52 protein-coding genes and 2 pseudogenes (3 of these 54 cut by a window edge) are annotated in these 54,911 nt (G+C 65.4%); 24 read left to right on the top strand and 30 right to left on the bottom strand.

The features are described from left to right. Positions 1-581: the end of a HAMP domain-containing sensor histidine kinase gene (locus ACQ4WR_RS13275; RefSeq protein WP_436487755.1), read on the top strand. 2,494 nt of this gene lie to the left of the window's left edge; only the last 581 of its 3,075 coding nucleotides appear in the window; the start codon falls outside the window, past its left edge; its stop codon occupies positions 579-581. Positions 582-680: 99 nt separating this feature from the next. On the opposite strand, the gene ACQ4WR_RS13270 is transcribed toward ACQ4WR_RS13275, so the two are convergent. The 4 genes from ACQ4WR_RS13270 to modA are packed head-to-tail and all read right to left on the bottom strand — an operon-like array spanning position 681 to position 3,668. Continuing rightward, on the bottom strand, positions 681-1,505 hold the full coding sequence (locus ACQ4WR_RS13270; RefSeq protein ID WP_436487753.1) for a TOBE domain-containing protein: 825 nt from the start codon (positions 1,503-1,505) through the stop codon (positions 681-683). After that, positions 1,489-2,205 (bottom strand): sulfate/molybdate ABC transporter ATP-binding protein, encoded by a 717-nt coding sequence (locus tag ACQ4WR_RS13265; RefSeq protein WP_436487751.1) that lies wholly within the window; start codon positions 2,203-2,205, stop codon positions 1,489-1,491. The genes ACQ4WR_RS13270 and ACQ4WR_RS13265 overlap by 17 nt, the downstream gene beginning before the upstream one ends. A gap of 17 nt (positions 2,206-2,222) precedes the next feature. Next, on the bottom strand, positions 2,223-2,894 hold the full coding sequence (gene modB, locus ACQ4WR_RS13260; protein WP_436487749.1) for a molybdate ABC transporter permease subunit: 672 nt from the start codon (positions 2,892-2,894) through the stop codon (positions 2,223-2,225). Between the two features lie 15 nt (positions 2,895-2,909). Beyond that, the gene (modA, locus tag ACQ4WR_RS13255) at positions 2,910-3,668 is read right to left on the bottom strand and encodes a molybdate ABC transporter substrate-binding protein (RefSeq protein ID WP_102293079.1); all 759 of its coding nucleotides are present in this window, start codon (positions 3,666-3,668) and stop codon (positions 2,910-2,912) included. A 136-nt stretch (positions 3,669-3,804) separates the two neighbouring features. Here modA and ACQ4WR_RS13250 point away from each other — a divergent pair, with 136 nt between their 5' ends. Both ACQ4WR_RS13250 and ACQ4WR_RS13245 read left to right on the top strand, forming a co-directional pair. Then, on the top strand, positions 3,805-5,037 hold the full coding sequence (locus ACQ4WR_RS13250) for a putative DNA modification/repair radical SAM protein (RefSeq protein WP_436487747.1): 1,233 nt from the start codon (positions 3,805-3,807) through the stop codon (positions 5,035-5,037). After that, on the top strand, positions 5,034-6,479 hold the full coding sequence (locus ACQ4WR_RS13245; protein ID WP_436487745.1) for a UdgX family uracil-DNA binding protein: 1,446 nt from the start codon (positions 5,034-5,036) through the stop codon (positions 6,477-6,479). Before ACQ4WR_RS13250 ends, ACQ4WR_RS13245 begins: the two co-directional genes overlap by 4 nt. 130 nt (positions 6,480-6,609) lie before the next feature. On the opposite strand, the gene ACQ4WR_RS13240 is transcribed toward ACQ4WR_RS13245, so the two are convergent. The 6 genes from ACQ4WR_RS13240 to ACQ4WR_RS13215 form a co-directional block, all read right to left on the bottom strand. Then, on the bottom strand, positions 6,610-6,957 hold the full coding sequence (locus ACQ4WR_RS13240; protein WP_436487743.1) for a hypothetical protein: 348 nt from the start codon (positions 6,955-6,957) through the stop codon (positions 6,610-6,612). A 186-nt stretch (positions 6,958-7,143) separates the two neighbouring features. After that, positions 7,144-8,157: a bile acid:sodium symporter family protein gene (locus ACQ4WR_RS13235; RefSeq protein ID WP_102293075.1), complete on the bottom strand. Its 1,014-nt coding sequence runs from the start codon at positions 8,155-8,157 to the stop codon at positions 7,144-7,146. A 206-nt stretch (positions 8,158-8,363) separates the two neighbouring features. Beyond that, positions 8,364-8,726, bottom strand: coding sequence for a BON domain-containing protein (locus tag ACQ4WR_RS13230; protein ID WP_034752546.1), 363 nt, complete (start codon positions 8,724-8,726; stop codon positions 8,364-8,366). Positions 8,727-8,993: 267 nt separating this feature from the next. Then, entirely contained in the window at positions 8,994-10,361 is a 1,368-nt protein-coding gene (locus ACQ4WR_RS13225) for a sigma 54-interacting transcriptional regulator (RefSeq protein WP_436487741.1), read from the bottom strand. After that, positions 10,358-10,900, bottom strand: coding sequence for a hypothetical protein (locus tag ACQ4WR_RS13220; protein ID WP_436487739.1), 543 nt, complete (start codon positions 10,898-10,900; stop codon positions 10,358-10,360). The genes ACQ4WR_RS13225 and ACQ4WR_RS13220 overlap by 4 nt, the downstream gene beginning before the upstream one ends. Then, complete coding sequence (locus tag ACQ4WR_RS13215; protein ID WP_102293073.1) at positions 10,897-12,309, bottom strand: HAMP domain-containing sensor histidine kinase; 1,413 nt, start codon at positions 12,307-12,309, stop codon at positions 10,897-10,899. The genes ACQ4WR_RS13220 and ACQ4WR_RS13215 overlap by 4 nt, the downstream gene beginning before the upstream one ends. Positions 12,310-12,613: 304 nt before the next feature. Here ACQ4WR_RS13215 and ACQ4WR_RS13210 point away from each other — a divergent pair, with 304 nt between their 5' ends. Next, positions 12,614-15,484 carry an insulinase family protein gene (locus ACQ4WR_RS13210; protein WP_436487737.1) on the top strand — a complete coding sequence of 957 codons (2,871 nt, stop codon included), beginning with the start codon at positions 12,614-12,616 and terminating at the stop codon, positions 15,482-15,484. A 148-nt stretch (positions 15,485-15,632) separates the two neighbouring features. Here the strand turns inward: ACQ4WR_RS13210 and ACQ4WR_RS13205 are convergent, their stop codons facing one another. Both ACQ4WR_RS13205 and ACQ4WR_RS13200 read right to left on the bottom strand, forming a co-directional pair. Continuing rightward, positions 15,633-16,043, bottom strand: coding sequence for a VOC family protein (locus ACQ4WR_RS13205; RefSeq protein WP_102293097.1), 411 nt, complete (start codon positions 16,041-16,043; stop codon positions 15,633-15,635). A gap of 57 nt (positions 16,044-16,100) precedes the next feature. Further along, the gene (locus tag ACQ4WR_RS13200; protein ID WP_436487736.1) at positions 16,101-16,988 is read right to left on the bottom strand and encodes a helix-turn-helix domain-containing protein; all 888 of its coding nucleotides are present in this window, start codon (positions 16,986-16,988) and stop codon (positions 16,101-16,103) included. A 155-nt stretch (positions 16,989-17,143) separates the two neighbouring features. On the opposite strand from ACQ4WR_RS13200, the gene ACQ4WR_RS13195 reads away from it, so the two are divergent. Continuing rightward, on the top strand, positions 17,144-18,193 hold the full coding sequence (locus tag ACQ4WR_RS13195; protein ID WP_436487735.1) for a methyltransferase domain-containing protein: 1,050 nt from the start codon (positions 17,144-17,146) through the stop codon (positions 18,191-18,193). A gap of 181 nt (positions 18,194-18,374) precedes the next feature. Continuing rightward, a complete protein-coding gene (locus ACQ4WR_RS13190) occupies positions 18,375-19,118 on the top strand; it encodes an SDR family oxidoreductase (RefSeq protein ID WP_436487733.1) in 744 nt (247 codons plus the stop codon). Here ACQ4WR_RS13190 and ACQ4WR_RS13185 read toward each other — a convergent pair. After that, a complete protein-coding gene (locus ACQ4WR_RS13185; protein ID WP_436487731.1) occupies positions 19,115-20,014 on the bottom strand; it encodes a LysR substrate-binding domain-containing protein in 900 nt (299 codons plus the stop codon). The two genes, ACQ4WR_RS13190 and ACQ4WR_RS13185, sit on opposite strands and share 4 nt — an antisense overlap. A gap of 111 nt (positions 20,015-20,125) precedes the next feature. Here ACQ4WR_RS13185 and ACQ4WR_RS13180 point away from each other — a divergent pair, with 111 nt between their 5' ends. Further along, the gene (locus tag ACQ4WR_RS13180; protein ID WP_436487729.1) at positions 20,126-21,382 is read left to right on the top strand and encodes an MFS transporter; all 1,257 of its coding nucleotides are present in this window, start codon (positions 20,126-20,128) and stop codon (positions 21,380-21,382) included. Here the strand turns inward: ACQ4WR_RS13180 and ACQ4WR_RS13175 are convergent. Then, positions 21,379-22,038 (bottom strand): helix-turn-helix transcriptional regulator, encoded by a 660-nt coding sequence (locus ACQ4WR_RS13175; RefSeq protein ID WP_436487727.1) that lies wholly within the window; start codon positions 22,036-22,038, stop codon positions 21,379-21,381. The genes ACQ4WR_RS13180 and ACQ4WR_RS13175 overlap by 4 nt on opposite strands. A gap of 124 nt (positions 22,039-22,162) precedes the next feature. Between ACQ4WR_RS13175 and ACQ4WR_RS13170 the strand changes: the two genes are divergently transcribed. From ACQ4WR_RS13170 to ACQ4WR_RS13150, 5 genes are read left to right on the top strand one after another with little or no spacing between them, the layout of a single operon-like run. Next, entirely contained in the window at positions 22,163-22,645 is a 483-nt protein-coding gene (locus tag ACQ4WR_RS13170) for a DUF2165 family protein (RefSeq protein ID WP_436487725.1), read from the top strand. Positions 22,646-22,692: 47 nt separating this feature from the next. Continuing rightward, entirely contained in the window at positions 22,693-23,793 is a 1,101-nt protein-coding gene (locus ACQ4WR_RS13165; protein WP_436487723.1) for an efflux RND transporter periplasmic adaptor subunit, read from the top strand. Between the two features lie 13 nt (positions 23,794-23,806). After that, on the top strand, positions 23,807-26,899 hold the full coding sequence (locus ACQ4WR_RS13160) for a MexW/MexI family multidrug efflux RND transporter permease subunit (RefSeq protein ID WP_436487721.1): 3,093 nt from the start codon (positions 23,807-23,809) through the stop codon (positions 26,897-26,899). Further along, positions 26,896-28,296, top strand: coding sequence for an efflux transporter outer membrane subunit (locus tag ACQ4WR_RS13155; protein WP_436487719.1), 1,401 nt, complete (start codon positions 26,896-26,898; stop codon positions 28,294-28,296). The genes ACQ4WR_RS13160 and ACQ4WR_RS13155 overlap by 4 nt, the downstream gene beginning before the upstream one ends. A 24-nt stretch (positions 28,297-28,320) precedes the next feature. After that, positions 28,321-28,896 (top strand): DUF1349 domain-containing protein, encoded by a 576-nt coding sequence (locus tag ACQ4WR_RS13150; RefSeq protein WP_102293061.1) that lies wholly within the window; start codon positions 28,321-28,323, stop codon positions 28,894-28,896. Between the two features lie 6 nt (positions 28,897-28,902). On the opposite strand, the gene ACQ4WR_RS13145 is transcribed toward ACQ4WR_RS13150, so the two are convergent. The 4 genes from ACQ4WR_RS13145 to ACQ4WR_RS13130 form a co-directional block, all read right to left on the bottom strand. Continuing rightward, positions 28,903-29,805, bottom strand: a complete 903-nt coding sequence (locus tag ACQ4WR_RS13145; protein ID WP_436487717.1) for a ZIP family metal transporter — start codon at positions 29,803-29,805, stop codon at positions 28,903-28,905. 24 nt (positions 29,806-29,829) lie between these two features. Further along, positions 29,830-30,738 carry a manganese catalase family protein gene (locus ACQ4WR_RS13140; protein WP_102293059.1) on the bottom strand — a complete coding sequence of 303 codons (909 nt, stop codon included), beginning with the start codon at positions 30,736-30,738 and terminating at the stop codon, positions 29,830-29,832. Between the two features lie 29 nt (positions 30,739-30,767). Next, on the bottom strand, positions 30,768-31,124 hold the full coding sequence (locus ACQ4WR_RS13135) for a hypothetical protein (protein WP_102293058.1): 357 nt from the start codon (positions 31,122-31,124) through the stop codon (positions 30,768-30,770). Between the two features lie 119 nt (positions 31,125-31,243). Next, positions 31,244-31,720: a hypothetical protein gene (locus ACQ4WR_RS13130; RefSeq protein ID WP_436487714.1), complete on the bottom strand. Its 477-nt coding sequence runs from the start codon at positions 31,718-31,720 to the stop codon at positions 31,244-31,246. A 75-nt stretch (positions 31,721-31,795) separates the two neighbouring features. On the opposite strand from ACQ4WR_RS13130, the gene ACQ4WR_RS13125 reads away from it, so the two are divergent. Both ACQ4WR_RS13125 and ACQ4WR_RS13120 read left to right on the top strand, forming a co-directional pair. Further along, positions 31,796-33,094 (top strand): SDR family oxidoreductase, encoded by a 1,299-nt coding sequence (locus ACQ4WR_RS13125; protein ID WP_436487712.1) that lies wholly within the window; start codon positions 31,796-31,798, stop codon positions 33,092-33,094. Beyond that, positions 33,094-33,558 (top strand): DUF2269 family protein, encoded by a 465-nt coding sequence (locus ACQ4WR_RS13120; RefSeq protein ID WP_436487710.1) that lies wholly within the window; start codon positions 33,094-33,096, stop codon positions 33,556-33,558. Before ACQ4WR_RS13125 ends, ACQ4WR_RS13120 begins: the two co-directional genes overlap by 1 nt. A gap of 23 nt (positions 33,559-33,581) precedes the next feature. On the opposite strand, the gene ACQ4WR_RS13115 is transcribed toward ACQ4WR_RS13120, so the two are convergent. From ACQ4WR_RS13115 to ACQ4WR_RS13105, 3 genes are all read right to left on the bottom strand, one after another. Continuing rightward, positions 33,582-33,755 (bottom strand): hypothetical protein, encoded by a 174-nt coding sequence (locus ACQ4WR_RS13115; RefSeq protein ID WP_180979298.1) that lies wholly within the window; start codon positions 33,753-33,755, stop codon positions 33,582-33,584. 88 nt (positions 33,756-33,843) lie between these two features. Continuing rightward, the gene (locus tag ACQ4WR_RS13110; protein WP_436487708.1) at positions 33,844-34,251 is read right to left on the bottom strand and encodes a DUF4440 domain-containing protein; all 408 of its coding nucleotides are present in this window, start codon (positions 34,249-34,251) and stop codon (positions 33,844-33,846) included. Continuing rightward, the gene (locus ACQ4WR_RS13105) at positions 34,248-35,669 is read right to left on the bottom strand and encodes an MFS transporter (RefSeq protein WP_436487707.1); all 1,422 of its coding nucleotides are present in this window, start codon (positions 35,667-35,669) and stop codon (positions 34,248-34,250) included. The genes ACQ4WR_RS13110 and ACQ4WR_RS13105 overlap by 4 nt, the downstream gene beginning before the upstream one ends. A 127-nt stretch (positions 35,670-35,796) precedes the next feature. Between ACQ4WR_RS13105 and ACQ4WR_RS13100 the strand changes: the two genes are divergently transcribed. Both ACQ4WR_RS13100 and ACQ4WR_RS13095 read left to right on the top strand, forming a co-directional pair. Beyond that, entirely contained in the window at positions 35,797-36,699 is a 903-nt protein-coding gene (locus tag ACQ4WR_RS13100) for a LysR family transcriptional regulator (protein WP_102293053.1), read from the top strand. 146 nt (positions 36,700-36,845) lie between these two features. Next, the gene (locus ACQ4WR_RS13095; protein WP_436487704.1) at positions 36,846-37,700 is read left to right on the top strand and encodes a hypothetical protein; all 855 of its coding nucleotides are present in this window, start codon (positions 36,846-36,848) and stop codon (positions 37,698-37,700) included. A 35-nt stretch (positions 37,701-37,735) separates the two neighbouring features. Here ACQ4WR_RS13095 and ACQ4WR_RS13090 read toward each other — a convergent pair whose 3' ends face one another. The 5 genes and pseudogenes from ACQ4WR_RS13090 to ACQ4WR_RS13070 form a co-directional block, all read right to left on the bottom strand. After that, positions 37,736-38,791: a bifunctional nicotinamide-nucleotide adenylyltransferase/Nudix hydroxylase gene (locus tag ACQ4WR_RS13090; protein ID WP_102293051.1), complete on the bottom strand. Its 1,056-nt coding sequence runs from the start codon at positions 38,789-38,791 to the stop codon at positions 37,736-37,738. After that, positions 38,788-39,501: pseudogene (gene nadE, locus ACQ4WR_RS13085) on the bottom strand (NAD(+) synthase); the annotation flags it as partial. The gene ACQ4WR_RS13090 and the pseudogene nadE, both read right to left, overlap by 4 nt. Positions 39,502-39,584: 83 nt before the next feature. Next, positions 39,585-39,722 (bottom strand): annotated as a pseudogene (locus ACQ4WR_RS13080) (nitrilase-related carbon-nitrogen hydrolase); the annotation flags it as partial. A gap of 104 nt (positions 39,723-39,826) precedes the next feature. Then, positions 39,827-40,339: a ClbS/DfsB family four-helix bundle protein gene (locus ACQ4WR_RS13075; RefSeq protein WP_436487702.1), complete on the bottom strand. Its 513-nt coding sequence runs from the start codon at positions 40,337-40,339 to the stop codon at positions 39,827-39,829. Further along, complete coding sequence (locus ACQ4WR_RS13070) at positions 40,339-40,983, bottom strand: ArsR/SmtB family transcription factor (protein ID WP_436487700.1); 645 nt, start codon at positions 40,981-40,983, stop codon at positions 40,339-40,341. The genes ACQ4WR_RS13075 and ACQ4WR_RS13070 overlap by 1 nt, the downstream gene beginning before the upstream one ends. A gap of 62 nt (positions 40,984-41,045) precedes the next feature. Here ACQ4WR_RS13070 and ACQ4WR_RS13065 point away from each other — a divergent pair, with 62 nt between their 5' ends. Continuing rightward, positions 41,046-41,534: a DUF2938 domain-containing protein gene (locus tag ACQ4WR_RS13065; RefSeq protein ID WP_436487698.1), complete on the top strand. Its 489-nt coding sequence runs from the start codon at positions 41,046-41,048 to the stop codon at positions 41,532-41,534. A gap of 11 nt (positions 41,535-41,545) precedes the next feature. Here the strand turns inward: ACQ4WR_RS13065 and ACQ4WR_RS13060 are convergent, their stop codons facing one another. After that, entirely contained in the window at positions 41,546-44,017 is a 2,472-nt protein-coding gene (locus tag ACQ4WR_RS13060; protein WP_436487697.1) for a DUF3772 domain-containing protein, read from the bottom strand. 380 nt (positions 44,018-44,397) lie between these two features. On the opposite strand from ACQ4WR_RS13060, the gene ACQ4WR_RS13055 reads away from it, so the two are divergent. Genes ACQ4WR_RS13055 through ACQ4WR_RS13040 form a run of 4 tightly spaced genes read left to right on the top strand, consistent with a single transcriptional unit; the run spans position 44,398 to position 50,435 of the window. Next, positions 44,398-45,519 carry an AAA family ATPase gene (locus tag ACQ4WR_RS13055; RefSeq protein ID WP_436487695.1) on the top strand — a complete coding sequence of 374 codons (1,122 nt, stop codon included), beginning with the start codon at positions 44,398-44,400 and terminating at the stop codon, positions 45,517-45,519. Then, positions 45,519-45,929 (top strand): bpX5 domain-containing protein, encoded by a 411-nt coding sequence (locus tag ACQ4WR_RS13050; protein ID WP_436487693.1) that lies wholly within the window; start codon positions 45,519-45,521, stop codon positions 45,927-45,929. Before ACQ4WR_RS13055 ends, ACQ4WR_RS13050 begins: the two co-directional genes overlap by 1 nt. Continuing rightward, positions 45,926-47,737: a hypothetical protein gene (locus ACQ4WR_RS13045; RefSeq protein WP_436487691.1), complete on the top strand. Its 1,812-nt coding sequence runs from the start codon at positions 45,926-45,928 to the stop codon at positions 47,735-47,737. Before ACQ4WR_RS13050 ends, ACQ4WR_RS13045 begins: the two co-directional genes overlap by 4 nt. Further along, positions 47,727-50,435 carry a bpX6 domain-containing protein gene (locus ACQ4WR_RS13040; protein ID WP_436487689.1) on the top strand — a complete coding sequence of 903 codons (2,709 nt, stop codon included), beginning with the start codon at positions 47,727-47,729 and terminating at the stop codon, positions 50,433-50,435. The genes ACQ4WR_RS13045 and ACQ4WR_RS13040 overlap by 11 nt, the downstream gene beginning before the upstream one ends. Positions 50,436-50,521: 86 nt before the next feature. On the opposite strand, the gene ACQ4WR_RS13035 is transcribed toward ACQ4WR_RS13040, so the two are convergent. The 3 genes from ACQ4WR_RS13035 to msuE all read right to left on the bottom strand — a co-directional run bounded on the left by ACQ4WR_RS13035 (position 50,522) and on the right by msuE (position 53,201). Next, positions 50,522-51,547 carry a methionine synthase gene (locus tag ACQ4WR_RS13035; protein WP_436487687.1) on the bottom strand — a complete coding sequence of 342 codons (1,026 nt, stop codon included), beginning with the start codon at positions 51,545-51,547 and terminating at the stop codon, positions 50,522-50,524. 28 nt (positions 51,548-51,575) lie between these two features. Then, the gene (locus ACQ4WR_RS13030; protein ID WP_436487685.1) at positions 51,576-52,553 is read right to left on the bottom strand and encodes a DUF1852 domain-containing protein; all 978 of its coding nucleotides are present in this window, start codon (positions 52,551-52,553) and stop codon (positions 51,576-51,578) included. A gap of 66 nt (positions 52,554-52,619) precedes the next feature. Next, the gene (msuE, locus tag ACQ4WR_RS13025) at positions 52,620-53,201 is read right to left on the bottom strand and encodes an FMN reductase (protein WP_436487684.1); all 582 of its coding nucleotides are present in this window, start codon (positions 53,199-53,201) and stop codon (positions 52,620-52,622) included. A gap of 127 nt (positions 53,202-53,328) precedes the next feature. Between msuE and ACQ4WR_RS13020 the strand changes: the two genes are divergently transcribed. Continuing rightward, positions 53,329-54,228 carry a LysR family transcriptional regulator gene (locus ACQ4WR_RS13020; RefSeq protein WP_436487682.1) on the top strand — a complete coding sequence of 300 codons (900 nt, stop codon included), beginning with the start codon at positions 53,329-53,331 and terminating at the stop codon, positions 54,226-54,228. A 100-nt stretch (positions 54,229-54,328) separates the two neighbouring features. Beyond that, positions 54,329-54,911 carry the 5' portion of a methylenetetrahydrofolate reductase gene (locus ACQ4WR_RS13015; protein WP_436487680.1) on the top strand. The gene runs 26 nt beyond the window's last position, so the window shows 583 of its 609 coding nt (coding positions 1-583); the start codon lies at positions 54,329-54,331; its stop codon lies beyond the right edge, outside the window. Continuing rightward, positions 54,844-54,911, top strand: the 5' end (the start) of a protein-coding gene (locus tag ACQ4WR_RS13010; RefSeq protein ID WP_436487678.1) for a BrxR family transcriptional regulator. The gene runs 820 nt beyond the window's last position; the window shows 68 of its 888 coding nt (coding positions 1-68); its start codon is at positions 54,844-54,846; the stop codon falls past the right edge of the window. Before ACQ4WR_RS13015 ends, ACQ4WR_RS13010 begins: the two co-directional genes overlap by 94 nt.

Genomic DNA, 54,911 nt, shown 5'->3' with positions numbered 1-54,911 from the left:
GCTTCAGCGCCACCCAGCTGATCCGCACGGAACTGCGGCTGAACCTGCCCGTGATCGCCATGACGGCCGGCGTGCTGGCCTCCGAGCGCGAACGCTGCATGACGGCCGGCATCACCGATTTCATCGCCAAGCCCGTGGTGGTGGAAGAAATGATGGAAGTCATCAACCGCCACTTGCCGAAACGCCCGCCCGTGCAGGCGCCTGGCGCGGCGGCGCCCGACGATGACGAGGTGTTTTCCATGGCCCCGCTGATGCGCGTGATGGGCCGCGATGCGAAGGGACGCGGCGTGCTGCGGCGCATGGTGGAAGACGCGCTGAACAAGGGAATGACGCCCGTGCGCGACGCCGAAGCGGCATTGCAGGCAGGCCGCCACAGCGACGTGGCGCGCATCCTGCACGGCTTGCGCGGCTCCGTCGGCACCCTGGGCACGAAACGCCTGATCCGCGCCGCCTTCGCCACCGAGGAAGCCATCGATACTGGCCGCTACGACGCCGTGCCGGCGCTGCTGGCGGTGGTGGGGGAAGAACTGGAACGGGCGCTGGCGGCGGCGACGCAGTGGTTGTCGCGGCTGGAGGATTAAAACAGCAGGTCGGATTGGCGCTTGCGCGTAATCCGACTTGATGCGCCAACCATCTTGTCGGATGACGCGGCGTGCCGCCGCGAATCCGACCTGCGCAATTTATGCGGGCACACCCAGAATCACGCTCGACGCCTTGAACATCGCCGTCACGCTGCTGCCGATGACAATCCCCATCTCGCTGCAGCTTTGATTGGTGATGATGGCGGCGATGGTGCCGCCACGCGGCAGGTCGAGCACCACTTCCGTGTTGACGGCGCCCGTCTGCACCCGCGTGACGGTACCGGCCAGCTGGTTACGGGCGGAAAAGCGCGCGCCTTCGCTGTCTTGTACGAGGATGATGGACGAGGCCTTGATCAGCGCGAACGCTTCCGCGCCCGGCACCAGGCCCAGGCTGGTCGTGCTGCCCTGCGTGACGACGGCCACGATGTGCTGGCCGCCCGGCAATTCCAGGATCACTTCATCATTGACGGCGCCCGTCTTGAGTTCGGCCACCTTGCCGAGAAATTGATTGCGTGCCGTGGTTTTCATGGCCATCCTGCGTATGAGTAAAAGATCGTCGGCGATGCCTTCGGCCTGGCTGCCCAGCTGGCGCAAATAGCGTGCATGCTCGCGCTCGATGATGCGGAAATTGTCGACCAGCTGGCGTCCGCGTGGCGTCAGCCGCGTGCCGCCGCCGCCCTTGCCGCCCGTCAGGCGTTCCACCAGCGGTTCGCCGGCCAGGTTGTTCATGGCGTCGATGGCGTCCCAGGCGCCTTTGTAGCTCATCTTGACGAGCTTGGCCGCCTGCGTGATGGAGCCGCACTCGCCGATGGCGCCCAGCAATTCCACCCGGCCGGCACCGCCCAGGTTCTCGCCCCCCACCGTCATCCATACGGAGCCTTGCAGGCCGATTTCCGCTGCCGCTGATTTATCCGATTCGCTCATCCAATGCCTTGTTGTCCAATTCCCTGTTGTCGTCCATGCGGTCGATCTGTCCGTCGCGCAAGTAGAGCACATGTTCGCCCAGGATGCGCGCATCTTCCGGATCATGCGTGATCAGGATCATGGGCACTTCCAGGCGCTGCTGCCACTGGCTCAATTCCAGGCGCATTTTGACACGCAAGGCCGGATCGAGGGCGGCAAACGGTTCATCGAGCAGCAAGGCCGCCGGCTCGGCCACCAACGCCCTCGCCAGCGCCACGCGTTGGCGCTGGCCTCCGGACAACTCGTCGGGGAACTGGTGCGCCAGTTCCTGCAAGTGAAACGCGTCGAGCCAATGCTCGACCTTGGCCAATTTTTCGCGCGCGCGCGGATTGAACCAGCCCCTTGCCAGGCCAAAACCCACGTTCTGGCGCACGGTCAGGTGCGGGAACAGCGCGTAGTCCTGGAACAGATACGCCACGTTGCGCTGCTGCGGCGGCAGGTTGATGCCGGCGGCCGAATCGAACAGGGTGCGTCCGTTCAGGCGGATATGGCCCGCGTCCGGCGTGAAGAGGCCGGCAATGGCTTTCAAGGTCATGCTCTTGCCGGCGCCGGACGGGCCATACATGGCGATGCGCTGGCTGGTGGAGTTGCATTGCACCTGCAAGTCAAAGCGGCGCTTGCCGGAGCGCAAGGTGGCGCGGAGGTCGAGGTCGAGTTGCATGGGCGTCATCCTGGCCGTCATTTGTGCGCGATGCGCCCGGGCGCCAGGCGGCCCGCCGACAGCAGCACGACGATGCAGACGACGGAGGTGATCAGCACCAGGGTGTTGGCGACGTCGTCCTGGCCCGCCTGCACGGCTTCATACACGGCGACGGACAAAGTCTGCGTCTTGCCGGGAATGCTGCCGGCCACCATCAGGGTGGCGCCAAACTCGCCCAGCGCGCGCACAAAGCCCAGCAGCACGCCGGCCAGGATGCCGCGCCAGGCCAGCGGCAAGGTGACGCGGAAAAAGATCGCCATTTCCGAGATGCCCAGCACGCGGGCGGCCTGTTCCAGCTGGCCATCGACGGCTTCGAAGGCGGCGCGCGCCGGCTTGAAGACGAGGGGAAACGCCACCACCGTGGAAGCGATCACGGCGCCTTGCCACGTAAAAATCAGGTTGATGCCGAAGTTGTCCTGCAGCCAGATACCCAGGGTGCCGCGCCGGCCCAGCAGGACCAGCAGGTAGTAGCCAAGCACGGTAGGCGGCATCACCATGGGCAGGGTCAAGAGGGCGTCGAGCAGTTCGCGCCCGGGAAAGCGCGTGCGCGCCAGCAGATAGCCCGTGCCGATGCCGAGCAGCAAATTGAGCGCCGTGGCCCACGCCGCCACTTTCAGCGACAGGGCCAGCGCGGTCCAGGCGATATCCATGTGCAGTCGTTTGCTTTATGGCTTTTTAAAACCGTACTTGGCGAGGATGGCTTGCGCCGGCGCCGTCTGCAAATAGCTGACGAAACGCTTGGCTTCGGCCGCATTGCCGCTATCCTTGATGGTGGCGATCGGGTACAGCACGGGCGCGTCCAGCGGCACTTCCAGCACCACGTTGACTTTATCCTTCATGATGGCCGCATCGGTGGCATAGACAAAGCCCGCATCGACTTCGCCGCGCGCCACGTAATCGAGCGACTGGCGCACGTTCTGCGTGCCGATAGCCTTCGGCTGCACGGCATCCCACAGCTTGGCCTTTTTCAATGCGCCTTCGGAGTAGCGGCCGACGGGCACGCTGGCCGGGTTGGCGATGGCCACGCGCGTCACGCCCTTCTGCGTCAGGTCCGTCAGGCTCTTGATGCCCAGCTTGCTGTCGTGCGGCACGATCAGCACCAGGCTGTTGCTGACGAAGTCCTGGCGGTCGGCCGGCAGCACCAGGCCCTGCTTTTGCGCCGCATCCATGGTTTCCTGGTCGGCCGAGGCAAACACGTCGACAGGCGCGCCCTTGACGATCTGCTGCAGCAGCACGCCCGAGGCGGCGAAGTTCAAGGACACCTTGCTGCCCGGATACTGCGCCTCATACCCGTGCGCCGCATCCTTGAACGCATTCGTCAGGCTGGCCGCGGCCGACACCACCACTTCGCCGGCAAGGGCGGACGAGGCGGCGGTGGCAAAGAGGGCGGCGCCGAGCAGTTTGGCGAGGGAGGTGAGGCGCATGATCGTATCCTTAATGAGAAGAGAACCAGGCCCGTAATATACACCGATATATAACGTTCTGCCATGCAGCAAGTCAAGGCTGTGCCATGCCAATTTCCTGATATACTGTATATAAACACAGTATATCGAGGCAGCCATGGAATTGACGGACAAGCTGGAAATCCTGGCCGATGCGGCCAAGTACGACGCTTCCTGCGCCAGCAGCGGCGCGCCCAGGCGCGATTCCATCGGCAAGGAGGGCTTTGGCGCCACCTCGGGCATGGGCATTTGCCACAGCTATACGCCGGACGGACGCTGCGTCTCGCTGCTCAAGATCCTGCTGACGAATTACTGCCTGTACGATTGCCAGTACTGCGTCAACCGCCGCACGTCGAACGTGCCGCGCGCGCGCTTTACGGTGGCCGAAGTGGTGAAACTGACGGCCGACTTTTACCTGCGCAATTACATCGACGGCCTGTTCCTCAGTTCCGGCATCATCCAGTCGGCCGACTACACGATGGAACAACTGGTGCAGGTGGCGCGCGAATTGCGCGAGGTGCATCAGTTCCGCGGCTACATCCATTTGAAAACCATCCCTGACGCCGATCCCGCGCTGATCGCCCAGGCGGGCCGCTATGCCGACCGGCTCAGCGTCAACATCGAATTGCCGACACAAGACAGCGTGCAAAAGCTGGCGCCGGAAAAAAGCGTGCATACGATCAAGCTGGCGATGGGTTCCATCCGCCGCAAGCTCGATGAAAAGGCCGAGGAGCCAAAGTCGCCGCGCTTCGCGCCGGCCGGGCAAAGCACGCAGATGATCGTCGGCGCCGACGCCAGCGACGACCAGCAGATTCTCTCCACGGCCGAAACCCTGTACGGCAGCTACAAGCTCAAGCGCGTGTACTACTCGGCCTTCAGCCCGATTCCCGACAGCCCGAAAAGCGTGCCGCTGGCGCCGCCACCCATGCTGCGCGAACACCGTTTATATCAAGCCGACTTTTTGCTGCGCAGCTATGGTTTCCAGGCCAGCGAATTGCTGCCCGCCACGGGCGGCAACCTGGCGCTCGATATCGACCCGAAATTGGCGTGGGCGCTGGCGCACCGCGAACACTTTCCGCTGGACTTGAACCGCGCCGCGCAGCACATGATCGCCCGCGTGCCCGGCATCGGCCTGCGCAATGCCCAGCGCATCATCGACCTGCGCCGCCTGCGGCAGGTGCGCTACGCCGATTTGTCGCGCCTGCGCTGCAGCATGAAGAAAATCGCCCCCTTCATCATCACGGCCGATTACTTTCCGGCGCGCGACACCACCACTTCGGAACAGCTGCGCCGCGCCATGGCCGAAGCGCCACAACAGATGAACCTGTGGCCGGAGCTGCAGGCCGCATGAGCGCGATGGTGCGGCTGGCGCAGTGCTTCGACGAGTGGCGCGCGGCCGCGCGCGAGCTGATCGCGCTCCGGGTGCCGCCGGCGCACGTGCAATGGCAGTCGCGCCCCGGCGAAGGCGACCTGTTTTCCGCCGCGCCAGAGGCAACGGATGCGAACGCTCCCCAGTTGCGCCTGCCGCGCCAGCTGGTGGAGCTGCTGCAGACGGCCGCCTGTTTCAACGTGGCTGACCGCTGGGCCTTTTTGTACCAGGTGCTCTGGCGCTGGCAGCAGGGCCAGCACGACGTGATCTCGCCTGCAGACGCGGATGGCGCGCGCCTGCACGCCATGGTCAAGGCCGTGCACCGCGAGGAGCACGACATGCATGCGTATGTGCGCTTTCGCGAGCGGGCGGAAAGCGCGGGCGCGCCCCGCTTTGTCGCCTGGTTCGAACCCGTGCACGAGGTACTGCCGCAAGTGGCGCGCCACTTCGCGCGCCGCATGGGATCGACCAGCTGGATGATCGCCACGCCCGCCGCCAGCATGCTGTGGGACGGCAGCGCCTTGCATGCGGGACCGGCCCTGATGAGCGGCGCGGCCGATATCGACGACGCGGGCGAAGCCCTTTGGCTGACCTACTACCGCAGCATTTTCAACCCCGCACGCGTGAATGCCGACTTGCTGCACAGCCATATCCCCTCGCGCTTCTGGAAAAATTTGCCGGAAGGCGCCATCGTGCCCGCCATGCTGAGCAGCGCCGCCAACGGCGAGCGCCGCACGGGCCAGACGGCCAGCGTGGGCCAGCGCAGCGGCGCGGCCATGATCCCGATAGCCGCCGAACGTGCCCAGCCCGTGCGCGACCTGCCCACCACCCTGGACCAGTGCCGCCGCTGCGCACTGTGGCAGCACGCCACGCAAGCCGTGCCCGGCATTGGTCCGGTGCAGGCACGCATCATGCTGGTAGGCGAGCAGCCGGGCGACCAGGAAGACCTGGCGGGCTTGCCGTTTGTCGGCCCGGCCGGCGCGCTGCTCGAGCAGGCGATGCAGGAAGCGGGCATGGCGCGCGACAGCGTGTATGTGACCAACGCCGTCAAGCATTTCAAGTGGGAACCACGTGGCAAGCGTCGCCTGCACAAGACGCCCGCACAGCGCGAAATCCTCGCCTGCCACGGCTGGCTGGAAGAGGAGATACAGCGTGTCCAGCCCCAGGTGATCGTCGCGCTCGGCAGCACGGCGCTCAAGTCCCTGCTGCAGGATGGCGCGGCCAGCATGACGCCGCTGATCGGCACGCCGATCGAGAGTGACGGGCGCTGGATAGTGAGCGTATATCACCCGTCATACGTGCTGCGCGCCCCCGATGAGGCGAGCCGGCGGCAGGCGTATCGGGTGATTGTCGATGGCTTGAAGCGGGCGACAATGTTGCTGGAAGGCGTCGTAGAGAACGGGAACGCAGCCGTCAGTCACTGAGGAATTTGCAGAGAAAGTTGGCGGACAAGCGATAGCGCGCAGTCGTCAATGCTGATACAGGTGATCTGTCCACCTCTCGCATGTGGCTTGCGAATAGCTATTCAACTCGCAAAAAACGCGTTCTTTTCTCTTACAGCAATAACAGCTTCCACCATATGACGCCCATTCCGATGCCTGCGATAGCGAAAAAAGCGCCATGCTTGCGCCATCCGAGCCACACCAGCGCGCCAAGAATGGCGTAGAAAATCACATTGGCTGCCATCGAAAACAAGAAGTATGTTGTTTCAGCTACCGATTCCTGGGTCGAAACAAACGCCATCAATGATGTCGGCCATAACAGCAGCATCAGCTTGAACACGATGAACTGCAAATCTGAGTGGACACTGCGATCAAGAAAATGCCATATGACACGAAAAAGAAAAGGAATAAGCAATCCACCCAAGGAAAAAATGGCGACTATTCCTGCAAATGATTTCATGACCCCGTCCCGGATTAGCACTGCACTATGTAAAGCGGCTCTGCTCTCTCATCAAACCCGGACCTGGCACCATCATCATTCGTGCGCAGCCTCCCGGACATCGCCAGCCGTGGTATTGCCTGTCAGCCCTATGCACAGGCCAAGAAACATCGCGCCTGCGCGCGGTATGGAAAGCGGTGCCGTCACTCAGGACGTCGGCGCCGGTACTTCCCGCCCCTCGTCGCGCCGCGCATAGCGCTGCGCGATCACGGCGCAGATCATCAACTGGATCTGGTGGAACAGCATCAGCGGCAGGATCACCATGCCCAGCGAGTGGGTGGCAAACAGCACCTTGGCCATCGGCACGCCGCTGGCCAGGCTTTTCTTCGAGCCGCAGAAAACGATGGCGATCTCGTCTTCCTTGGAAAAGCCCAGGCGGCGGCTGATGAAGGTCATCAGGCCCAGCACCAGCGCCAGCAGCACGATGCTGAACACGCCCAGGGCGACCAGCGTTTCCACGGAAATCGTATGCCACAGGCCTTCACTGACGGCTTCGCTGAAGGCCGTGTAGACCACCAGCAGGATCGAGCCCTGGTCGACGAATTTCAGCATGGCCTTGTGGCGGTCCACCCAGCGGCCGATCCAGCGGCGCAGGAACTGGCCGGCGAGGAAGGGCAGCAGCAACTGCATGACGATGGAGAGCACCGCATCGACGGACGACTTGCTTTCCGCGCCTTTCGCCACCAGCAAGCCCACCAGGATGGGGGCGAGGAAGATGCCGATGAAATTCGAGGCCGAGGCGCTGCAGATGGCAGCCGGCACATTGCCGCGCGCCATGGCCGTCAGGGCGATCGACGATTGCACGGTCGATGGCAGGGCGCACAGGAACAGAATGCCCACGTACAGCTCGGGCGTGAGGAAGGTCAGCGCCAGCGGGCGCAGGGCCAGGCCCAGCAGGGGGAACAGGATGAAGGTGCTGGCCAGCACCAGCAGGTGCAGGCGCCAGTGCATGATGCCGGCCACCACGGCTTCACGCGACAGCTTGGCGCCGTGCAGGAAGAACAGGGCGCCGATGGCGACGGTGGTGATATTGCCGAAGACCACGGCCGTCTGGCCCGTGCAGGGCAGGAAACTGGCCAGCGCCACGGTGACGAGCAGGGCGATGGTAAAGTTATCGGGTTTCAGATTGCGCAGCAGGGCGGTAGGAGAGAAAGAAGACATGCAGTAGCCTGGTAGCGGCGCAGCCGTGCAACACTGTGCCGTGGATGACAAAAAGCGCCGGGAACGGCGCCAGTGCCAGCTATTCTACCCTCATTGCCCAGCTCCTTGCCTGACGGCATGGCCTGGCTTTCGGCGCAAAGCGCGCGGGCAAAAAAAATGCCCTGTCCGCAGACAGGGCAACCCGGAGTAAAGTACAGCGCGAGGGATTAACCTGCGGCTTTGACTTTCAGCTCGTTCTTGATTTCTTTCACGCCGCTCACGGAAGCGACGATCTGCACGACGCGGTCACCCGCTTCGGCGCTCGGCACGTCGCCCGACAGGACCACGACGCCTTGCTGGGTTGCTACCTTGACTGGCAGGGCAGCGGCTTGCGCATCGGCGCTCAGGGCGGCCTTGGCCGAGGAAGTGATGGTTTCATCAGGGACGGCTGCGGCAGCGTTGGCGGCCACGACGGTGTCAGCAGGAGCTTGTGCTTTTGGTGCGGAGTCAGCTGCATGCGAAGCGGTGATCGAGGCGCCCGACAGAACGATAGCGGCAACCAGGGTATTGAACAGTTTCGATGTTTGCATGGTAGTTCCTCTCAATGAAGTTAAAAGCTTCTTACTTGGTTAAAGCAACACTTTGGAGCGTCACATCTACCCATACAGCAAGCACCGTGCCAGCTTTTAATTTTCATTAAAAATCAACGACTTACATTCACCGCCAGTTTTTTCAGCGCGTTTCAGACGGATCTGGCCGGAAAAAAGCGGCTTTTTGTCGCCCGGCAGCGACAGGATATGGCAACAATATCAATGTTTTTTTATAGGTCGTTGATTATTAAGCCTTTATTTTTGTCGCTATTCAGCGACAGGGTCGCCATCGGCGCGGAACAGGGCCGGCGTCAGCTCGTATTTCTGCAGCAAGCGGTAGAACTCCGTGCGGTTGCGGTCGGCCAGGCGGGCCGCGTCGGCCACGTTGCCATCCGTCAGGCGCAGCAATTGAATCAGGTAGTCGCGCTCGAAGCGCTGCTTGGCTTCGTTGTAGCTGAGCGCTTCCAGCGACGGCACGCGCAGCGCCCGCTGCACCAGGCTCAAGGGCACCAGCGGCGCCGTGGCCAGCGCGCACACTTGCTCGACGACATTGACCAGCTGGCGCACATTGCCGGGCCATGGCGCGGCCACCAGGGCCGTGAGGGCATCGGGCGCAAAGCCGTTCAGCGGCTTCTGGTACTTGGCGGCCAGTTTCTGCAAGAAATGGTTGGCCAGCAGGGCGATGTCTTCGCGCCGCTCGGCCAGCGGCGGCAGGGTCAAGGTGACGACGTTGAGGCGGTAATACAGGTCTTCGCGAAATTGCCCTTCCGCCATGGCCACATCCAGGTCGCGGTGCGTGGCCGACAGCAGGCGCACGTCCACCGGACGCGTCTGGTCGGCGCCGACGGGGCGCACGGCCCGCTCCTGCAGCACGCGCAGCAGTTTTACTTGCAGCGGCAGCGGCATGTCGCCGATCTCATCCAAAAACAGGGTGCCGCCATCGGCCGCCTGGAACAGGCCTTCGCGGTTGCCGACGGCGCCCGTAAACGATCCCTTCACGTGGCCGAACAATTCCGATTCCAGCAACTGCTCGGGGATGGCGCCGCAGTTGACGGCGATAAACGGCGCCTTGGCGCGGCGGCTGGCGTTGTGCAGCGCGCGCGCCAGCAATTCCTTGCCCGTGCCGCTGGGGCCGCGGATCAGGATGCTCGCATCGGACCCCGCCACCAGCTTGGCTTCGGCCAGCAATTCGGCCATCTGCGAACTGCGGCTGATCAGCTCGGCACGCCAGCTCTCGTCACCGGGCGCCGGCGCCGGCATCACGGTGGACAGGTTGACGGCATACGCCACCTTTTCCATGAGCGACTTGCCATCGAACGGTTTTGTCAGGTAGGCAAAGGCGCCGCGCGCCGTGGCCTCGACGGCGTCGGGAATGGTGCCGTGGGCCGTGAGCAATATCACCGGCAGGGCCGCATGCTGGCGGCGGATTTCATCGAACAGGGCCAGGCCGTCGCGGCCGGGCAATTGCACATCAGTAATGACGAGGGCCGGCAATTCCACGGCCAGGCGCGCCAGCGCCGCTTCCGCGCTGCCGACGGCCGTGACGCGGTAATTGCCCGCTTGCAAACGGATGGTCAGCAGGCGCAGCAGGTCGGGATCGTCGTCAACCAATAGGATGTGGGCGTGTTCGCTCATTTCGGCGCTCCCGCGGCAGGGCGCACGGACAGGCTGCGCTCGATATTCTTTAGCGCTTCGAGTTTTTCATTGAGCAAGTCGATGCGCCGCTGGGCGTCGCGCAGTTGCGCGTTGAGCTTGTCGATGCTGTCTTCCTGGCGGCGCAGTTCCGCATACTGGCTGCTGAGCAATTGCGCCAGCGGCGCCAGCAGTTGCGCGTCCTTGCCTGTTGCCGTCAGCAACGGTTCCAGCAGCGCCTGCGCGCGGGCCAGGTCGCCCGTGCCGCGCACGGCCGCATGCAGCATGGCGCGGCGGATGGTGTTCTGCGGCGCATGCTCGGCCTTGGCCAGGTCCGCTTGCGCCTTCGCCAGTTCCGATGGCGTCATCAGGCGCAAGGCGCTCTGGTACGCCAGCAGATCGGTGAGCTGGGGATCGGCCACCACCACCACGCGGGGCGGCGTTTGCACCAGCACGGGCGTCTGTCTGGCGGGCTGGGTGGCGCATGCGCTCAATAGCAGCGCACTGGCGGCCATGGCGGCCACGGAAATTCTCGTCATCATAAAGGCAGTTCTATCCGAAAATGTGCGCCGGCCTGGCGCGGTAAAAGAGTGACGCTGCCGTCGTGGGCGGCGATGTATTCGCGCACGATGGACAGGCCGATGCCATTGCCGTTGCGCGCCCCGGTAGCCTGGCGCACGCCCTGGTAAAACGGCTCGAAGATACGCTCGGCATCCTCGGGTGCCACGCCGGCGCCCTCGTCGCTGCAGTCGATGCGCGCGCGGCCCGCCACGGCGGACAAGCTAAAGCGCACGGTGCCGCCTTCCGGGCTGAAGCGCACGGCGTTCGACAGGATGTTCGCCAGGGCGGTCGCCAGCTTGTCGCGGTCGGCCTGCACGATCAGGGACTCGCCCGCCACATCGACCGTCAGGCGGCGCGCCTGCCATTGCAGGCGCTGGCCCGCCACCACATCTTGCAGCAGGACCAGCAAGTCCACCTTGCTGTGCGCCAGGTGCTGGGCGTCAAAAGCGGCGGTATTGTAGCGCAGCAAGTCTTCAATCTGGGTTTGCAGCGACGCCGTGTTTTGCTGCAGGATGCCGGCGATCTCGCGCTGGCCATCGCTGAGCTTGCCGGCCACCTCGTCTTCCAGCAGGGCCACGCCTTCGCGCAGGGCCGCCAGCGGGGTTTTCAATTCATGCGAAATATGGCGCAAAAAACGTTCCTTGTCCGCGTCCAGGTCGGCCAGGCGCTGGCGCAGCCAGTCCAGCTGCTGGCCCAGGCGGCGCGTATCGGCCGGGCCGCCCACGACGATGGGCTGGTCGTAGCGCTTGTCGCCCAGGCGTTCGATGGCCGTCTTGATGCGGCGCAGCGGGCGCGACAATAAAAAGCCGAAGCAGGTGGCCAGCACGGCCGCCAGCACGACGGCGCCGATGACCAGCGCCCCCAGCATGCCGCGCTGGCGCTCCAGCTCGACCAGCAGGGCGTCGTTGCGGCTGCCGATTTCCGTCTTGCTCTCGCGCGCCAAGGTGTCATTGATCTGCGTCATGCGGGCAAATGCGCGATACACAACAGCGTGGCCATCGCGCTTGCGGCGCTTGCCGGCTTGTAAAACTTCCCACGCCGCCTGCGCCTGCGCCGTCCACTCGTCGGCCAGCTGCGTGGCGAACTCGGGTGTCGCGCCGTTCAGCACTTGCAGGGCCGCCTGCGCTTCCGTGCGGGCGGCCGCGTAGCGTTCGCGGAAGACGGGGTCGTCCAGCACGAGGAATTGGCGCGCGCTGCGCTCCATGGCCAGGGTGCGCTCGGACAGGCGCTGCGACTGTTCCGTCAGGGTAATGGCTTGCGCCGCCGTCTCGCGTCCCAGCCGCGCCAGGTGTTCCAGGGTCAGCAGGGCTTGCACGGAGGTGGCCGTCAAGATGCCTGCCGTCAGGATGAAGGCGGCGAATAACAATTGGCGAAAAGAAAGTCTGGACAAGATACGGCCTTCGGTTCAGTCAGCAAGGGGGAAAAGGCGCATGGTACGCTAAGCTTGCGGACGGGGTCGCCACCTGTCTGGAAGTGGCCTATATGACAATATTCCATCCCGCTGTTGCTTTTCCGGCCGCCAGGCAGCCGTCTATCAGCGCCTGGCGGCGGCGTGACGACACTCCTAGTACAATAGGGAAAAACTTTACACAGGCATCAAAGTGGCGCCCGCTCTGGCATTTCGCCGCTTTGCCCCCAGATGTAATGCACGTCTACCGCAATCCGAATCACCTACCGAAGAGATCCCATACCGCATGAGCACATTTGAAAAAGTCAGCAGCAACTTCATTCCAGTCTTGCAGGCGACCATCGAGCAGTATGTCGACCCGGCAACGGGCATGCGCCATATCCACATGCATACCGAGCAGGCTGAAATGGTGTTCCTGGTGGCCTTTCCCACTGTGCCTGAAGTGAGCGATGGCCGCGCGCACATCCTGGAACATCTGGCCTTGTGCGGCTCGGCCCGCTACCCGGTGCGCGACCCCTTCTTCTCGATGCTGCGCCGCTCGACGGCCACCTTCATGAATGCGATGACCTATCCGGACCGCACCGTGTACCCGTTCGCCAGCACCGACCGCAAGGATTTCTTCAACCTGCTCGACGTGTACCTGGATGCGGCCTTCTTCCCCAACCTCGATTACCTGAACTTCCGCCAGGAAGGCTGGCGCCATGCGTTCGAGGGCGACAAGCTGGTGTACCAGGGCATCGTCTTCAATGAAATGAAGGGCGCTTTCAACAGCCCCATGCGCGCGCTCGACAGCGGCATCGCCAGCACCTTGCTCAAAGGCACGACATACGAAGTGGAGTCGGGCGGCGACCCATTGGTCATCCCGGAACTGACGCATGAGATGCTGAAGGAATTCCACGCCAGCCACTACCACCCTTCGCAAGCCGTCATCATGACGTCCGGCAATATCGAAGCGTCGGCGGTGCAGGAACAAGTGGCCGAACGCGTGCTGTCCAAGCTCAGCGGCTTTAGCCCGCGCCGCCTGCCGCAACTGGCGCCCGCCTGGACGGCGCCGCAGGAAAACACCGTCAACATTCCGTCGCAGGAAGCGCGCGACGATGAATTCGGCCTGCAGTTCGCCTGGCTGATGGGCGAGTCGAGCGACCCGATCGCCTACTACCATGCGCATTTGCTGTCGCACGGCTTGCTCGGCGAATCGTCGGCGCCCGTCATGCGCGCCATGGAATCGGCCGGCTATGGCCGTCCATCGGACATGAATGGCCGCGACGCGGGCATCCGCCAGATGGTGTTCCACATCGGCATGGAAGGTTTAACCAAAGAACAGATCGCCGACGCGCACCAGCGCATCTGGACGGCGCTCGAAGAAACGGCGCAAGAGGGCATTCCCGCCGCCGTGCTGCACGCCGCCTTGCGCGACATCAAATACAGCCAGCGCGAAATCAGCAGCGGCCGCATGCCTTACGGCCTGGGCCGCTTGCTGCACGCCTTGCCGCTGGCCATGTATGGCGGCGACGTCATGGATGCCTTCGACAATGCGGCCATCCTGGAAACCCTGGAGCAGCAGATCGACGATCCTGAATTCTTCAAGCAGCTGGTGCGCGAGCTGATCGCCAATCCCACCCGTTTGACGACGCACGTGGTGCCCGATGCCGCTTATTTCACGGACCGTGCCGCGCAGGAAGACGCCAAGCTGGCGGCCCTGCAGGCGGGCCTGACGGACGCCGAACGCGAACACATCATCGCCGAGTCCGCCGCGCTGGAAGCGCACCAGCAGCTGCCATCGAATTCCGAGGTCTTGCCGCGCATCCGCCCTGGCGACGTCAGCCCGCTGCCGCGCCCGGCACTGCCGATTCCACCGGCCGTCGACGGCGCCGTGGCCTTCAGCATTGCCTCGAACGGCATCAGCTATGCCAACGTGCTGTACGACGTGTCGGGCTTGCCGGAAGCGTCGTGGCCATGGCTGCGCCTGTACACGGACCTGGCGCCGGAACTGGGCGTGGGGGACATGTCGTTCGACGACGCCAGCGCCTGGCGCCAGAGCATGGTGCCATCGTTCCACATCGGCCTGGAAGCCATTCCCCGCCCGCAACAAGCGATGCGCGTGGAATTGTCGTTCTCGGCCAGCGGCTTGCGCGAAGAACACGCGGCGATTGCCGCCGTACTGTCGGCCTGGATCGCCAAGCCCCGCTTCGATGAAGAAGAGCGTCTGGCTTTCCTGATCGAAAGCCTGGTGCAGGACAAACTCTCCAGCCTGGCCGAATCGGGCAACCGCTACGCCATGCTGGCCTCGATGGCGCCGCTGTCGCCCACGCGCCGTTTCGACGACATCGTCGGCGGCCCGGCCGCGCTGCCGTTCTACCGCCGTTTGCAGCAGCTGAGCAAGACGTCGGCCGGCTTGCAGGAAATCGCCCGCGAACTCGACACCCTGCACGCGCACATCATCGCCCAGCAGCCAACCGTGCTGTGCGCGGGACTGGAGCAGGACGGCCTCATCCTGGCCCGCCTGCTGGCATTGCCGGCAGCCAGCACCGACGCTGCCGCGCCAGCCATTGCCGCCGCAGCTGCTACCTTGCCGCTGGCCAACACAGCCCTGCATGCGACGAGCCAGATCAACCATTGCTTCGTTTCCTGGGCCGTGCCTGGCGTGCACAATCCCGACGCCTCGGCCCTGGCCGTGGCCGCCGAGCTGATGACCAACCAGGTGCTGCATACGGCCCTGCGCGAAAAAGGCGGCGCGTATGGCGGCAGCGCCAGCTACGCGGCCGGCGCCGGCACGTTCACACTGAGTTCCTACCGCGATCCGCGCCTGGCCGGCACCTATGCCGACTTCGGCACGACCCTGGACCAGATCCTCGACGGCGACTTCTCGCAAGAGCAGGTCGAGGAAGCCATCATCTGCGTCATCAAGGGCCTCGACAAGCCGCACTCGCCGTACGCGGAAGCGCTGACGGCGTGGAACATGCAGCAACGGGGCACGACGGAAGCCGTGCGCCAGCAATTCCGCACCGGCGTGCTGAACTGCACCCTGGCGCAGATCAAGACGGTGACGCGCACCTGGCTGAAAAATGGCCAGGCTAGCCGCGCCGCATTCGCAGGCAACACGACGCAGGACCTGGCCGGGCTGGAAGTGGTGGATCTGCTGGCGCTGGCCAGCTAAGGCGTGGGCTTAACAAGTGTTTTGACTTGGCTGTTGCATCGCCTGACAAAACCGTAGCGAGCGGCAGTGATTTGTGGCCGAGAAGCGCAACCGTACTCTAGTACGGTGAGCATCGCCGGCCGCAAAGCGCGACGCGCAGTAGGTTTGGTCAGGCGTTTCCAGATACGGCGTTCGGCTCCATGAACATCAGCTCCCACTGATGCCCGTCCGGGTCCTGGAAACTATGCCCGTACATGAAGCCGAAATCCATCGGCTCCTTGTAGATGCTGCCGCCCGCCTTGACGGCCTTGGCCACCAGCTCGTCGACTTCGCCACGGCTCTCGGCCGACAGGCATACCAGCACTTCCGTCGCCACCGTGGTATCGCACAACTGCTTGGGCGTGAACTGCCTGAATTTGTCGTGCGTGAGCAGCATGACGAAGATGTCGTCGGCGACGATCATGCAAGTTGCCGTTTCATCGGTGAAATGGGCATTGAAGCTGAAGCCCAGCGCCGTGAAGAATGCGACGGAACGTTCCAGCGACTGGACGGGCAGATTGACAAAGATTTTGCGGGCCATCATGTCTCCTTGTGGGTCGTATCAATGAATGCTGCCCACCGATTCTACACCGGCTGTTTACGCGCCCGCGCGCCCCACGCTCTTCGGCACATGGCCGAAATAGCGGGTAAAGGCGGCGCTGAAATTGGACGGGTGGCGGTAGCCCGTTTGCCATCCCGCCTGCGCCACCTGGCAACCATTTTCCAGCAGTAACTTTGCCCGGTGCATGCGCAGCGCCAGCAGGGTGCGCTGCGGACTGTCGCCATAACGGTACTTCCAGCCCTGCTTGAACTTGAACAGGCTCAAGCCCACTTGCGCGCACAGGTAATCGAGCGTCAGCGCCTGCGCCATCTGCTCCTGCATCAGCGCATGCGCGCGTTCGAGCCTGGCGATATCGGCATCGGTCCAGCGCGGTACGGGCACGGGCGCCGGCTGCAAGCCGCGCAACTGTTCCGCCAGCAGACTGAGCACGCCAATATGCACGGCCAACGGGTCCGTCGCGCGCAGCAGCGCGCGCGCATGCAGGGCGGACGCTGCCGTAGTAGCGGCATGCGCCAGCTGGCGCGCGCCATCGTGGGGCAGCAAGGACGACAGCCCCGGCTGCCCATAGCGCGCCAGTGCCTGCTCGTCGACCAGCACGCGCAATTGCGCCGCCCGCTGCTGCGCCTCGAAACGCCGTTCGCCGCTGGTATGGCGAAACACCGTCACCGTCGTATGGCCGCCCTGGAAACGCAACTGTCCGCCATCGCGCGTGGTGTAGCCGGAAGTTCCTTCCAGGCCGATGGTGATCACCATGCCGCCCGCATCATCGTGGTTCGACTGCTCGACAAGCGCGTGCCGTGGGCGGTAATCGGAATGCACGAGCAGCAAGCCCTGGTCCACCTGGCGCTGGTCGGCGCGGCAATCGTCCATCCCGTGGCCCAGCTGGCGCCGCGTCCAGCCTGCCGCTTCCCTGTCGTATTCCATCTTCGCTTCCCCTCTTTTCTCGCGCACCGTCGCGCATACGAAATGCACCGCCGCGCATACAAATGCAAATGATAATTATTCTCATTATTCCATAAAATACCTTGCAGCACACCGCGCCATGCACCTCGCTATTTACTTCGCCGAAAGGAAGCACCATGCCGTTTACCACCTCGCACCCCTTGCAACCGTACTGGAACCTGGCCGTCGCCCCGGTCCAGGCCGATGGTCTGGCCGCCGCCCTGGAACTGGGCATTTTCGAGGTGCTGGCCACGCCGCACACGCCGGCGCAACTGGCCGACATCCTGTCGCTGCATGCGCCGCACACGGCGCTGCTGCTGGAACTGCTGTGGAGCATGCAGGTGCTGGAACGCGATGCGGCCGATGCGCATGCCGACACGCAAGCACAACGCTACCGCTGCACGGCCACCACCCTGCAGTATTTCTGCCGCGATTCCGTTGCCTTTTGCGGCGATGCCTGGCTGTACCGGCTGCATGCGCTGCGCCACTTCGCCACGCAGTTGAGTACGCTCGTGCGCGAGGGCGGCAAGGCCGCGCCGTCGCCATATAACACGGCAAATGGCGTCAACTGGGCGGCCGCCGCGCAGCAGCAGATTGGCCAGGAGCAGCGCGCCGTCACCATGCGCGCGGCCCTGTCCGTGATGCAGCGCATAGCACCCTTCGCCGCCCGCAACACGCCCTTGCGCTTGCTGGACCTGGGCGGCGGTCCCGGCTGGGTCGCCATTGCGCTGGCGCAAGCCCATGCTGGATTGCACGGCTGCGTGTTTGACTGGCCGGAAACGGTGGCCGTGGCGGCCGCGAACATCGCCCACGCGCAACTATCCGAGCGCCTGGAAACCCTGGGCGGCGATCTGGACAGCGACGATATCGGCAGCGATTACGACCTGATCTGGTGCTCATCCGTGCTGCACTTCGTGCCCGATGTGCCCGCCGCCCTGCGCAAGATGCACGCGGCCCTGAAACCCGGTGGCGTACTCGTCTGCGTGCAGGCGGAAATCGCCACCGCGCCCGAGGACGCGGCGCGCGTGCTGCCCTACTATTTGCCGATGCGCATGCTGGGCCGCGCGGTGACGCGGCAGGGGGAACTGGCGCAACTGCTGCGCGCGGCCGGATGGCGGCAGGTGGAGCAATACAGCGCCAGCGATTTCCCCATGGCGCCCGTGCAGGTACTGATCGCGTACACTTAATAATTATCAATATTGCAGCAAACAGGCCGGCAAATACGCTAAGCTATGCCTGCCGCGTGGCCACTACCAGACCTTGCTGCATGCGCCAGCACCGCCACACTGCGCGCGCGACCCCACAGGGCGTTTGTATCCTCCATCGATGTCATCCGCAGCAGCATGCTGCTTCCATAGGGAAACCATCATGAATCAAGCAATTGCAGGGAAAGTCGTCATCATCACCGGCGCCAGCAGTGGCCTGGGCGAAGCCACGGCGCGGCACCTGGCCGCGCTGGGCGCCTCTGTCGTGCTCGCCGCGCGGCGCATGGATCTGCTCAACGCCATCGCCGAGGAAATCACGGCGGCCGGCGGACAGGCAGCCATCGTCCAGACCGACGTGACCCAGGCCAGCGAGGTGCAAAACCTGGTCGATACGGCGCGCGCCGTCTTCGGCAAGGTCGATGTGCTGGTCAACAATGCGGGCCTGATGGCCATCGCCCCCATCGATGCGCTGAAGGTGGAAGAGTGGGAACGCATGATCGATATCAATATCAAGGGCGTGCTGTACGGTATCGCGGCAGCGTTGCCACTCTTCCGCGCGCAGGGCAGCGGCCACTTCATCAACATTTCCTCGGTGGCGGGCGCAAAGGTCTTCAGCCCGGGCGGCACGGTGTACAGCGGCACGAAATTCGCCGTGCGCGCCATCTCGGAAGGCTTGCGCCATGAAGTGGGCGGCGCCATCCGCACCACCACCATCCTGCCGGGCGCCGTGGCCACGGAGTTGCCGAGCGGCAGCAGCCATGCGGAAAGCGCGGCCGGCTTGAAGGAATTCTACAAGCAAGCCATTCCCGCCGATGCCGTGGCGCGCGCCGTGGCGTATGCGATCGAGCAACCCGATGGCGTGGATATCAATGAAATCGTGCTGCGCCCCACGGTGCAAGAGTTTTAAGCGGCACCGGCCTGCAGCGACTCGATGATCAGGGCCGCCAGCCGTTCCACTGGCGGCCTGGCTGGTGAGGCGGCGCGCAGCAATTCCAGCGACAGCGAGGGCAGGGCGGGCAAGCCTGCCTCGGCCTCGTCCAGCACGCGCACGGACGGCGGCAAGCCGTGGCCCGTACGCACCGTCACACCGAGCCCGGCCGCCGCCGCCGCCCACAGGCCAGCCAGGCTGGGACTGGTAAACGCGATGCGCCAGGCGATGCCGGCGCGGTCCAATGCCTGCGTGGCGCAGCGCTGGAACAGGCATTCGCGGTCGAACATGATCAGCGGCAGCGCTTCTCCCGCCTGGGGCTGCCATTCCACGCTGGACGAACCGACCCAGCGCATGGCCGGCTCGGCAATGCGCTGGCGCTGGTGCAGCGGATAGCCATCGAGGCCGACGATGCCCGCGCCGCCCCACAGCAGGGCCAGGTCCAGCTGGTCCACCGCGAGGCGCTCCAGCAAGGCCGTGTTGCACGCCACGTGCGCCTCGATGCGCACTTTCGGATGGGCGCGCGCAAAACGCCCCAGCACCTCGGGCAGCAGCGCCTCGCCAAAGTCTTCCTGCAAGCCCAGCCTGATCCAGCCTTCCAGTTCCACGCCGCGCAAGGCGACAGCGGCCTCGTCATTGAGCTCCAGCAGGCGGCGCGCATAGCCAAGCAGCACTTCGCCCGCCTGCGTCAGCGCCAGGCCCCGGCCATCTTTGCGGAACAGGGGCAGGCCCGCCTGTTCCTCGAGTTTTTTCAGCTGCGCGCTGACGGCCGAGGTGGAGCGGCCCACCTTGCCGGCCGCGCGGGCAAAGCTGCCCAGCTCGATACCGGCCACATAGCTGCGCAGGAAGGCGATGTCAAAATTGAGTGGGTTCATGGCGCCCTGTAGATCATCCGGTTTTATGGGATGGTACAAATTAAATTATCTGATATTCAGAACGATCGTACTGCGCAACACTGTCAGGGTCAACCACTTTCCCTGCTTGCCATGCATACCATCTGCCCTAGCACCACACCCGTCGCCGCGCCTGCCCATGCTGCCAGCCACCGCTGGAAAGTGCTGGCCGTCGGCGTGGCGGCCAACGCCACGTTTTCCGCCGCCGCCAACGGCATGCCCACCACGGCCATCTGGCTGCGCAGCGGCTATCACCTGAGCAATACGCAACTGGGCGTGGCGCTGGGCGCCATGGGCCTGGGCGTGGCCCTGTCTGAATTGCCATGGGGCATAGCCACCGACCGCTGGGGCGACCGGCCCGTGCTACTGACCGGCTTGCTGGGCACCATGCTGGCCTTGCTGGCCCTGTTGCTGTGGATCACCCCCGCCAGCGGCACGGTGCCGCCCCTGTGGGCGCTGGCGACGGGGCTGGCGGCGGTGGGCGTGCTGGGCGGCAGCGTGAATGGCGCCAGCGGCCGCGCCGTGATGCGCTGGTTCGGCGCCGGAGAACGCGGTTTTGCCATGAGCATCCGCCAGACAGCCGTGCCGCTGGGCGGCGGGCTCGGCGCCCTTGTCCTGCCCAGTTTGGCATCACGCTACGGCTTCATGCCCGTGTTTGGCGCCCTGGCCTGCGCATGCGCGCTGTCGGCGTTTTTTACGTGGCGCTGGATGCATGAGCCCGATTTCTCTGCCGAGGCCGCCACGGGGCCGCACAACGCGTCCACGGGCGTGTCTGCGATCAAGCCGCCACCGCCGCTGCAGAACCGCAAGGTCTGGCGCATGGTGGCCGCCATCGGCTTGCTGTGCGTGCCGCAGTTTGCCATTCTCAGCTATGCGACCGTCTTCCTGCACGACCATGGCCACCTGGGCCTGGCGGCCATCACTGCCGTGATGGTGGCCCTGCAGGCGGGCGCCATGGTGATGCGCATCTGGAGCGGACGCCACACGGACCGCCGCGCGAACCGGCCCGCCTGGCTGCGCGGCTCGGCCTGGGTAGCGCTGGCCACCTTCGTGCTGCTGGGGATTGCCGCCGGCGGCCATGCGCCGGGCTGGGTGTTGATGACGGCCGTGGTGGTGGCCGGCATTGCCGTTTCCGCCTGGCATGGCGTGGCTTACACGGAGCTGGCGACGGAAGCGGGCGGCGCCAACGCGGGCACGGCCCTGGGCATGGCGAACACGGCTGTCTACGTGGGACTGTTCCTCACGCCGATCGCCATCCCGCACTTGCTGGCGGCCAGCAGCTGGCCCGTCGTGTGGTGGCTGGCGGGGCTGGTGGCGCTGGCCGCCCGGCCCCTGTTTCCGAAGCCTTAAGAAAGCGGCGAAATCCTGTAGACGCAGCGCATCGCGTTGGCCAGCACGTGCTGCTCGCGCACGATGCTGGCGCCCGGTCCCACCACTTCCTGGAACAGCTGCAACTCCGAGCGGCAAAAACCCTGGCAGGTGCGCGCGGCGGCGCAGATGGGGCAGTGATCCTCGATCAGCAGCCAGTCGCCGCCGTCTTCTTCCACGCGCGCCATATAGCCCTCTTCATCGCGCACGGCCGCCAGCTGGCGCAGGCGCGTGGGCAAGTCCGGCGCCGAGCACGCCAGTGCATACGCGCTGCGGCTTTCCTCTTCGCGCTGGGTGATGAGTTTATCCAACCCGGCCTCGCCGAACAGCTGGCGCACCGAGCCGATCAGCTTGACCGTCAGCTGCGCATGCGTGTCAGGAAAGCGCGCATTGCCCGCCTCCGTCAAGACCCAATTCTGGCGCGGCCGGCCGGCGCCCGCCTGGGCTTCCTGGCGCCCCTCGATCAAGCCCGCCGCCACCAGCTTCTGCACTTGCTGGCGCGCCGCCTCGCCCGTCATGTCCAGGGTCTTGGCCAGGGTGGCCGTGGAGACGGGCCCCTTGGTCTTGATGAAATACAGGATGCGCTCCGTCGTTTGCGGCGCCTCGCTATTATCCAAACGTTTACTTGTGTAATTCATTTCACTCAACTATCATGGGCTCAGTTAACCAACTAATTGCTTGCATAATAGGCCGGTAGCTCCCCGCTGTCGAGGAGTTTCCACGTCCGCATGCCGGCAAGACACTTTCTTCGACTGGACTCCCATGCAGCTGCCGCACTCCATCTGGCTGTTTCACGCCATTCTCGCCACCGGCCTGGCCACCTGGCTGACCCTGGCCACCATCAACAACCTGCACGCCTTCCACGGCGCCGTCTGGGCCATCGGCAACACCATGCGCATGGACCCGCTGCGCCAGGACCCGACCATCCAGACGCCGCTGCTGCGCCGCGCCCTCACCTCGTTGACCCTGCACCGGCTGGCGCTGGGCGTGGTGCTGGCCTTGCAGCTGCTGGCCGCGATTGCCGCCTGGACGGGCGTGGCGCTGTTTTTTGGCGCGTCGCTGACGCAGGCGCTGCCCTGGTTGAACCTGGCCCTGTGCGCCATGGCCGCCTTTTTGCTGCTGATGCACCTGGGCGGCCTGTGGTTCGGTTACTGGATCGCGCAGGAAGGCTTGCAGACGACGCACCTGGTACTGCTGCTGTGGACCCTGGGTCTGTTCTTTCTTTTCAACGCGCAGCGGACCTGATCAGCCTCCGCTGCGCCTCTTCTTCCCGCTGTAATAAGGACTTCATCATGCATACGAAACTCGTCGGCGCCTCCGCGCTGGCCATCACCCTGGCCGTCGCCGGTGCCGCGCTCTATCCGCGCGCGGCCTCGCATGCGGCCGATGCCGCCGCCTATCCCGCCACCAAGGTGGCGCTGGTGCCCGTCGTGCTGGGCACGCAGGAACGCTTTTTCGCCGGCGTGGGCGAACTGGAAGCATCGCGCCAGGTGCAGGTGGCGGCCGAAACGGGCGGACGCATCACGCAAATCCGCTTCGAATCGGGCCAGCAGGTAGCCGCCGGCGCCGTGCTGGTACAGCTGAACGACGCCCAAGAACAGGCAATGCTGCTGCGCCAGCGCGCGCAGCTGAAAAACGCGGAAAGCAGCCATGCCCGCACGGCGCAGATGGTGAAGGAAAAGGCGGCCACGCAGGAGCAGTTGGATAGCGCGCTGGCCGCGCGCGATGCGGCCCTGGGTGACGTGCGCCAGACGCAGGCGCTGATCGCGCAAAAGACCATCCGCGCGCCGTTCGCCGGGCAACTGGGCATCCGCAAGGTGCATGCGGGCCAGTACCTGCACGCGGCCGACACGGTGGCCAGTCTGATCGACACGAAATCGCTGCTGGTGAACTTCGCCCTCGATGAACAGAGCAGCGCCAAGCTGACGCCGGGGCAAGCCGTGCAAGTGCTGGTGGACGCCTATCCCGATGACATCTTCACGGCGAAGATCAACGCCATCGACCCGCTGGTCGCCCGCTCGCGCATGGTGCAGGTGCAGGCGGCGCTGACCAATCCCCGCAGTGCCTTGAGGCCGGGCATGTATGCGAACGTGCGCGTGGCGCGCCAAGCGGGCCGGCAATTGACGGTGCCGGAAACGGCCGTGACCTACAGCGCGTATGGCGACACGGTGTTCGTCGCGCAGCAGGAAGGAAAACAGCCGCTTACCGTCAAGCGCGTGGGCGTCAAATTGGGCGAGCGGGCAGGGGGCCGCGTGGCCATTGTCGACGGCTTGCGCGAAGGCCAGCGCGTGGTCGCCTCGGGCCAGCTGAAACTGGCCGACGGCATGGCCGTGCAAGCCGTGGCCAATACCCTGGACGAGGCGAAACGCGCCGCGCCCAAGGCCGGTTCGTAAGGAGCGCACGAGCATGAAATTCACGGATTTATTCGTACGCCGCCCCGTGCTGGCGCTGGTCATCAGCACCTTGATCCTGATGCTGGGCGTGATCGCCCTCCTGCAACTGCCGATCCGCCAGTATCCGATGCTGGAATCGTCCACCATCACGGTGAAAACCACGTATCCGGGCGCTTCGGCGGAACTGATGCAGGGCTTTGTCACGCAGCCGATCGCACAAGCCGTATCGTCGGTGGAAGGCATCGATTACCTGACGTCGTCGTCGGTGCAGGGCAGCAGCACGGTCACCGTGCGCATGGAGCTGAACCGCGACTCCACCCAGGCGCTGACGGAAGTCATGGCCAAGGTCAACCAGGTGCGCTACAAGCTGCCCGAAGGGGCGTTCGACCCCGTCATCGAGCGCTCGGCCGGCGACTCCTCGGCTGTCGCCTATGTGGGCTTTGCCAGCGAGAGCGTGTCCGCGCCCGCGCTGACGGACTACCTGGCGCGCGTGGTGCAGCCGATGTTCGCCACCATCGACGGCGTGGCGAAAGTCGACGTGTACGGCGGCCAGCAGCTGGCCATGCGCCTGTGGATCGACCCGGCCAAACTGGCGGCGCGGGGATTGACGGCCGCCGACGTGGCCGATAGCGTGCGGCGCAATAACTACCAGGCGGCACCCGGCAAAGTCAAAGGGCAGTTCGTCGTCTCCAACATCAGCGTCAACACGGATCTGACCAGCGTGGAGCAGTTCCGCGACATGGTCGTCCGCAAGGCCGGCGAAGACGGCGCGGCGCTCGTGCGCCTGAAGGATGTGGGCACGGTGGAACTGGGTGCGGCCGCCACGGAGACGAGCGGCATCATGGACGGCGTGCCGGCCGTGTACCTGGGCCTGTCGCCCACGCCCGGCGGCAACCCTTTGGTGATCGTCGAAGGCATCAAGAAGCTGCTGCCGGAGATCCAGAAAACCCTGCCGCCGGGCGTGAAAGTCGAGCTGGCGTTCGAGACGGCGCGCTTCATCCAGTCCTCCATCGACGAGGTGGCGCACACCCTGCTTGAAGCACTGCTGATCGTCGTCATCGTCATCTACCTGTGCATGGGCTCCTTGCGCTCGGTGCTGATCCCCGTCGTGACGATCCCGCTGTCGATGCTGGGCGCGGCGGCGCTGATGCTGGCCTTCGGCTTCAGCATCAATTTATTGACCTTGCTGGCGATGGTGCTGGCCGTGGGCCTGGTGGTCGATGACGCCATCGTCGTGGTGGAAAACGTGCACCGGCATATCGAGGAAGGCAAGACGCCCGTGGCGGCCGCGCTGGTGGGGGCGCGCGAAGTGGCCGGCCCCGTGATCGCCATGACCATCACCCTGGCCGCCGTGTATGCGCCGATCGGCATGATGGGGGGGCTGACGGGCGCGCTGTTCAAGGAATTCGCGCTGACCCTGGCCGGCGCCGTGGTGGTGTCGGGCGTGGTGGCCTTGACCTTGTCGCCCGTGATGAGTTCATTGCTGCTGCAGCCGAAACAATCGGAAGGACGCATGGCGCGCGCCGCCGAGCATTTCTTCGAAGGTCTCACCAGCCGCTATGCGCGCCTGCTGGACCGCTCCCTGCACCACCGCTGGCTGAGTGCCGGTTTCGCCGCGCTGGTGATGGTCAGCCTGCCGTTTTTATACCTGCTGCCGCAGCGCGAACTGGCGCCGGCAGAAGACCAGGCCAGCGTGCTGACGGCCATCAAGGCGCCGCAGCATGCGAACCTCGATTACGTCGAACGTTTTTCCTACAAGCTCGATGACATTTATAAAAACGTGCCGGAAACGGCCTCCCGCTGGATCATCAACGGCGGTGAAGGTCCGGCGTCGAGCATCGGCGGCATCAACCTGACGCCGTGGGCCGAACGCGCGCGCAACGCGGCCGTCATCCAGGCCGAATTGCAGCACGCCGTGGGCGACGTGGAAGGCACCAGCATCTTCGCCTTCCAGCTGGCGCCCTTGCCGGGATCGAGCGGCGGCTTGCCCGTGCAGATGGTCTTGCGCAGCGCGCAGGATTACGCCACCCTGTTCCGCACCATGGAAGACGTCAAGCAGCGTGCGCGGACAAGCGGCCTGTTTGCCGTCGTCGACAGCGACCTCGATTACAACAACCCGGTGGTCAAAGTGCGCGTGGATCGCTCCAAGGCGAACAGCCTGGGCATCCGCATGCAGGACATCGGCGAATCGCTGGCCGTGCTGGTGGGCGAAAATTACCTGAACCGCTTCGGCATGGATGGCCGTGCCTACGACGTCATCGCGCAAAGCCCGCGCGAACAGCGATTGACGGCGCAAGCCCTGACGCAGCAGTACGTGCGCGCCGACGATGGCAGCCTGCTGCCCCTGTCCGCCGTCGTGTCGGTGAGCGAACAGATCGAGCCGAACATGCTGACCCAGTTCAACCAGCAAAACGCGGCCACCTTCCAGGGCGTGCCGGCGCCGGGCGTGACCCTGGGCGACGCCGTGGCCTTCCTCGATGGCGTGGCGAAAACCCTGCCGCCGGGCTTCAGCTACGACTGGCAATCGGACGCGCGCCAGTTCGCCACGGAAGGCAATGCGCTGCTGCTGGCCTTCCTGGCAGCCGTCGTCGTCATCTACCTGGTGCTGGCGGCGCAGTATGAAAGCCTGACGGACCCGCTGATCATCCTGATCACAGTGCCGCTGTCGATCTGCGGCGCGCTGATTCCGCTGGCGCTCGGCTATGCCACCGTCAACATCTACACGCAGATCGGCCTGGTGACCCTGATCGGCTTGATCAGCAAGCACGGCATCCTGATGGTGGAATTTGCCAATGAATTGCAGGTGCATGAACAGCTCGACCGCATCAGCGCCATCCGCAAGGCGGCGCAGATCCGCTTGCGTCCGATTTTGATGACGACGGCCGCCATGGTGGTGGGCCTGGTGCCGCTGCTGTTCGCCTCGGGCGCCGGTGCCAACAGCCGCTTCGGCCTGGGCGTGGTGATCGTCTCGGGCATGTTGATCGGCACCTTCTTTACCCTGTTCGTGCTGCCCACCGTGTACACCTTTCTGGCCCGCCGCCACACTGCCGACCATGCCACGCCGCGCGCGCGCGACCTGTCGCAGGCGCTGAAGGAATCCGTATGAAAAATTACCGCTATCTAGCCTCCCTTTTTGCCGCCCTTTTCCCCATCCTGGCCGGCTGCGCCGTCAGCCCCGCCTACGTCACGCCAGGCACGCCCGACATTCATTTGGCCAGCCCGCAGCACGCGCAATTCGCGCCCGGCGCCAGCCAGTCTGCGCAGGCCCACTGGTGGACGTTTTTCGACGATGCGCGCCTGTCGCAGCTGATCGCCAGCGCGCTCGAATACAACCTTGATATCGCGCAGGCGCAAGCCAGTCTGCTGGCGGCGCGCGCCGTTTTCGACGAGCGCCGGCTCGATGAACTGCCCGCCGTCACGGGCCAGGCGGGATGGCAGCGGGCAGTCAAGCAAGACACGCCAGACAGCCGCGCCGCCAGCGCCAGCACGCGGTTGGGTTTCGATGCGCAGTGGGAGATCGACCTGTTCGGCCGCCTCGCGCATATCAGCCGCTCGGCACAGGCGCGCGCCGACGCGGCGCAGGCCGATTTGCGGCAAGTGCAGCTGACGATTGCCGCCGAGGTGGCGCGCAATTACTACGAAGCGCTGGGCTACCAGCACAACCTGGCGCTGACGCAGGCGCAGGTGCGCAGCTGGCGCGCTACGGTGGACTTGACCGACGCGCGCATCCGCGCCGGCGGCGGCTTGCCGGAAGAGCGGCATAACGCGCTGGCCAACCTGGCGCGCAGCGAGGCTGCCATCCCTCCCCTGCAGGCGGGCTTGCGCCAGGCGCAGTACCGGCTCGACGTCTTGAGCGGCCAAGCGCCAGGGGCCGTCGCGCTGGCCACCACGCCGCGCCAGCAGGCGCCGCTGGCGGGCCAGCTGCCGCTGGGCGACGTCAACCAGCTGATCAAACAGCGGCCCGACGTGGTGCGCGCCGAACGCCTGCTGGCCGCCTCCAGCGAAGACCTGGGGGCCGCCACGGCGGACCTGTATCCGCGCCTGAGCCTGGGCGGCTTTTTGGGCTTTTTTGCGCTGCGCGGCAGCGGCGTGTTCGACGGCGGCGCGCGCGCTTTCGAGGTGGCGCCATCCGTCAGTTATCCGGCCTTCCGCCTGGGCAGCGTCAAGGCACGTTTGCGCGGCACGCAGGCCGAGGCGCAGGGCGCGCTGGCGCGCTATGCACAGGCCTTGCTGATCGCACAGGAAGATGTGGAAAACGCCGTCACGCAACTGGCGGAAAACCAGACGCGATTGGCAGCATTGCTGGAATCGGCACGGCATGGCAACGCGGCCCTCGGCATCGCCAGCACGCGTTATGCGGGCGGTTCCGGCAGCTACCAGGCGGTGCTGGAAAACCAGCGCGCCCTGTACGATATCCGGCGCGAAGCGCTGCTGGCGGAAACGGCGTCCTACATCGATGCGATCGCCCTGTACAAGGCGCTGGGATGGGGGCAAACTATGTAGTATTTTCGATCAAAAGGAGAGACGATGTTCACACAAGGCAGCTGGCTGAATCCACCTGAAAACTGGTCCGCCGACGGCGCGCAATTGCGCGTGACGACGGACGCGAACACGGATTTCTGGCGCAAGACCTCATACGGTTTTATCCGCGACAGCGGCCACTTTTTCGGCACGCAGATCGATGGCGATTTTACGGCGCAAGTGCAGGTATCGGCGCAGTACGCATCGCTGTACGACCAGGCCGGTTTGATGGTGCGCATCGATGCGGAAAACTGGATCAAGTGCGGCGTCGAATTCTCCGACGGCCAGCTGCTGCTCAGCACCGTGCTGACGGTGGATAAATCCGACTGGGCCGTCAGTGTGGCGCCGCCCATGCCCGATGGTTTCTGGCTGCGCGTGACGGTGGCGCAAGGCGTGATCCGCGTGCAGTATTCCACCGATGGCAAACTGTGGCCGCTGCTGCGCCTGGCGCCATTTCCCGTCGCCGCGCGCTACCTGGCAGGGCCCATGTGCTGCACCCCGGAACGCGGTGGCCTGGAGGTGGTTTTTTCGCACTTCAGCCATGGCCCCGCGCTGCAAAAGGATTTGCACGATCTCAGCTAGCGCCACTTAGCTGAGCGCCGTATCGAGCACCATCATCAGGAGAAAGCCGCACACCAGCGCGGTGCTGGAAACACCGCCATTGCCGCTGCGCTGCGCCTCGGGAATGGCGTCGTGCACGATGACGAACAGCATGGCGCCGGCGGCGGCCGCCAAGCCCCACGGCAGCAGGGCGGACGAGAGACCGATCACGGCCAGGCCCGCCAGCGCCGCCACCGGCTCGACCAGGCCGGAGGCGGCGCCCATGGCCACCGACAGACGCCGGCCGTAGCCGACGCTGCGCAGCGCCAGCGCCACCACCAAGCCTTCCGGCACGTCCTGGATGGCGATGCCGGCCGCCAGCGCATTGGCCTTGTCCAGGTCGATGCCGGCATAGCCCACGCCAATCGCCAATCCCTCGGGCACGTTATGCAAGGTGATGGCGAAGACAAAAATCCACACCCGTTTCAAGCTGCTGGCCACGATGCTATCGGTCGCGCCGGCTGGCACGCGCACGCGCACGGCCAGGTTGAGCGCAATGATCAACACGACGCCCGCCGCCATGGCCAGCGCCACCAGCAGGCTGGCCGCCAGCGGCGTGGCCGCATGCAGGCGCGCCGCGCCCAGGGCCGGCAACACGAGGGAAAATGCCGTCGCCGCCAGCATCACGCCGGCGCCGAAGCCAAGAAATGCATCGTAGCCGCGCTGCGAAAAGGTGTGCGACAGCAGCACCGGCACGGTTCCCAGCGCCGTCGCGGCCGCCGCCATGCCGCCGCCGATCAGGACCGGCGCCAGATGGACATTGCGCAGCGCCAGCTGGGCCGCCAACGCGTACAGCAGTAGCAGCGAGGCGCCGCCGCACAGGGCAAAGCCCAGTGCGCGGGGCCAGGACCAGTGCCTGGCCAGGGCCAGCAGCGCTCGGGGCGTATTCACGCTGGTGGCGCCCGGCCTGCTGCGCTACAGGGGCATGGACGAGGTGCTGCCATCGCGGCCGTTGGCGCGCATGCCCAGTTCGGCACCCGTCAGCGGATCGGCGTCGGGATTCGATGCCGTGCGCGCCGCCATCTGCTGCACTGTCGCCAATTCGTCCTGCGGCAGTTTCACTTCGGCCTCGCCCGTGCCGCCGTCGACGGCCATCTGCTGGCGCGGATCGGACACATACTGCCACTTGCCGCCCTGGTTCCACGGCCCGCGTTCCTCGCCCGGTCCCTGCGACATATTGAAATACACATCGGCATACTGCGGGTCGCCCGGCAGTTTGCCCGGCGGGAAATTCGGCTCGATCGAGTACAGGGCTTTTTCAAACGACTTCTGGTGCGCCACTTCGCGCGTCATCAGGAAACCCAGCGCTTCCTTCACGCCCGGGTCATCCGTCAGGTTGATCAGGCGTTCGTAGACGATCTTGGCACGCGCCTCGGCGGCGATGTTCGAGCGCAGGTCGGCCGTCGGTTCGCCGATGGTGTCGATGTAGGCGGCCGTCCACGGCACGCCGGCCGAATTGACCAGCGGCGCGCCGCCGCCGTACAGCACTTGCGTCACGTGGCTGTCGTTGCCCGCCCCCGTGATATTGCGATACAGCTCGCCCGCCTGGTCGACACCCTCGGCCAGCCGGCCCTTGGCGCCCTTGTTGAGCATGACGACGATATTGCCGATCACTTCCAGGTGGCTCAGTTCTTCTGTCGCGATATCGAACAGCATGTCCTTGCGGCCCGGATCGTCCTCCGACAAGGCTTGCGTGAAATAGCGGCAGGCGGCGGCAAGCTCGCCCTGCGGGCCGCCGAATTGTTCCAGCATCAGGTTGGCCAGCCCGGGATTGGGCTGCTCCACCCTGACCGTGTATTGCAGTCGCTTGTTGTGTGCAAACATGGTGTTCTCCTCGTTCGCAGCACGCCGGTCTACTCGTGCTGATTCAGTGATCTGTGGATGTCCTTCGACTCGTTGCGCCCCGGCCGGTCGTCGGCCAGCTTGCCCGCTTCGCTCTGCGGCCGCTGCGCCGCGCCCTTGACGTGCGCGTTGTCATCGGGCTGATTCAAGTTGCGCAGGTTTTCCTGTTCCACCGGGTCAGGCCCGCCCTGCGGCGTGATGACGTCGTTGGCCCAGTGGCCGCTGTTGGCATTGCCGCTGGCCTGCTTGCCGCCGCCCTGGTTGGCGTAGGCATCGCCCTGCGTCCGGTTCACATCGCTCTTGTCCATGCGTGTGTTGCGGCCCTGGTCGGCGGGATGCTGCGGTGTATTGCCGTGTTTTTCCTGCATGCGTTTCTCCTCGGTGGGTGGATGAAGTTCCATGCTACTGGCGCGCGGCCGCCGGCAAGATAGGCGCGCGGCGGGCAGGCATGTAGGAAAGCGCCTCGCGCAGCGCCCGATACAGCGGCTCAGCGCCGCCGCAGCCACAGCGCGCCGGCCGCCAGGCCGATGCCGAAGGCGCCGTACACCAGCAGCAGCGAAGGGCGCGACAGGCGCATCTCGTAGCCGGGCTGCAAACGGTGCGGCGTCAGCTGGTAGTCGGTAAAGCAGGCCACGGCCGTGGCGCCGGCCGCCGCCGCCACGGTGGACGCCACGCGCCGCCGATCAAGGATGCGCGCCGCATAGCGTTCGAACAGCACGCCCCAGAAGATGGCGCTGCAATGGTGGATAACGTAGCCGACCAGGGTATGCCTGAGCGTGGCGTCGTCGCGGCGCGCCGCCTGGTCGCCCCACAGCCAGTGGCTGACGGCGTTGACGGCGGCAAATGCGCTGCCCGTTTCGCGCCGCCCGCACAGGGCCAGCGCGGCGGCGGATAGCAGGGAGGCAAGGCTGCCCGACAGGGCGCCATGACGCAGAGAGAGGGCAAAAGAGGGCAAGGCTGGCATGGTTGGTCTCCGTGGTGGATGCGGCAATGAACTGAAATGCAAAAGGCGAATCCAACCCTCATCAGGAGGACATCGATGCGCATACTGCTGACGGGAGCGAGTGGATTCATCGGCACGCATGTTTCGACCGCGCTGCTGGCCGAAGGTTTCCAGCTGGTGTGCACGGTGCACCACGCGCGGCGCCACGCCCACGTCGGCGAAGGGCAGCGCGTGCGCCTGGTCGAAGCCGATTTTGCGCATGACACGGCCAAGGCTGCGTGGCTGCCGCGCCTGGCCGGCATCGACGTCGTCATCAACTGCGTCGGCATCATCGCCGAGCATGGCGCGCAGACCTTCGCCGCCCTGCACACGCAGACGCCGTGCGCCCTGTTCGCCGCCTGCGCCGAGAGCGAGGTGCAACTGGTGATCCAGCTGTCGGCCCTGGGCGCGGACGAAGGCGCCGTGTCGCCGTATCACCTGAGCAAGAAGGCAGCCGACGACTTTCTCGCCAGCCTGCCGCTGCGCGCCGTCATCGTGCAGCCCTCGCTCGTGTATGGCGACGACGGCGCCAGCGCGCGCCTGTTCCGCATGCTGGCCAGCCTGCCCGTGTATCCGCGCTTCGGCCGCGCGCCGCAGCTGGTGCAGCCCGTGCATGTGGATGACTTGAGCGACCTCATCGTGGCGCTGCTGCGCGGCGCCGGCGCCGTGGGCGGCCAGAAGACGCGCCGCGTGCCCGCCGTCGGTCCGCAGGCGCTGCCGTTGACGGCCTATCTGGCGGCCCTGCGCGCGGCCATGGGACTGGGCCGCCTGCGCATCATGCCGCTGCCCCGGTGGCTGATGCCGCCCGTGCTGCTGCTGGCCAGGCTGCTGGGCTTTGCCATGCCGGACCGCGCCACCCTGGGCATGCTCGAGCGCGGCAATGCGGCCGATGCGGGCACCACGCGACGCCTGCTGGGGCACGCGCCGCGCCCCGTGGCACAGTTCATCAGCGACCCGCGCGGCGCCGCCTTGCGCGCCCGGCTGGACTGGCTGCTGCCGGTGCTGCGCCTGTCGCTTGCCATCGTGTGGCTCGCCACGGCCATTGTCTCGGCCGGCGTGTATCCGCTTGAAGACAGCTATGGCCTGCTCACGCGCAGCGGCGTGCCGCCCGCCTGGGCGCCGCCGCTGCTGGCGGGCGCCTGCCTGCTTGATCTGCTGCTGGGCGTGGCCACCCTGGCGCTGCGCCCGCCGTGGCGGCGCTGGCTGTGGCCGGCGCAGGCCCTGCTGATCCTTTTCTACACTGTCTGGATCGCTGTGCGCCTGCCGGAATTCCTCTGGCATCCGTACGGCCCGCTGACAAAAAACCTGCCCATGCTGGCGGCCCTGTGGCTGCTGTACCAACTGGAGGAAAAATAATGGAATACCTGGTCATCAAATGGCTGCACATCGTCTCGTCGACCCTGCTTTTCGGCACCGGCATCGGCTCGGCCTTCTACATGCTGTTCACCAGCCTGAGCCGCGACGTGCGCGCCATCGCCGTCGTCAGCCGCCACGTGGTGCGCGCCGACTGGCTGTTTACGGCCACCACCGTGGTGTTCCAGCCGCTGAGCGGCTTTTACCTGGCCCACCTGGCCGGCTATCCCTTGAGCAGCCGCTGGATCGTCTGGTCCGTGGTGCTGTACCTGGTGGCCGGCGCCTGCTGGCTGCCCGTCGTCTGGCTGCAAATGCGCATGCGCGACATGGCGCACGTCAGCGCGCGCGACGGCCTGGCCTTGCCCACGCTGTACTGGCGCTACCTGCGCATCTGGGCGGTACTGGGGGTGCCCGCCTTCTTCGCCCTCATCATCGTGTTTTATCTGATGACGGCCAAGCCCGTTTAAGCTCTGCTTGCGTCAGTGTTTCGTCAGTGTTTGCGGCCCTGCTTCTTGCCACCGCCGGCACCCTTGCCGGCACCGGCTTTCGTGTGGCTGGCCGCCTCCTTGCCGCGCTTGGCACTATCATTTTCGGTAGCGGATTTTTCTTCCGTGGCGGTGGCCGACTGGCGGTTCTGGCCCGCCTGCGATTTTTGCTTGTGCATGCTGCTCTCCCGATGCGCGCCTCAATACTTTCAGCCTAGCCGCCGCGGCGCCATTGGCCATCGGCGCGCCCGCCGCCACCTTGTAGGATCATGCCGCCAAAACCGCCCATGTCTCGTGCAGATGGCGCCACAGCAGCTTGCCGTGCGGCGTTTTTTCATACACGACGGTGGACAATCGCTGCGTGTTTTCACCGCCCGGCAGCGACTGGAACTCGCGGTAGGACACTGTGGCGCCGGCGGCATTTTCCTGAATCAGCATCAGGTCCGCAATATGCATCTGCAAGCCCGGACGGCTGCCGCCGGCAGCCTGGAAAAACGTCGCCAGACCGGCGGCATCGAGCTGCTCGCCACCGGGCGAAATCATCGTGAAAGCGGGCGAAAAACGCGCGAGCAGATCGGTGCAATGTCCGGCTGCCGTGGCCTCGCCGCCGAGCCATTCGCGGATCAGCACATGGGTGGACAGCACATCGTCAAAATAGGGGTTGGTAGGGTTCATTTTTGGCGTTCCTGAGGGTGAGAAAAAAGACTGAGCACGGCGCGGTTGTCGATGCGCAAGCACAGCATCAAGGGCAGTACGCACGAGGCGGCGGCGAGGGCGAAGCAGCAGTGGAAAACCTGCGCCGCGCGGGCATGCTGGGCGGGGTCGTCCGGCGAGGCCATGCCGTGCGCCGCCAGCAGGCTGTTGAGCAATACGCTGAGCAGCGCGACGCCCAGGCAAAAGCCCAGCTGACGGTTGATGTTCCACACGGCGCTGGCCTGGCTCAGCTGGCTGTCGGGCGTGCGCAAAAAGGCCGTGCTTTGTGCCGTGCTGCTGCACAAGCCGCCGCCAAAACCCATCACGGCGTAGGCGCCGGCCAGCCAGAACAGCTGATCCGCCGCCTGCACCCGCAGCAGCATCAGCATGCCTGCCGCCTGCAGCAGCGCGCCAGCGATGAACAGCGGTTTCGGTCCCACGCGGCGATACGTTTTTCCCGTCAGCGCGATGGCGCCGAACGAGGCCACGGCCCACGGCAGCATCAGCGCGCCCGCCGTCGAGGCGGACATGCCCAGCACGCCCTGCAGATACAGCATGGCCAGCAGGCTCACGCCCATGAAGACGCCGGGCACCAGCAGGTACATCAGCATGGAGATGCGCAGCAGCGGTTCGCTGGCCAGGCGCAGGTTGAGCAGCGGCGTGGACTTGCGCAGCGCGCCGCGCACATAGCCCCAGGCGCAGACGGCACCCAGCGCCAGCACGCCGGCGCCCGCCAGGGCATCGCCCGGCGTGCCCAGCATGGTCAGGCCCAGCAACAGCAGCAGGATCGCCACGCAGCCCGCCAGCAGGCCGGCCACGTCGAGCCGCGGGACGTGCGCACGGGGCGGATCAGGGCGCAGCCAGCAAACGGCCAGCAGCAGCGCCAGCGCGGCGAACGGCACGTTCAGGTAGAAAATCCAGCGCCAGGACAGGCTGTCGACGATCATCCCGCCCAGCGCGGGCGAGAGGGCCGGCGCCAGCAAGCCCACCAGCATGATGACGGACGACAGGCCCGGGCGCTCCGCAGGCGGGTACAGTTGATACGTCATGCTTTGCCCCAGCGGGATCAGCAGCCCGCCGCCCAGGCCCTGCACGCAGCGCCAGGCGATCAGCGCCTCGATCGTCGGTGCCAGGCCGGCGCCCACGCTGGCGAATAAAAAAGTTAGCAACGAGGCCACGAACACGGTTTTGCTGCCATAATAGGCAGCCAGCCAGGCGCTGGCGGGAATCACGATGGTCAGCCCGAGGATGTAGGCGGTGCTGATCCAGCCCAGCTGCGCCACCGAGGCGTGCAAGCCATGGCCGATGTCGGGAAAGGCCACGCTGGTGATGAACATGTTGATCAGGTCAACGAAAAACCCCAGCAGATAGATAGCTGCGACCTTTTTGCGGTAGTCCATGGTGCTCCGAATGGCAAACGGCCAGCTTAAGCGCCGCAGGCCAGTTGCGTAACGTGCCAGCCCCGATTACACTGTCAAAGTAATTTTGACAAACATCCCTCATCCGCATGCCTTCTCATTCTTATCCATGATCAGTCTTGACCGTTTAGGTATTTTCATCGCCATCGTCGACGCCGGTTCACTGACGGCGGCCGCCGCCGTGCTGGGCCAGAGCAAGGCCGTGGTGAGTTTTAACTTGAAACAGCTGGAGGCCGAACTGGGCGTGTCGCTGCTGACGCGCAGCACGCGCAGCCTGGCGCTGACGGACGTGGGACGGCGTTTTTATGAAGATTGCCAGCGCGTGCTGAGCGAAGCGCATGGCGCCATCGAGACGGCGCGCCAGGGCCACCAGGGCTTGCGCGGCACCCTGCGCCTGACCACCACCGTCGAATACGGCAGCCGCACCGTGGTCCCCGCGCTGATCGCCTTTGCGGCCGCCCACCCGCAGCTGCAGATCCAGCATGCGTCGTCGTCCTCGCATGAAGACCTGATCGCCGGGCGCTACGACGTCGCCATCCGCATGGGTTCACTCAACGATTCGAGCTACCGCGCCGCGCTGATCGAGCCGTACGCGATCTGGCCCGTGGCGTCGCCCGCCTACCTGGCCAGCCTGCCCGGCAAGGGCGTCGCCAGCCTGGACGACTTGCAGCGCGCACGCTGGCTGGCGCACAGCCGCCTGGCGTCGCCCCTGCGCTGGGAAGTGCAGACACAGGATGGCCCGGCCGCCTTCGCCGCGCAGGACGACGCCGTCATCCAGTCCGACTCCGCCTCGGCCCTGCTGGGCTTTGCCCTGGGCGGCTGCGGCGTGGCCCTGCTGCCGCAATGGCAGGTGGAAGGCGAGGTGCGCGCGGGACGTTTGCGCCATCTGCTGCCGCACGTGGTCTTTCCACAGCAGGGCGTGTATGCCGTGTATGCGAACACCCAGCATATCCCGGAAAAGGTGCGCGCCTTCATCGACTTCCTGCGCGCCTTCGTCGGTACGGCGGACTGAGGTTTCACGTGGCGCCCTGGCGCCCTGACAGCCATATCAGCCTGCAAACAGTTGAAATTACAACGATTTCCACGGGGCAAACGCGCGCCTGTTTCGATTTGCACGGCCTACACTGCAGGGACGTTGTTCATCGAATGGAGACCATCATGGCACATACATTGGCAGCAGTTTTCGCGCAGCGCGACATGGCCGAGCATGCGCGGCAAGACTTGATCAACGCTGGCTTTTCCAGCGCCAACATCCGCCTGCACGATGCGGGCAGCGACGGCATGGCGGCGCAGGAGGCCAGCCACGACGGCGACAATCTGCTCGACAGCATCAAGCATTTCTTTTCCGACCTGTTCGGCAGCCATGCCGACCGCCACGTGTACGCGGAAGCCGTACGGCGCGGGCATATCGTGCTGACACTGGCAGAGGCCAGCGACGCCGACATCCAGCGTGCCACCGACCTCGTCGAACGCTACGCGCCCATCGATATCGACGCGCACGCGGAGCACTGGCGCGCCGGCGGCTGGCAAGGCGCCAGCGCGCCGCCGCAAGACACTACGCCGCGCCAGGGCGCCAGCATGCAGTCTGACGCGCCATCGCAGCAGGGCAGCTACGCCGGTAACGCCGGGAACCTGAACGAGACGGCGGCATCGCAGCAGTTCGCCGGCGGCATGCCGACGGCCGGCATGGAGACGAATCTGGCCGCGAACGCCGGCGCCACCGTGCGCCGCTACCCCGGCGCCGACAACCTGCCGGGCACCAGCTACGACGAGGAGCAGTACTACCGCAGCCACTGGAGCAGCCAGTACGCAGCCACCGGCACGCGCTTCGAGGACTACGATCCCGCCTACCGCTATGGCCACTCGATGGCGCGCAGCGCCAGCTACGAGGGGCAAAACTGGGAGCAGGTGGAGCCCGAGCTGCGCAGCAACTGGGAGCACACGTATCCGCAATCGGCCTGGGACGACTTCAAGGCGGCCGTCAGGCATGGCTGGGAGCGCATCACGTCCTGAGCGTCAGCGGTGCGTTGGCGCGTGCCTGGCGCCTCTCAGCGCCCCTCGTGCGTGAGCTTGAGGAAGTGGTTGAGGATGTGGAAGTGGTCTTCAAAGAATTCCTCTTCCATGGCCGGCAGCGCTGCCACCGGCACCCACTGCGCCAGCGCCGCGTCGTCGGCCGCCGTCACGGCCGGCAGCTGGCGCGTCTTCAAGTCAAAATAATGCGCATGCGTGATGGTGCGCCCGCGCTGGCTGCGGTCCGGATGGTCGAACACGGCCACGCCGACCAGCGCCTCGACCAGGGTGGGCGCCAGCACGCCCAGCTGGGTCTCTTCGGCCAGTTCGCGGATGGCGCCCTGCAGCAGGCGTTCGCGCGGCTCCAGGAAGCCGCCGGGCAGCGCCCACAATCCCTTGCCCGGATAGCCGCCACGGCGCACCAGCAGCACGTGGCCGCCCGTCTGCACCAGCGCGTCGACGGTGGTGAAGATGGGCGGATACGGCGCCACGCGCCAGCGCGCTTTATACGCTTCGATGGCGCGGTATTCCTGCACCAGCGGTGCGTACCACGGCAGCAGGGTCCACGCTTTCACATACTGGCTGATGGCCACGGGCAGCAGCTGCGCCACGGCGCTCAGCGATACCGCCACATCCTCGGCCTCGAACAGCACGTTGCGGATCGCCGTGGCGCCGATGGGCGCGCCCGCATCGATCTCCAGATTGAAGAGCTGCCAGTGGGGGAAGTGGTGCAGATAGTAGCTGGTGGCGTCCTTGAAGCAGGCCACCAGCATCACGCGCTGCGCCTTCGGCACGGCGCCCGCCACGGCATGCCGCACGGCGTCGGCCCACAGGCCGTCATCGTAGTAGTCGCGCACGGCCACATAATGCACGCGCTCGCGCTGCGCCTCGGGCAAGGTCGCGGCGATCATGGCGGCGCGTTCCTGCCACGTGAATGGATTTTTCGGGCTGCGCGCATGGAAGGCGGAACCGAGCACCACCACCACGTGGGCGGCGGTGGCCAGCGCCTTTTGCAGCAAGCCCGCATGGCCGTTATGAAAAGGCTGGAAGCGGCCAATCAGGATGGCCGCGTCGGCGGAATAGGCGAGTGTCATGCGTCGTCTCCGGTGGGGTAGTGGGCGGCGATCGGCAATTGACGGCCGCTGCCAAAGGCGCGCGAACGCACGCGGATGATGGGCGCCGCCTGGCGCCGTTTGTATTCATTGCGGGCGACCATGCCAAGGATGCGCGTGACCAGCTGCTTGCCATCCTCCTGCTGGCGCAGCTGCGCGACAAAGGCCGACGCCTGCGCGCTCTCCGCCAGCGGCAGGCGGCGCCCTTCGATATGCCACTTTAAGATTTCATCGAGCACGGGATACGGCGGCAAGCTGTCCGTGTCGCGCTGGCCCGGCGCCAGTTCCGCCGATGGCGGTTTATCGAGCACGGCGACGGGAATCAGTTCGCGCCCGGCGCTGGCGTTGAGGTGGCGCGACAGGGCGAACACCTCGGTCTTGTACAAGTCGCCGATCAGTCCCAGGCCGCCGTTCGTGTCGCCATACAGGGTGCAGTAGCCCACCGAGATTTCGCTCTTGTTGCCGGTGGTGAGCAGCAGGGCGCCAAACGCGTTCGAGTATTCCATCAATATCGCGCCGCGCACGCGCGCCTGCAGGTTTTCCAGCGGCAGCCCTTGCAGCTTGGCGTCGAAGGCGGCCGCGTAACCGGTCTCGTACTGCGCCACGATGTCGCGGATCGGGTGCGTGTGCAGGGCGATGCCCAGGTTGGCGCACAGGGCCACGGAATCGGTGACGGAGCCGGCCAGCGCGTGGAGGCCTGCAGCAAGGTGTCCAGCGCCCGCTGCAGGCCGCGCAGGAAGGCGGCGTCCTCGAACAGGTCGCCCGGGTAGTAGGCGCACAGCGACAGTTCCGGACACACCAGCAGATCCGCACCGTCCTCGCTGGCACGTTGCATGCGCGCGGTGATGGCGGCGACATTGCCGTCGAAGTCGCCCACGGTGGGGTTGAGCTGGGCAAGGGCGATGGTCAGCATGGTGTTCCTTCATTGGTTACGCTTGAAACCACTATCCTGCCTGAAATATGCCCAATCGTACTGATGCAATCGTGCAAGCCGTTGTCGGGTGCTTCAGTTGCGGACTACCGCGTCTTGCGCCAGGCCCGCAAGCGCGTGCGCGCATTCGCATACGGCGACGACGTATTGAACTGGATCATGCGTCCCATCGTGTAATGCGTGTTCCAGGGCTGGCCATACAGTTGCGCATCATCGTGCGCTTCGACCAGCGCCAGCAGCTGATTCTTGGCCACGTCCAGGCGCTGCAGCAAGGCGTCCATGCCCAGCTCAGCATAGTCGGCATAGAAGCGCTGCGCCAGTTTTCCCAGAGCGTTCCACGTGAAACCTTCGGCGGGAAAGGCAATGTCCTCGATGCGTCGCCCGTCACGCAACTGCGCGTGCCAGTGCAAGACCAGCACATTCCAGCCCAGCAGATACGCCAGCAGATCGCACACGCTCATGCGCGTGCCCTTGACGTGGCCTTCCAGCACGGGCGCCCGCGCCAGAGAGGGTGGCACCTGCGCCAGTTCCTGCAGCAGCTTGGCGTAGCTGCCGTCGATGGCGTCGATGAGTTCCTGCTTGCTGTTGGGGATGGCCATCAGGCCCCTTCCTTGACAGGCCGGCCCGCCGCCTGCCAGTGGTCGTAGCCGCTGTCGAGACGGCGCGCCGGCAAGCCGTGCTGGCGCAGGGCCGCCACAGCCTGCACGGACAGCACGCAATACGGTCCACGGCAGTAGGCGGCGATCTCCTGGTCGATGGGCAATTCCGCCAGGCGGCGCTGCAAGTCGTCGAGGGGAATATTGATCGCGCCGGGCAAGTGGCCGGCGGCAAATTCCTGCGCGGGGCGCACGTCGAGCACGGTGATGCTGGCCTCGTGCATGCGCGCGAACAATTCGTCGCCCGAGATCGCTTCCACATGGTCGCCCCGGCTCAGCGCCTGCAATTCGCTGCGCTGGTGCTGCGCATACACGTCCAGCGCAGCCAGCAACTGCACGATGGGGCCGCTACCCAGCCGGTACAGCACGCGCTTGCCGTCGCGCCGGGCCTGCACGAAACCGGCGCGTCGCAGCTGCTGCAAATGCTGGGAGGTGTTGGCCACGGACAAGCCCGTCAGCTCGACCAATTGCTCCACCGCATGCTCGCCGTGCGCGATCTGGCCGAGCAGGCGCAAGCGGGGTGCGCTGCCTAAAATTTGGGCAAACTCGGCGGGGGCGGTGAGGAGATCAATAGCAGCGGTTTTCATTGACACGATGCTAGCACCCTTATAACATTCAAGCAATTACTTGAATGAAGACGGGAGTAGCAATGCAAGCACTATGGATCGACGCGCTGGCCATCGGCGTGGGCGCCACGGCGGTGATGGATGTGTGGGCCGTGGCCTTGAAGCGCTTCTGGTGCATCCCCTCGCTGAATTACGCGATGGTGGGGCGCTGGCTCGGCCATCTGCCGCGCGGCACGTTCAGCCACACGGCCATCGGCCAGGCGGCGCCCGTGCGCGATGAAGCCGTGCTGGGCTGGACGGCGCACTATGCGATCGGCGTGCTGTTCGCGGCCGTGCTGCTGGCGCTGGCAGGGCAGGAGTGGGTAGAGGCGCCGACCTTCGCGCCGGCCCTGCTGGCCGGTGTGCTGAGTGTGGCGGCGCCGTTCTGCATCTTGCAGCCGGGCATGGGCGCCGGCCTGGCCGCCAGCAAGACGCCGCACCCGAACGCCGCCCGTGTGCGCAGCCTGATGGCGCACACGGCGTTCGGCATCGGCCTGTACCTGGCGGCGCTGCTGTGGTCGACTATCCGCTGACTTGCTGCTAACTAGCTCGTCAGCGGCGGCACAGGCGTCGGTGCCGCCGTGGGGGCCGGCGCCACGGCCGACATGACCGGCGCCTCGGGCTGCGCCGGCACAGTGCTCAGCACCATCGTGCTGGGCTTGGCGATCGAGATATGCGCGTCATCGAGGCGCTTGAGCAGCTCGAACAGCAGGGCGCTGCGGATGCCCGACGTCAGGCGCGGCGACGACGCATAGCCGGTGGCGTTGAACAGCAACAAGCCATTGTCGATGCCGTCCAGCTGCACGCTGGGCGCCGGCGTGTCGAGCACGTCGGGATTGTCGACAAAGGCGGACAGGATCAGCGCGCGCGCCGCCTGTGCATCCGTGCCCAGCGGCAGCGGCAGCTTGACTTGCACCAGGCCCAGCGGATTGGCCAGGGTCACGTTGCGCACCGTCTTGGTAATGAATTCCGAGTTCGGCACGATCACCGTCGAACGGTCGCCCAATTGAATTTCCGTGGCGCGCACATTGATGCGGCGAATGTCGCCTTCCACGCCGCCCAATGACACCCAGTCGCCCACCTTGACGGGGCGCTCGGCCAGCAGGATCAGGCCGGAAACGAAGTTCTGCACCACGGCCTGCAAGCCAAAACCGATACCCACTGACAAGGCCGACGCCACCCACGCGATGCGTTCGAGACCGATGCCGGCCGCCGACAGGGCCAGCGCCACGGCCAGCACGCCGCCGATATAGCCGAACAGGGTGATGAACGACACTTGCATGCCCGTGTCGAGATTGGTGGTCGGCAAATAACTGTTTTGCAGCCAGCGCTTGAACAGGCCCAGCGCGATAAAGCCCACCACCAGCACCAGCAGCGCCTGGATCATGGCGGCCGGGCGGATCGCCACTTCGCCGATGGCCAGGCCATCCTGCAGCTTGCCGACGCGCTGGAACAGCTCGCCCGGACCTTCGCCAAACGGCGCCAGCAGCAGCATCAGGGCCAGCAGCACGACGATGGCGCGGCCGATGCCCGACAGCAGCACGGCCGCCTGGTCGCGCGCCTTCGGCGTGGCCAGCACGGGATGGGCTGCGTCCGGCGGCGGCGGCGTCGAGGCCAGCAGCATGCAGATATCATCGACCAGCACCGTCAGCAGATAAGTGCTGCAGAGCACCACGATGACCCAGGCGATCTGCTTGGCGACAAAGCTACCGAAGGCCACGTAGCCGATCAGCAAGCTGATGACGCTCGACGCCAGCGCCAGCCACAGCAGCACCGTGACGCAACGCAGCCACAGCGGCGTGATCAGATTGGCGGGATCGGCCTCGCGCAACTGGCGCCAGCAGCGCTCGGCGCGCATCAGGCCATAGGCGATCGTCGTGCTCATTACCAGGGCGACGATGCAATTGACGGCCACGGCCGTCGACAGGCCCGCGTTGATGACGATGGTGACGCGCTCCGTCGCCCAGACCAGCACGACGATGAAGGAAAACATGGTGGGGAAATTGCGCATGCGGTGCGCCAGCGCATCGGGCAGCGGCAGCAAACGCCACGAGACGCGGCGCGGCGACAGCAGCGCGTGGCCCAGCCCGGCCGTAAAACCGGCAAAGCAGATGATGCCGATCAAGCTGCTGAGGAAAGTCGAGGTCTTCTCCGACAGGCTGCCATCCCAGCGCAGCCCCATGGCCAGCAATTCGGCCACCAGCCCCGGCGTGGCCAGCGCCAGCACGATGACGGCCAGCGCATGCAGCGAACGGCGCAGGCGGCCATGCGGCACGCGCGTGGACGTCACCACCAGCAGGTAGCGCGAAGCCCAGATGCTGATGCCGATGACAGCCACGATGGTGGCCAGCAAGCCGCCCCAGGCCGACGACGGCGTGGCGCGCGCCGCGTTCGCCAATTCCAGCTCCAGCGCCCGCAGGCGCTGCAAATTCTGCGGCAATTCGCCATGCAGCTGTTTCCAGAAGGAACCGGCAAGTATCGACGGCGTGCGTTCGCCCAGGCGCGCCTGCAATTGCGCGCGGCGCACGGTCGACACTTGCTCCGAGGCCTGCGTCGCTTCCACGGCCAGCAGGCGCGCCAGTTTCACCTGCGCATCGAGCGCGCTGCTGGTACGGTCCAGCTGGCTGCGCTGCGCCGCCACATCGGGCGCATCTTTCGTCCCCGCCGCCGGCGCCCCCAGCTCGGCCAGCCGCGCCTGCACGCTGGTGAGCGTGGGCGCCAGCGACTCGGCCACCTTGTCCGCCTCGGCGCTGGCCGCCAGCGCGTCGGCCTTCATCTGCGACAGGGTCGCGTCATCGAGTTCCGCCTCGCCATCGAGCGCCTTCTGGATGGTGGTAATTTGCTTGCGCAAGCCATCGAGGCGCTGGTCGGCCGTGGCCGCATCGTCGACGGGTTGCGACCAGGCGGAGGGGGTGGATAAGGAACAAGCCAGCAGCAGGCTCAATAGCAGCGGCAGCAGCCAGCCACGCCAGTGCGGGCGCGCGGCGCGGGGAAGGGGGGTACGAAAAGAAATCATGCAGTCCTATGGGCCAGGTGAGACGGTGGTATCCAGACGCCATCGTAGCGGCGGGCGCGGCGGTGCAATGCCGGCACACGGCCGGAACGATGGGAAGTACGGGAGTTGCTTAACTGTACGGCAAACAATGACAGACTAGCGCACTCCTGCGATGGATGACGGATATTTTCGTGCGGCAAGCAGAAACCGGCGCCGATTTGGAAGCAATCGGCGGCCGCCATCCGCGCGAGCACGCCAGCGCCCCTGCCCCGCGCAGGCAGCGTCCGGCGGAACGGCAGTGGCCATGGCGCTTGATAACAGAAATTTCCTCAAGACAATATATTTAATTATTGTTAAAATATTAAATTGTTAAATTATTCTGCAGAGAGACCAGAGCACCCATGACATTGCCAGTAAATCAAGCCGCGCAGCATTTACGCGCCGCCATCCGCGAGGCCACCGCCGGCCTGGTCGACCGCGAACAACTGGCCGAACTGATGATCCTGGCGGCCGTGGCGCGCGAACATCTGCTGGTGATCGGGCCGCCCGGCACGGCGAAGAGCGCGGTGGTACGCCGCGTGGCGCAAAGCCTGGGCGGCCAGTATTTCGAATATCTGCTGGGCCGCTTCACGGAACCGTCCGAACTGTTCGGCCCCGTCAACCTGAGCAAGCTGCGCCTGGGCCAGGTGGAGACCGATATCGCGGGCATGCTGCCGGAGGCGGAAATCGCCTTCCTCGACGAAGTCTTCCTTGGCTCGACGGCCATCCTCAATACCCTGCTGGGACTGCTGAACGAACGCCAGTTCCGCCGCGGCCATACGCGTATCGCATGCCCGCTGCGCATCTGCGTCGGCGCCGCCAATGCGCTGCCCGAGGACGAGGGCCTGGCGGCGTTCGCCGACCGCTTCCTGCTGCACGTGTTTGTCGAACCGGTGCCCGACAACCGCCTGGAGGATCTGCTGGCGGGCGGCTGGGCAGCCGGCCAGCACCAGGTGACGGCCATGCTCGACCTGTCCACTCTTGACGTGCTGAACCAGGCGGTGCCGCACGTCGACATGGAGGGCGTGCGGCTGGCGCTGGCGCAGGCGATCCGCCTGCTGCGCCAGGCCCAGGTCCAGCTGTCGGACCGGCGCATCGTCAAGGCGCAGCAGCTGATCGCCGCCGCGGCCGTGCTGGCCGGCCGCACGGCCGCCACCCGCGCCGACCTGTGGCCGCTGCTGTACGTGATACCGACGGCCGCTGGCCAGCGCAGTGCGCGCGAAATCCTGCGCGAGCTGCTGGCCGACGCCAGCCATCCGCTGTTGCACGCCGTGGTCGAACAAGCCGCGCAGCAGCCGATGGCGCGCCTGGCGCGCCTGGCCGAAAGCGCCGACCTGCTGCTGGCGAACACGGATGCCGCCGATGCCCGCCCGCGCATCGAGGCGCTGCTGCGCGAAATCGATGCCAATTTCGATGCCGCGCAACTGCCGGAACCACTGTTGCAGCGCCGCCAGCAGCTGGTCGCCGTGGCGAGCAACCCCTGATGCAGGCAATGGCATGGCAAGCGCGCGCCACTGCGCTGGCGCCGGCTGGCATGGTCGTGCCCGCCGCGCTGGCCACCACGCTGCTGGCGCGCCTGCGCACCGGCAAGCCGTTGCCAGCCTTGTCGGCGGTGGCGACGCGCGACCTGCTGGTGCTGCTGGGCGCGAACGATGCGCTGCCATGGGTCGACGGCGCGCGCTACTGCGCCCCGCATCCGCAGGCCCCCAATCTGTGGATGCCCACGCATCTGGAACCGGCGCTGCCGGTCGACCTGGTGCAAACCAATCTGCTCGCGCGCGCCGGCAGCAGCCCGGTACTGCTGTGGCACGCGCCGGAGCTGCTGCTGCCGCTGGCCGCGGCACAGGCGCTAACGCCGTCCCTGCTGGGCTGGCTCGCCGGGGAGCTGGCATGAGCTCGCTGCCGGCTGCACTCGAGCCGTGGGCGCCGTGGCTCACGCTGTTTCCGCCAGACCTGGCGCCCGCCGTCGGCGCGCTGCTGCTGCGCCTGCATCCGCTGCTCGGCAAACTCAGTACCGCCACCTTGGAGCGCGGCGCCGAACCGGCCGGCATCGGCAATATCGTGCGGCGCGGCCATTACGAGCGCCTCCTGATGACGCAGTGGGTATATGCCGACGCCGAGCCGGACGAATTCCTGCGCCGCGCCGCCAGCGGCGAACTGCTGTTCAACGGCCCCGAGCCGGCGGTGCACCAGCGCTCGCTGCGCAGCGTGGCGCTGTTCGACGCGGGGCCATCCCAGCTGGGCGAGCCGCGTCTGGCGCACCTGGCGCTGTTCATTTTGCTGGCGCGCCGCGCACAACAGGCTGGCGCCCAGTTCATCTGGGGCATCTGGCAGCGGCCGGGGGTGGTGCACGAGGACACCGGGCTGGAAGCGCTGCGCAGGCTGATCCAGTCGCGCACCCTGCTCGCAGCACCCGTTGACGCGAGTGCGCAGTGGCAAACCAGGCTTGGCGACGACCTGGCAGACTGCTGGCTGATCGGCGTTGCCGGCGAGGCCCCCAGGCAGGCCCGCGAACGGGTGGCGATCCGCCGCGCACTCGGTGGCAACCACCTGAATGTCAGCCTGCAGCAGCGGCATGACTACCGTACGCTGCAGCTGGAACTGCCCGACGCGCCGACAGGCGTGCGCCTGCTGAGAAAACCATTTGCGCCGCTCGCCGCAGCGGGCGTGATCCACCATCGGGGCCACATGCCATCGCGCGCACAGGCGCCGCGCTTCGCCAGTGGCGGCCACCTTGTATGCCTGCCGCAACTCCATGGCGGTGCGGTCGTCTATCAGGTGCCGCCATCGGCGTCCGCCAAGCCGGGCAAGCCGCGCGTCATCGCCGCGCCGAAGCATGGCGCCATCCTTGCCGCAGGCGTGTTCAAGCCGGCGCTGTCCTGTATCACTTCGGCCGGCGGGACGCTGGCTTTTCACAACTTCCCCGGTCCGCTGTTTTCCAGCAAGCCAGTCATGTGCGACCGGCCGCCGCGCGAACAATTCCATGCGCCGCCCGGCATGGGGCGATGGCTGCAAGTGTTCTATCTGCTGGCGCACCACACCGTCCATCGCCACGAACACGTCGTTGTGCTCGATACCAAACGACGGCTGGTCTGCTGGCAGGCCGCCCCGGCAGCATCGCACAAGGAAGCCTCCACGGTGTCCTTCCGCCCCGTGCTCGATGACGTGATCGGTGCGGATCAGCTGGGCGACTCGCTGTATATCGCCTGTGCCGATGGCGATGGCGTGCAGCTGTATCACTGGCACCGCCAGAATGCCACCCCGCACAAGATGCAGCGCATCGCGCAACAAGGCAGCAGGCTGCTGCATGGCGCCTTGACAGGCGAGCATGCCGGGCACAGCGGTAACCTGCTGGCGATCAACACGGGCACGAACCGCTGGTGGGTCGGCAGTCACGCCAAGGGCGAGGTGATGGACATCGACGACAAGGCCAGCGTGCTGGGCGTGGCCATCAGCCAGAAACACCCCCATCCCGGCCTGGTGGTGCTGCATCCGGGCCGCCGCCGCATCGAATTGCGGGTCGGCGCGCAACGCTACGAACTGGCTACCTCGCCAGAACCGATACAGCAAGCCAGCATGGATCCGGCCAGCGCGCGCATCGCCTGGATCACGGCCAAGAGCAGCACCCTCGTCGTGCGCCATATCGATGACGAGCAGTCGCTGCTGCAAATTTCCTGCGATCGAGATATTGATGAGTCATAAAGTACGCCGCCCCCTGCATGACGGCATGCAGCTGGTGCATGCGCTGTGGTTTGACCTGGCCCTGCTGGGCGAGGCCGAGGCGCGTCGCCGCGTGCTGCGGCACTGGGCGCCGGGCGCGCGCCTGCACGCGGTGCACGAGGGATTCCTGCTGTTGCTGGCGACGCCGCGCTACGGCCAGTGCGTCGCGCTGGACGGCCTGCCGCTGTGCGAACAGGACGGTATCCTCAGCAGCGCGCCGCTGGCGGCGGACGAACGGGCGGCCACGCCCCCGTCCGGCATCTGGCTGGTGCGCGCGGCACAGGCGCAATTGATCAGCCTTGCGGCGGCGCCGCGTCTCGATCCGGCCGCCTGGCTCGACCTGGGCGCGATTGCCCTGCATGCACCGTTGCGGCCGCCGCCAGTCGCGGCCACTGCCACCAGCACGGCCTTGCTGGAAACCTTGCCCGTGCGCGACATTTTCGCCGGCGCACTGGCAGCGCCCAGTGCCAAACGCGAAGCGTTCCTGCGCCAGATGGACAAGGCGCAGCACGGCGGCAAAGCCGCGCGGCGCGGCGCCGGTATCGCGCTGGCCGTGGCGGGCGTGGCGGCCACCGTGCTGGGTGCCATACCGCTGGGCTTGATCAAGCTGTTCGGCGGCGGTAAGCAGGCCCCCGCCGAACAAGCGGAAGGCGGACGGCAACAGGCACCGCCATCGGCGCTGCAGCAACGCCTTGCCGCGCTGGCGGCCCGGCTGGCGATCATGACGCGCGCCTCGAAGGTGATCGGCTGGCAACAGGCCGCCTATCTGCGCAAGATGATGGCTCTGCTGGACCAGGGCGACGTGCAGGAAGCGCTGCGCCATGCGATCCCGCTCGACAGCCTGTCGCCAGCGCGGCGTCCCGCCTTCGGCACGCCGCGTCCGCGCACCAGCCTGGAAATCTCCGGCCCCGGCCAGGCCGGCACCGCCATCAGCATCGGCGGCGAGCTGGAGCAGTACTTGCGCGGCACCTACCGCGCCACCTTCGAGCGGCTCGACCGTCAAGGCAGGATCGACGAAGCCACCTACGTGCTGGCGGAACTGCTCAAATGCGGTGGCGAGGCGGTCGACTATCTGGAGAAAAAGGGCCGCATCAAGCAAGCGGCGCAACTGGCGGAAACCATGGAACTGGCGCCGGAAATCGCCGTGCGCCTCTGGTGCATGGCGGGCGACGTCGAACGGGCGGTGAAGCTGGCCCGGCTCGGCCAGGCATTCGCTGCGGCGGTCCAGCTGCTGGAACGGCGCCAGAGTCCGCAAGCAGCGGCGATGCGCCTGCTGTGGGCCGAGGACCTGGCCTGGCGCGGCCAGCTGAGCGAAGCGGCGGAAGCCGTCTGGCCATTGCCGGATCAGCGCGACAAGGCGCTGGCATGGCTGCTGGAAGGCGAACGCACGGGCGGCGTGCTGGGCATGCGGGCGCTCCTCAAAAAGCTGGCCTTGCTGCCCGCCAGCCTGGCCGACAGCGAAGCGGCCGTGCTGCAGCTGCTTGACGACGACAGCGACGACGGCGCGCAGCAACGCATGCGTCTGGCCACGGAGTTGCTGGCGCTGTCGCCGCATTCACCGGCCACCCGGCGCGTGGCGGCGGCACTCCTGCGCCCCCTGCTGGCCGACCGCATGGCCACACGTATCGACTTCGACAAGAAATCACTGAGCAAGCTGCTGGCACTGTCCCAGGACGCCGTCCTGCAAGCCGACCTGCCGGCACTGACAGTGCCGCAGATGGAGCAGTCCCATGAGCTGAGCAAGCGCTACGAACCCGTGCGCGTGCACCTGGCCGAACGCGGCCTGTTGACCATCCATGATGCGCGCCGCCTGCCGGACGGCCATTACCTGCTGGCGCTGGGCGAGGGCGGCGTGGTGCGCATCGACCGGCATGGCCGGCAACTGGCGCAATTTTCCGTACCGGCGACGCGGCTGGTGATGGCGGCCGGCGGACAGCGCGCGCTGGCGCTGGTGCAGCGCGACCGCCTGTGGCGCGTCAGCCGCCTCGACCTGATCGCGCGCAAGGTATCGGACTGGATCGTCGAACCGCTGCGCTTCTGGGCCGACAACTATGACGGCCTGGTGTGGAACGCGGTGATCGGCAACTGCCTCGTCGCCATCGACACCAGCAAGGACCAGCTGGCCGTGAGCTGGCAAGTGGCCGACTTGCCAGGGCAGGTGATCGCCTTCCAGGAAGAACGCGGCTCGCAAACCTTGCTGCTGGCGTCGGCAAACGACCTCCAGCAGTGGCGCTATGAATTGCCCGCGCGGCGCCTGCTGCAGCGCGACAGCTTCCCGCCGCCACACGATGCCGTGCTGGCGTTGCTGCCGCATAGCATGCGCGACGCGCCAACCCTGGTGCGTGCCCTGCACGAAGAAGGAGCGATATCTGTGCAAGTGCATCACGGCGGCGCCACCGCGCCGATCACGCTGCCATTGCGCGTCATTCTCTCCGCCCCCGAGCTGAGCCAGACCGCAGGGTTGCTGCTGCTGCGCAGCTATCCCGACGACGGCACTACCCTGGAATGCCTGGTGGCCGATGGCAGGACGGGCGCCACCTTGGCGCAATTGCGGCTGGACGAGTGCCAGGCGGCGCGCGTGCATGTCAATGACGATCACCTGCTGCTATTCGACGCTGCTGGCCGGCTGGTCGATATCGACTGCGAAAACAGCCAGGTGCATACCTTGACGCTGGCGTAAGTGCGTGGCGGGGGAATCGCAGATCCGGACAAGGTGGCAGGCACGCCGTCCCGGACGACGCACCGGGACGGCATATCAGGCGCCTGCTAGGAAAGCTCTCGTCGGATGATGTCCGCGCCGGCGCTGAGCGCATTCAACTTGCCGCGTGCTACCTGACGCGACAAGGGCGCCATGCCGCAGTTGGTGGAAGGATAGAGCTTGTCGGCATCGACAAAGCGCAGCGCTTTGCGCAGGGTGTCGGCCACTTGCTCCGGGGTTTCAATGGTATTGCTGGCCACGTCAATCGCCCCCACCATCACTTTTTTTCCACGAATCAGTTCAATCAGGTCGATGGGCACGCGCGAGTTGTGGCATTCCAGCGAAATGATGTCGATATTCGATTTCTGCAGCTTCGGGAAAGACTCTTCATATTGGCGCCACTCGGAGCCCAGCGTGTTCTTCCAGTCCGTATTGGCCTTGATGCCGTAGCCATAGCAAATGTGCACGGCCGTTTCGCATTTCAACCCTTCGATTGCCCGTTCCAGGGTGGCAATGCCCCAGTCATTGACCTCGTCAAAGAATACGTTGAAGGCGGGTTCGTCAAACTGGATGATGTCGACGCCGGCCGCCTCCAGTTCGCGGGCTTCCTGGTTCAGGATCTTGGCAAATTCCCAGGCCAGTTTTTCGCGGCTCTTGTAATGGTTGTCATACAGCGTATCGATCATCGTCATGGGACCGGGCAGCGCCCATTTGATCGGCTGGCTGGTTTGCTGGCGTAAAAATTTGGCGTCGTCGACAAACACCGGCTTCGGGCGGCTTACGGCGCCGACAACTGTCGGCACGCTCGCATCATAGCGGTCACGAATCCTGACGGTCTCGCGTTTATCAAAATCCACGCCGCTCAGATGCTCGATGAAGGTAGTGACAAAATGCTGGCGGGTCTGCTCGCCGTCGCTGACGATATCGATGCCTGCGTGCTGCTGCTCCTGCAGTGACAAACGCAAGGCATCCTGTTTGCCCTCGATTAATTCCTCGTCCTGTAATTTCCACGGCGACCAGAGTTTTTCAGGTTGGGCCAGCCAGGAAGGTTTGGGCAAGCTGCCGGCGGTTGAAGTAGGCAATAATTTTTTCATGATGAATGATGTCGTGTAGGTAGGTGAATCAGAGAGCGTAATTCGCAGCCCATTGCTCAAGAATTTGCTTGTATGGCTTGATGAAATGCTCTTCCGTATATTTGCCCTGCTTGACAGCCAGCTGGCTGCGCTCTTCCCGGTCATAGACAATTCGCGTCAAGGAGTAATCCTGGTGCTTCAGGCTAGGCTGATAGCATTTCCCCGCGGCGGAATTGGCGTTGTAAATCTCGGGCCGATAAATCTTTTGAAATGTCTCCATCGTGCTGATGGTGCCGATCAGCTCAAGATTCGTGTAGTCGGCCAGCAGGTCGCCGATAAAATAAAAGGCCAGCGGTGCGGAACTGTCCGGCGGCATGAAGTAGCGCACCTGCAGCCCCATCTTCTCGAAATATTGATCCGTCGGCGAAAATTCATTTTGCTGATACTCGACGCCCAGTACCGGGTGCTGATTTTCAGTCCGGTGATAGACCTTGCTGCTCGAGGCGCTGATGCAGATGACCGGCGGCTTGCTGAAGCGCTGTTGGTAGGCAGGCGACTTGACGAAGTGCTTGAACAGCTTGCCATGGAAATCGCCGAAATCCTCGGGTGTGCCAAACGTGGATTGATTATTGTTGTGCTCTGGCAGCAGCACGCTGAAGTCGTAATCGCGCACGTACGAGGAGAAGTTATTCCCCGCGATGCCGTCGATGCGTTCGCCGGTTTTTTTGTCGATGATATTTGGTTTCAATATCTCGATCAGCGGAATATTGCCGCCTTCGACATCGATATTCAATTCGACGGAAATGATTTCAAGCTCGACAGCGTAGCGGTCGCCCTTCGGATTATCCCAGTGCGCCAGGCTGTTGAAACGGTTGTCGATCATCCGCAGGGTATTGCGCAAGTTCTCCTGGCGGCTCGCTCCTCTGGCCAGATTGGCGAAGTTGGTCGTCAGGCGCGTGCTGTCCGATGGATGATAGTTTTCATCGAAAACAATGCTCTTGATGCTGAATACAAAATCTTTGCTCATGGTGATCGGGTGTCCTGATTTCTGCGAATAGATGAATAGTGCGTATTGGCGTGTTAAAAATGCGGACTAAGCCGCGAGCAATTCCTCGGCGGTATCAGGTCTGGCATGACGTGGCAAGGCAAGCAGCGGCAAAGCGCGCTGGACCGCCAGCGTGGCGCGCTCGAGCAGGGCCGCGTCCTGCAGACGGTAATTGAGGAAATCCTTGTCCGTCGCATAGACCCCCAGCGGCAATGTGCGGGCCTGGAAAAAGCTGAACAGCGGCCGCAACTGGTGGTCGATCATCAGCGCATGGCGCTCGCTGCCGCCAGTGGCCGCCAGCAGGACGGGCGTGTCGATCAAGGCATCCTGGTCGATGAAGTCGAAGAAGTGCTTGAACAGCCCTGTGTACGCGCCGCGGTAGACGGGCGTTGCCACCACCAGGATGTCCGCTTGCTCGACGGCGGCGAGTTCCCGCTCCACCGTGGCGGGCAGCTGGGAGCGCCACACGGCGCCGGCCAGCTGCGGCGCGAGCGGCCCCAGTTCGACCAGGCGCTGCTCGCACGGGACGGCGTCGGCGATCAGCCCCATCAAGTGCTCTGCCAGGGCGGCCGCCTTGGAAGGGCGTTGCAGCCCGCCGGATACCGCGACTAAACGCAAGGGACGTGTCATTGTTGCTTTCATATCGATGGATGCGCGAGGGCGGGAATTGCCGACAGCAAGGAAGTGCATGATAGCGGCGGGGATCGATGAAGTATAATGGTCTTATTTCATACATCCATGAATATGGCTCATTCAAATGCTTGAACGCATCCACCTCAGCATCGTCCAGCAAGTCGAGAAACAAGGGTCGTTGACGGCCGCAGCCAGCGTGCTGCACCTGACCCAGTCGGCCCTGAGCCACAGCATGAAGAAGCTGGAACAGCAACTGGGCACCGACGTCTGGCTGCGCGAAGGACGCAACCTGCGCCTGACGCAGGCCGGCCAGTATTTGCTGGCGGTGGCGAACCGGGTGCTGCCGCAGCTGGACCTGGCCGAAGAGCGCCTGGGCCAGTTCGCGCAGGGCGAGCGCGGTGCGCTGCGTATTGGCATGGAATGCCACCCGTGCTACCAGTGGCTGCTGAAAGTGGTGTCGCCCTATCTGGCCGCCTGGCCCGACGTGGATGTGGACGTCAAGCAGAAGTTCCAGTTCGGCGGGATCGGCGCGCTGTTCGGCTACGAGATCGACCTGCTGGTCACGCCCGACCCGCTGTACAAGCCGGGCCTGAAGTTTGAACCCGTGTTCGATTACGAGCAGGTACTGGTGGTGGCCAAGGGCCATGCGCTGGCGTCGACCGCCTATGTGAAGCCCCAGCAACTGACGCAGGAAGTGCTGATCAGCTACCCCGTGGACATCGAGCGCCTGGACATCTACAACCAGTTTCTGTTGCCGGCCGGTGTCACGCCCAAGCGCCACAAGGCCATCGAAACGACCGACATCATGCTGCAGATGGTGGCCAGCGGCCGTGGCGTGGCCGCCCTGCCGCGCTGGCTGGTCGAGGAATATGCGGCCAAGATGGACGTGGTGCCTGTGCGGCTGGGTCTGCACGGCATCGTCAAGCAGATCTACCTGGGAGCACGCGAGACGGACACGGCCATAGACTACGTGAAGGCCTTCATCGCGCTGGCGCGCCAGCCTGCCAGCGCTACTGCGCAGTAAAGCGATGCTCAGCCCCTTGATGCCTCCCGCTCAGCCCTGGCCCGCGCGCGACATCACGCACGCCTGTTCGCTGGAAGTCAGCACGAAGGATATTGCGGCCTTGAGCGCGGCGGCGTCGCGGATCGTGCCCGGTTCCACGATTGCCATTCCCTACCTTCCACGCGAGGACGACGACGCGCGGCTGGCTGCGGCGCGGGCCGTGCGCAAACTCGGCTTTGAGCCCATGCCGCACTTGTCGGCGCGCCGTATCGCTTCGCGCGCCGGGTTTGAGTCATTCGTCACGCGCGCGGCCGCCGAAGCGGGCGTCGAGCGCTGCTTCGTCATCGCCGGTGATCCATCCACGCCGGTGGGGCCGTTTTGCGACAGCGCATCGCTGATCGACACCGGCGTTTTCGAGCGCGCGGGCATGCGGGTGATCGGCGTGGGGGGCCACCCGGAAGGCCATCCGGTGATGAGCAAGGCAGAACAGTGGGATGTACTTGAACGCAAGTGCCGCAGCATCAGCGCGCGCGGCATGGCGCCCCTGATCGTCACGCAATTCGCGTTTGATGCCGACATCGTGTTGACGTGGCTGACAGCGCTGCGCGCGCGTGGCATGCACCATCGCGTGCGCGTATGGAATTACAGCGCGATACGCAACGGGAACGCCTGTTTTACATTGATTTCTTGGCATTTTTTGTCGG

The sequence above is a fragment of the Janthinobacterium amylolyticum genome (assembly GCF_051380655.1).
GTDB lineage: Bacteria > Pseudomonadota > Gammaproteobacteria > Burkholderiales > Burkholderiaceae_D > Janthinobacterium.
Note: the sequence above shows the minus strand (reverse complement) of the source record. Positions and strands in the feature narration are given on the sequence as shown.

Excerpts from the sequence above, each read along its gene's own strand:
- ACQ4WR_RS13020 (WP_436487682.1), top strand. The coding sequence starts at position 53,329 with ATGCTTGAACGCATCCACCTCAGCATCGTCCAGCAAGTCGAGAAACAA.
- ACQ4WR_RS13175 (WP_436487727.1), bottom strand. The coding sequence starts at position 22,038 with ATGAATTACACAAGTAAACGTTTGGATAATAGCGAGGCGCCGCAAACG.
- ACQ4WR_RS13140 (WP_102293059.1), bottom strand. The coding sequence starts at position 30,738 with ATGTTTGCACACAACAAGCGACTGCAATACACGGTCAGGGTGGAGCAG.
- ACQ4WR_RS13100 (WP_102293053.1), top strand. The coding sequence starts at position 35,797 with ATGATCAGTCTTGACCGTTTAGGTATTTTCATCGCCATCGTCGACGCC.
- ACQ4WR_RS13065 (WP_436487698.1), top strand. The coding sequence starts at position 41,046 with ATGCAAGCACTATGGATCGACGCGCTGGCCATCGGCGTGGGCGCCACG.
- ACQ4WR_RS13210 (WP_436487737.1), top strand. The coding sequence starts at position 12,614 with ATGAGCACATTTGAAAAAGTCAGCAGCAACTTCATTCCAGTCTTGCAG.
- ACQ4WR_RS13195 (WP_436487735.1), top strand. The coding sequence starts at position 17,144 with ATGCCGTTTACCACCTCGCACCCCTTGCAACCGTACTGGAACCTGGCC.
- ACQ4WR_RS13270 (WP_436487753.1), bottom strand. The coding sequence starts at position 1,505 with ATGAGCGAATCGGATAAATCAGCGGCAGCGGAAATCGGCCTGCAAGGC.
- ACQ4WR_RS13055 (WP_436487695.1), top strand. The coding sequence starts at position 44,398 with ATGACATTGCCAGTAAATCAAGCCGCGCAGCATTTACGCGCCGCCATC.
- ACQ4WR_RS13060 (WP_436487697.1), bottom strand. The coding sequence starts at position 44,017 with ATGATTTCTTTTCGTACCCCCCTTCCCCGCGCCGCGCGCCCGCACTGG.
- ACQ4WR_RS13130 (WP_436487714.1), bottom strand. The coding sequence starts at position 31,720 with ATGCCAGCCTTGCCCTCTTTTGCCCTCTCTCTGCGTCATGGCGCCCTG.
- ACQ4WR_RS13045 (WP_436487691.1), top strand. The coding sequence starts at position 45,926 with ATGAGCTCGCTGCCGGCTGCACTCGAGCCGTGGGCGCCGTGGCTCACG.
- ACQ4WR_RS13120 (WP_436487710.1), top strand. The coding sequence starts at position 33,094 with ATGGAATACCTGGTCATCAAATGGCTGCACATCGTCTCGTCGACCCTG.
- ACQ4WR_RS13095 (WP_436487704.1), top strand. The coding sequence starts at position 36,846 with ATGGCACATACATTGGCAGCAGTTTTCGCGCAGCGCGACATGGCCGAG.
- ACQ4WR_RS13160 (WP_436487721.1), top strand. The coding sequence starts at position 23,807 with ATGAAATTCACGGATTTATTCGTACGCCGCCCCGTGCTGGCGCTGGTC.
- msuE (WP_436487684.1), bottom strand. The coding sequence starts at position 53,201 with ATGACACGTCCCTTGCGTTTAGTCGCGGTATCCGGCGGGCTGCAACGC.
- ACQ4WR_RS13185 (WP_436487731.1), bottom strand. The coding sequence starts at position 20,014 with ATGAACCCACTCAATTTTGACATCGCCTTCCTGCGCAGCTATGTGGCC.
- ACQ4WR_RS13050 (WP_436487693.1), top strand. The coding sequence starts at position 45,519 with ATGCAGGCAATGGCATGGCAAGCGCGCGCCACTGCGCTGGCGCCGGCT.
- ACQ4WR_RS13090 (WP_102293051.1), bottom strand. The coding sequence starts at position 38,791 with ATGACACTCGCCTATTCCGCCGACGCGGCCATCCTGATTGGCCGCTTC.
- ACQ4WR_RS13125 (WP_436487712.1), top strand. The coding sequence starts at position 31,796 with ATGCGCATACTGCTGACGGGAGCGAGTGGATTCATCGGCACGCATGTT.
- ACQ4WR_RS13075 (WP_436487702.1), bottom strand. The coding sequence starts at position 40,339 with ATGGCCATCCCCAACAGCAAGCAGGAACTCATCGACGCCATCGACGGC.
- ACQ4WR_RS13205 (WP_102293097.1), bottom strand. The coding sequence starts at position 16,043 with ATGGCCCGCAAAATCTTTGTCAATCTGCCCGTCCAGTCGCTGGAACGT.
- ACQ4WR_RS13040 (WP_436487689.1), top strand. The coding sequence starts at position 47,727 with ATGAGTCATAAAGTACGCCGCCCCCTGCATGACGGCATGCAGCTGGTG.
- ACQ4WR_RS13150 (WP_102293061.1), top strand. The coding sequence starts at position 28,321 with ATGTTCACACAAGGCAGCTGGCTGAATCCACCTGAAAACTGGTCCGCC.
- ACQ4WR_RS13165 (WP_436487723.1), top strand. The coding sequence starts at position 22,693 with ATGCATACGAAACTCGTCGGCGCCTCCGCGCTGGCCATCACCCTGGCC.
- ACQ4WR_RS13265 (WP_436487751.1), bottom strand. The coding sequence starts at position 2,205 with ATGCAACTCGACCTCGACCTCCGCGCCACCTTGCGCTCCGGCAAGCGC.
- ACQ4WR_RS13180 (WP_436487729.1), top strand. The coding sequence starts at position 20,126 with ATGCATACCATCTGCCCTAGCACCACACCCGTCGCCGCGCCTGCCCAT.
- ACQ4WR_RS13190 (WP_436487733.1), top strand. The coding sequence starts at position 18,375 with ATGAATCAAGCAATTGCAGGGAAAGTCGTCATCATCACCGGCGCCAGC.
- ACQ4WR_RS13115 (WP_180979298.1), bottom strand. The coding sequence starts at position 33,755 with ATGCACAAGCAAAAATCGCAGGCGGGCCAGAACCGCCAGTCGGCCACC.
- ACQ4WR_RS13250 (WP_436487747.1), top strand. The coding sequence starts at position 3,805 with ATGGAATTGACGGACAAGCTGGAAATCCTGGCCGATGCGGCCAAGTAC.
- ACQ4WR_RS13200 (WP_436487736.1), bottom strand. The coding sequence starts at position 16,988 with ATGGAATACGACAGGGAAGCGGCAGGCTGGACGCGGCGCCAGCTGGGC.
- ACQ4WR_RS13070 (WP_436487700.1), bottom strand. The coding sequence starts at position 40,983 with ATGAAAACCGCTGCTATTGATCTCCTCACCGCCCCCGCCGAGTTTGCC.
- ACQ4WR_RS13240 (WP_436487743.1), bottom strand. The coding sequence starts at position 6,957 with ATGAAATCATTTGCAGGAATAGTCGCCATTTTTTCCTTGGGTGGATTG.
- ACQ4WR_RS13225 (WP_436487741.1), bottom strand. The coding sequence starts at position 10,361 with ATGAGCGAACACGCCCACATCCTATTGGTTGACGACGATCCCGACCTG.
- ACQ4WR_RS13135 (WP_102293058.1), bottom strand. The coding sequence starts at position 31,124 with ATGCAGGAAAAACACGGCAATACACCGCAGCATCCCGCCGACCAGGGC.
- ACQ4WR_RS13110 (WP_436487708.1), bottom strand. The coding sequence starts at position 34,251 with ATGAACCCTACCAACCCCTATTTTGACGATGTGCTGTCCACCCATGTG.
- ACQ4WR_RS13220 (WP_436487739.1), bottom strand. The coding sequence starts at position 10,900 with ATGATGACGAGAATTTCCGTGGCCGCCATGGCCGCCAGTGCGCTGCTA.
- ACQ4WR_RS13030 (WP_436487685.1), bottom strand. The coding sequence starts at position 52,553 with ATGAGCAAAGATTTTGTATTCAGCATCAAGAGCATTGTTTTCGATGAA.
- modA (WP_102293079.1), bottom strand. The coding sequence starts at position 3,668 with ATGCGCCTCACCTCCCTCGCCAAACTGCTCGGCGCCGCCCTCTTTGCC.
- ACQ4WR_RS13035 (WP_436487687.1), bottom strand. The coding sequence starts at position 51,547 with ATGAAAAAATTATTGCCTACTTCAACCGCCGGCAGCTTGCCCAAACCT.
- ACQ4WR_RS13245 (WP_436487745.1), top strand. The coding sequence starts at position 5,034 with ATGAGCGCGATGGTGCGGCTGGCGCAGTGCTTCGACGAGTGGCGCGCG.
- ACQ4WR_RS13235 (WP_102293075.1), bottom strand. The coding sequence starts at position 8,157 with ATGTCTTCTTTCTCTCCTACCGCCCTGCTGCGCAATCTGAAACCCGAT.
- ACQ4WR_RS13105 (WP_436487707.1), bottom strand. The coding sequence starts at position 35,669 with ATGGACTACCGCAAAAAGGTCGCAGCTATCTATCTGCTGGGGTTTTTC.
- ACQ4WR_RS13155 (WP_436487719.1), top strand. The coding sequence starts at position 26,896 with ATGAAAAATTACCGCTATCTAGCCTCCCTTTTTGCCGCCCTTTTCCCC.
- modB (WP_436487749.1), bottom strand. The coding sequence starts at position 2,894 with ATGGATATCGCCTGGACCGCGCTGGCCCTGTCGCTGAAAGTGGCGGCG.
- ACQ4WR_RS13170 (WP_436487725.1), top strand. The coding sequence starts at position 22,163 with ATGCAGCTGCCGCACTCCATCTGGCTGTTTCACGCCATTCTCGCCACC.
- ACQ4WR_RS13230 (WP_034752546.1), bottom strand. The coding sequence starts at position 8,726 with ATGCAAACATCGAAACTGTTCAATACCCTGGTTGCCGCTATCGTTCTG.